The sequence below is a fragment of the Psychrobacter sp. Pi2-51 genome, assembly GCF_904846665.1.
GTDB classification, from domain to species: domain Bacteria; phylum Pseudomonadota; class Gammaproteobacteria; order Pseudomonadales; family Moraxellaceae; genus Psychrobacter; species Psychrobacter glaciei.
The window spans coordinates 115,344-173,014 of the sequence record NZ_CAJHBP010000004.1; the positions used below are offsets into that span (position 1 = coordinate 115,344).

46 protein-coding genes and 1 pseudogene (2 of these 47 cut by a window edge) are annotated in these 57,671 nt (G+C 43.5%); 25 read left to right on the forward strand and 22 right to left on the reverse strand.

What is annotated here, in order from left to right; translation table 11 throughout:
* The 11 genes from JMY08_RS03485 to JMY08_RS03535 all read left to right on the forward strand — a co-directional run.
* Nucleotides 1–844: the 3' portion of a diaminobutyrate--2-oxoglutarate transaminase family protein gene (locus tag JMY08_RS03485; RefSeq protein ID WP_201590557.1), read on the forward strand. Its footprint begins 506 nt before the window's first position; 844 of the gene's 1,350 nt are visible here — the last part of the coding sequence; the start codon falls outside the window, past its left edge; its stop codon occupies nucleotides 842–844.
* Between the two features lie 127 nt (nucleotides 845–971).
* Entirely contained in the window at nucleotides 972–2,465 is a 1,494-nt protein-coding gene (locus JMY08_RS03490; RefSeq protein ID WP_201590560.1) for a pyridoxal phosphate-dependent decarboxylase family protein, read from the forward strand.
* 1 nt (nucleotide 2,466) lies between these two features.
* Complete coding sequence (locus JMY08_RS03495) at nucleotides 2,467–4,296, forward strand: IucA/IucC family protein (protein WP_201590563.1); 1,830 nt, start codon at nucleotides 2,467–2,469, stop codon at nucleotides 4,294–4,296.
* Between the two features lie 117 nt (nucleotides 4,297–4,413).
* Nucleotides 4,414–5,811, forward strand: a complete 1,398-nt coding sequence (locus JMY08_RS03500; RefSeq protein WP_201590566.1) for a lysine N(6)-hydroxylase/L-ornithine N(5)-oxygenase family protein — start codon at nucleotides 4,414–4,416, stop codon at nucleotides 5,809–5,811.
* 61 nt (nucleotides 5,812–5,872) lie between these two features.
* The gene (locus JMY08_RS03505; RefSeq protein WP_201590569.1) at nucleotides 5,873–6,475 is read left to right on the forward strand and encodes a GNAT family N-acetyltransferase; all 603 of its coding nucleotides are present in this window, start codon (nucleotides 5,873–5,875) and stop codon (nucleotides 6,473–6,475) included.
* Complete coding sequence (locus tag JMY08_RS03510; RefSeq protein WP_201590572.1) at nucleotides 6,475–7,974, forward strand: MFS transporter; 1,500 nt, start codon at nucleotides 6,475–6,477, stop codon at nucleotides 7,972–7,974. Before JMY08_RS03505 ends, JMY08_RS03510 begins: the two co-directional genes overlap by 1 nt.
* A gap of 120 nt (nucleotides 7,975–8,094) precedes the next feature.
* Entirely contained in the window at nucleotides 8,095–10,050 is a 1,956-nt protein-coding gene (locus JMY08_RS03515; protein WP_201590575.1) for an IucA/IucC family protein, read from the forward strand.
* 4 nt (nucleotides 10,051–10,054) lie between these two features.
* A complete protein-coding gene (locus tag JMY08_RS03520) occupies nucleotides 10,055–12,136 on the forward strand; it encodes an IucA/IucC family protein (RefSeq protein ID WP_201590578.1) in 2,082 nt (693 codons plus the stop codon).
* A gap of 28 nt (nucleotides 12,137–12,164) precedes the next feature.
* Nucleotides 12,165–12,806, forward strand: a complete 642-nt coding sequence (locus JMY08_RS03525; protein ID WP_201590581.1) for an RraA family protein — start codon at nucleotides 12,165–12,167, stop codon at nucleotides 12,804–12,806.
* Nucleotides 12,807–13,012: 206 nt separating this feature from the next.
* Nucleotides 13,013–15,412: a TonB-dependent receptor gene (locus JMY08_RS03530; RefSeq protein ID WP_201590596.1), complete on the forward strand. Its 2,400-nt coding sequence runs from the start codon at nucleotides 13,013–13,015 to the stop codon at nucleotides 15,410–15,412.
* A 158-nt stretch (nucleotides 15,413–15,570) separates the two neighbouring features.
* The gene (locus tag JMY08_RS03535) at nucleotides 15,571–15,804 is read left to right on the forward strand and encodes a DUF1272 domain-containing protein (RefSeq protein WP_201590599.1); all 234 of its coding nucleotides are present in this window, start codon (nucleotides 15,571–15,573) and stop codon (nucleotides 15,802–15,804) included.
* A 101-nt stretch (nucleotides 15,805–15,905) separates the two neighbouring features.
* Here JMY08_RS03535 and JMY08_RS03540 read toward each other — a convergent pair whose 3' ends face one another.
* Nucleotides 15,906–16,856 (reverse strand): EamA family transporter, encoded by a 951-nt coding sequence (locus JMY08_RS03540; protein WP_201590602.1) that lies wholly within the window; start codon nucleotides 16,854–16,856, stop codon nucleotides 15,906–15,908.
* A gap of 165 nt (nucleotides 16,857–17,021) precedes the next feature.
* Here JMY08_RS03540 and JMY08_RS03545 point away from each other — a divergent pair, with 165 nt between their 5' ends.
* On the forward strand, nucleotides 17,022–18,422 hold the full coding sequence (locus JMY08_RS03545) for a PLP-dependent aminotransferase family protein (protein ID WP_201590605.1): 1,401 nt from the start codon (nucleotides 17,022–17,024) through the stop codon (nucleotides 18,420–18,422).
* Between the two features lie 31 nt (nucleotides 18,423–18,453).
* Here JMY08_RS03545 and JMY08_RS03550 read toward each other — a convergent pair whose 3' ends face one another.
* Nucleotides 18,454–18,972 carry an HPP family protein gene (locus JMY08_RS03550; protein ID WP_201590608.1) on the reverse strand — a complete coding sequence of 173 codons (519 nt, stop codon included), beginning with the start codon at nucleotides 18,970–18,972 and terminating at the stop codon, nucleotides 18,454–18,456.
* 147 nt (nucleotides 18,973–19,119) lie between these two features.
* Between JMY08_RS03550 and JMY08_RS03555 the strand changes: the two genes are divergently transcribed.
* From JMY08_RS03555 to JMY08_RS03565, 3 genes are all read left to right on the forward strand, one after another.
* The gene (locus JMY08_RS03555) at nucleotides 19,120–19,659 is read left to right on the forward strand and encodes a TetR/AcrR family transcriptional regulator (protein WP_201590611.1); all 540 of its coding nucleotides are present in this window, start codon (nucleotides 19,120–19,122) and stop codon (nucleotides 19,657–19,659) included.
* Between the two features lie 427 nt (nucleotides 19,660–20,086).
* Entirely contained in the window at nucleotides 20,087–22,444 is a 2,358-nt protein-coding gene (locus tag JMY08_RS03560) for a PAS domain-containing sensor histidine kinase (RefSeq protein ID WP_201590614.1), read from the forward strand.
* A gap of 33 nt (nucleotides 22,445–22,477) precedes the next feature.
* A complete protein-coding gene (locus JMY08_RS03565) occupies nucleotides 22,478–23,416 on the forward strand; it encodes a response regulator (protein WP_201590617.1) in 939 nt (312 codons plus the stop codon).
* Nucleotides 23,417–23,647: 231 nt separating this feature from the next.
* Here the strand turns inward: JMY08_RS03565 and JMY08_RS03570 are convergent, their stop codons facing one another.
* Nucleotides 23,648–24,145: a hypothetical protein gene (locus tag JMY08_RS03570; protein ID WP_227679578.1), complete on the reverse strand. Its 498-nt coding sequence runs from the start codon at nucleotides 24,143–24,145 to the stop codon at nucleotides 23,648–23,650.
* 202 nt (nucleotides 24,146–24,347) lie between these two features.
* Here JMY08_RS03570 and JMY08_RS03575 point away from each other — a divergent pair, with 202 nt between their 5' ends.
* Nucleotides 24,348–25,019, forward strand: a complete 672-nt coding sequence (locus JMY08_RS03575; RefSeq protein WP_201590620.1) for a hypothetical protein — start codon at nucleotides 24,348–24,350, stop codon at nucleotides 25,017–25,019.
* A gap of 145 nt (nucleotides 25,020–25,164) precedes the next feature.
* Here the strand turns inward: JMY08_RS03575 and rhuM are convergent, their stop codons facing one another.
* The 5 genes from rhuM to JMY08_RS03600 form a co-directional block, all read right to left on the reverse strand.
* Entirely contained in the window at nucleotides 25,165–26,160 is a 996-nt protein-coding gene (gene rhuM, locus JMY08_RS03580) for a RhuM family protein (protein ID WP_227679579.1), read from the reverse strand.
* Between the two features lie 87 nt (nucleotides 26,161–26,247).
* Entirely contained in the window at nucleotides 26,248–26,994 is a 747-nt protein-coding gene (locus JMY08_RS03585) for a lysozyme inhibitor LprI family protein (protein WP_201590623.1), read from the reverse strand.
* Nucleotides 26,995–27,126: 132 nt separating this feature from the next.
* Entirely contained in the window at nucleotides 27,127–27,870 is a 744-nt protein-coding gene (locus JMY08_RS03590; protein WP_189581987.1) for a zinc-dependent peptidase, read from the reverse strand.
* Nucleotides 27,871–28,045: 175 nt separating this feature from the next.
* Nucleotides 28,046–30,100, reverse strand: a complete 2,055-nt coding sequence (locus tag JMY08_RS03595) for an autotransporter domain-containing protein (protein ID WP_201590635.1) — start codon at nucleotides 30,098–30,100, stop codon at nucleotides 28,046–28,048.
* Between the two features lie 199 nt (nucleotides 30,101–30,299).
* Entirely contained in the window at nucleotides 30,300–30,893 is a 594-nt protein-coding gene (locus JMY08_RS03600) for a TetR/AcrR family transcriptional regulator (RefSeq protein ID WP_201590638.1), read from the reverse strand.
* A 117-nt stretch (nucleotides 30,894–31,010) separates the two neighbouring features.
* On the opposite strand from JMY08_RS03600, the gene JMY08_RS03605 reads away from it, so the two are divergent.
* Both JMY08_RS03605 and JMY08_RS03610 read left to right on the forward strand, forming a co-directional pair.
* Nucleotides 31,011–32,450, forward strand: coding sequence for an NAD(P)-binding protein (locus JMY08_RS03605; protein WP_201590641.1), 1,440 nt, complete (start codon nucleotides 31,011–31,013; stop codon nucleotides 32,448–32,450).
* A 37-nt stretch (nucleotides 32,451–32,487) separates the two neighbouring features.
* Nucleotides 32,488–33,582, forward strand: coding sequence for a DUF2855 family protein (locus JMY08_RS03610; RefSeq protein WP_201590643.1), 1,095 nt, complete (start codon nucleotides 32,488–32,490; stop codon nucleotides 33,580–33,582).
* Between the two features lie 150 nt (nucleotides 33,583–33,732).
* On the opposite strand, the gene JMY08_RS03615 is transcribed toward JMY08_RS03610, so the two are convergent.
* Nucleotides 33,733–34,371 (reverse strand): GDSL-type esterase/lipase family protein, encoded by a 639-nt coding sequence (locus JMY08_RS03615; protein ID WP_201590645.1) that lies wholly within the window; start codon nucleotides 34,369–34,371, stop codon nucleotides 33,733–33,735.
* Nucleotides 34,372–34,609: 238 nt separating this feature from the next.
* On the opposite strand from JMY08_RS03615, the pseudogene JMY08_RS14115 reads away from it, so the two are divergent.
* The 3 genes and pseudogenes from JMY08_RS14115 to JMY08_RS03630 form a co-directional block, all read left to right on the forward strand.
* Nucleotides 34,610–36,238, forward strand: a pseudogene (locus JMY08_RS14115) (circularly permuted type 2 ATP-grasp protein); the annotation flags it as partial.
* A 957-nt stretch (nucleotides 36,239–37,195) separates the two neighbouring features.
* Nucleotides 37,196–37,981 (forward strand): transglutaminase family protein, encoded by a 786-nt coding sequence (locus JMY08_RS03625; RefSeq protein WP_201590650.1) that lies wholly within the window; start codon nucleotides 37,196–37,198, stop codon nucleotides 37,979–37,981.
* 34 nt (nucleotides 37,982–38,015) lie between these two features.
* Nucleotides 38,016–38,756, forward strand: coding sequence for a peptidase (locus JMY08_RS03630; protein WP_201590652.1), 741 nt, complete (start codon nucleotides 38,016–38,018; stop codon nucleotides 38,754–38,756).
* 120 nt (nucleotides 38,757–38,876) lie between these two features.
* Here JMY08_RS03630 and JMY08_RS03635 read toward each other — a convergent pair whose 3' ends face one another.
* From JMY08_RS03635 to yghU, 4 genes are all read right to left on the reverse strand, one after another.
* Complete coding sequence (locus JMY08_RS03635) at nucleotides 38,877–40,121, reverse strand: DUF819 domain-containing protein (RefSeq protein WP_201590655.1); 1,245 nt, start codon at nucleotides 40,119–40,121, stop codon at nucleotides 38,877–38,879.
* 486 nt (nucleotides 40,122–40,607) lie between these two features.
* On the reverse strand, nucleotides 40,608–42,275 hold the full coding sequence (locus tag JMY08_RS03640) for a DEAD/DEAH box helicase (protein ID WP_201590658.1): 1,668 nt from the start codon (nucleotides 42,273–42,275) through the stop codon (nucleotides 40,608–40,610).
* A gap of 606 nt (nucleotides 42,276–42,881) precedes the next feature.
* Nucleotides 42,882–43,967, reverse strand: a complete 1,086-nt coding sequence (locus JMY08_RS03645) for a DUF1176 domain-containing protein (protein WP_227679580.1) — start codon at nucleotides 43,965–43,967, stop codon at nucleotides 42,882–42,884.
* 410 nt (nucleotides 43,968–44,377) lie between these two features.
* A complete protein-coding gene (gene yghU / locus JMY08_RS03650; protein WP_201590664.1) occupies nucleotides 44,378–45,232 on the reverse strand; it encodes a glutathione-dependent disulfide-bond oxidoreductase in 855 nt (284 codons plus the stop codon).
* Nucleotides 45,233–45,619: 387 nt separating this feature from the next.
* On the opposite strand from yghU, the gene JMY08_RS03655 reads away from it, so the two are divergent.
* On the forward strand, nucleotides 45,620–46,996 hold the full coding sequence (locus JMY08_RS03655) for a DHA2 family efflux MFS transporter permease subunit (protein ID WP_413786673.1): 1,377 nt from the start codon (nucleotides 45,620–45,622) through the stop codon (nucleotides 46,994–46,996).
* Between the two features lie 143 nt (nucleotides 46,997–47,139).
* Here the strand turns inward: JMY08_RS03655 and bfr (JMY08_RS03660) are convergent, their stop codons facing one another.
* From bfr (JMY08_RS03660) to JMY08_RS03670, 3 genes are all read right to left on the reverse strand, one after another.
* Entirely contained in the window at nucleotides 47,140–47,622 is a 483-nt protein-coding gene (gene bfr / locus JMY08_RS03660; RefSeq protein ID WP_194618535.1) for a bacterioferritin, read from the reverse strand.
* A 61-nt stretch (nucleotides 47,623–47,683) separates the two neighbouring features.
* Nucleotides 47,684–48,172, reverse strand: a complete 489-nt coding sequence (gene bfr / locus JMY08_RS03665; RefSeq protein ID WP_010198016.1) for a bacterioferritin — start codon at nucleotides 48,170–48,172, stop codon at nucleotides 47,684–47,686.
* 405 nt (nucleotides 48,173–48,577) lie between these two features.
* Nucleotides 48,578–48,769: a bacterioferritin-associated ferredoxin gene (locus JMY08_RS03670; RefSeq protein WP_010198018.1), complete on the reverse strand. Its 192-nt coding sequence runs from the start codon at nucleotides 48,767–48,769 to the stop codon at nucleotides 48,578–48,580.
* Nucleotides 48,770–49,163: 394 nt separating this feature from the next.
* Between JMY08_RS03670 and JMY08_RS03675 the strand changes: the two genes are divergently transcribed.
* Nucleotides 49,164–49,493: an ArsR/SmtB family transcription factor gene (locus JMY08_RS03675; RefSeq protein ID WP_194618537.1), complete on the forward strand. Its 330-nt coding sequence runs from the start codon at nucleotides 49,164–49,166 to the stop codon at nucleotides 49,491–49,493.
* 346 nt (nucleotides 49,494–49,839) lie between these two features.
* Here the strand turns inward: JMY08_RS03675 and JMY08_RS03680 are convergent, their stop codons facing one another.
* From JMY08_RS03680 to JMY08_RS03700, 5 genes are all read right to left on the reverse strand, one after another.
* Entirely contained in the window at nucleotides 49,840–50,562 is a 723-nt protein-coding gene (locus JMY08_RS03680) for a sulfate/molybdate ABC transporter ATP-binding protein (RefSeq protein ID WP_010198021.1), read from the reverse strand.
* Between the two features lie 109 nt (nucleotides 50,563–50,671).
* Complete coding sequence (gene cysW / locus JMY08_RS03685; protein WP_010198022.1) at nucleotides 50,672–51,607, reverse strand: sulfate ABC transporter permease subunit CysW; 936 nt, start codon at nucleotides 51,605–51,607, stop codon at nucleotides 50,672–50,674.
* Nucleotide 51,608: 1 nt separating this feature from the next.
* Nucleotides 51,609–52,493, reverse strand: coding sequence for a sulfate ABC transporter permease subunit CysT (gene cysT, locus JMY08_RS03690; RefSeq protein ID WP_189581940.1), 885 nt, complete (start codon nucleotides 52,491–52,493; stop codon nucleotides 51,609–51,611).
* Between the two features lie 181 nt (nucleotides 52,494–52,674).
* The gene (locus JMY08_RS03695) at nucleotides 52,675–53,775 is read right to left on the reverse strand and encodes a sulfate ABC transporter substrate-binding protein (protein ID WP_194618539.1); all 1,101 of its coding nucleotides are present in this window, start codon (nucleotides 53,773–53,775) and stop codon (nucleotides 52,675–52,677) included.
* Between the two features lie 150 nt (nucleotides 53,776–53,925).
* The gene (locus JMY08_RS03700) at nucleotides 53,926–54,960 is read right to left on the reverse strand and encodes a sulfate ABC transporter substrate-binding protein (RefSeq protein ID WP_413786674.1); all 1,035 of its coding nucleotides are present in this window, start codon (nucleotides 54,958–54,960) and stop codon (nucleotides 53,926–53,928) included.
* A gap of 345 nt (nucleotides 54,961–55,305) precedes the next feature.
* Here JMY08_RS03700 and JMY08_RS03705 point away from each other — a divergent pair, with 345 nt between their 5' ends.
* Nucleotides 55,306–55,827, forward strand: coding sequence for a hypothetical protein (locus JMY08_RS03705; protein ID WP_201590687.1), 522 nt, complete (start codon nucleotides 55,306–55,308; stop codon nucleotides 55,825–55,827).
* 104 nt (nucleotides 55,828–55,931) lie between these two features.
* Here JMY08_RS03705 and sat read toward each other — a convergent pair whose 3' ends face one another.
* Nucleotides 55,932–57,185: a sulfate adenylyltransferase gene (sat, locus tag JMY08_RS03710; protein WP_201590704.1), complete on the reverse strand. Its 1,254-nt coding sequence runs from the start codon at nucleotides 57,183–57,185 to the stop codon at nucleotides 55,932–55,934.
* 277 nt (nucleotides 57,186–57,462) lie between these two features.
* On the opposite strand from sat, the gene JMY08_RS03715 reads away from it, so the two are divergent.
* Nucleotides 57,463–57,671 carry the 5' end (the start) of a nitrite/sulfite reductase gene (locus JMY08_RS03715; RefSeq protein WP_010198040.1) on the forward strand. The gene runs 1,477 nt beyond the window's last position, so the window shows 209 of its 1,686 coding nt (coding positions 1–209); its start codon is at nucleotides 57,463–57,465; its stop codon lies off the right edge, out of view.

The window sequence follows — 57,671 nt, forward strand, 5'->3', positions numbered from 1 at the left end:
CATCGAGGGCCTGATGAGCTCGGTGCAATTCTTGCCTTACCCCAATATGTATCGCTGCGCGTTTGGCTTGCCTTTTGAGCAAAGCATCCAGGCCCATATGAGCTATTTTGAAAATTTCTTAAAAGACGTCGAGAGCGGTGTGGTGAAACCAGCCGCGGTCATTTTAGAAGTCATACAAGGGGAAGGCGGCGTCAACCCTGCGCCAATAGAGTGGCTGAAGCATGTGCGCCGAGTGACAAAAGAGCTTGGCATTATGCTGATCATCGATGAAGTGCAAACAGGGTTTTGCCGTACAGGACGTTGGTTCGCCTATCAATACGCTGATATTGATCCCGACATGATTGTGATGTCAAAAGCAATCGGCGGTGGTCTGCCACTTGCGGTATTGGGCATCAAAAAACAATATGATGTATGGCAGGCGGGCAACCATTCTGGCACGTTTAGAGGCAATCAATTGGCGATGGCGACTGGCCTTGCCACTCTCAATTACTTAAAAGACAACAACGTTGCTGACTATGTTTTAGAAATAGGCACGTGGTTTATGGCGCAGCTAAAAATACGCCAACAGCGCTATCCACAAATGGGCCAAGTCAGAGGACGTGGTCTCATGATTGGTATAGAAATTATCAATCCAAGCCTACCTAAGCAAAATGACGGTAGCTATCCAGCAGACAGTGAGGTGGCTGCCAAAATCCAACAAGCGTGTTTCAAACATGGATTGGTGATTGAAAAGGGCGGGCGCGGTGGCACAGTACTGCGATTATTGCCGCCCCTCAATATAACCAAAGATGAGCTGCAGCAAGTCTTGCAAAGGCTTGATATGGCGCTAGAAGACAATCAATAGTCTTGCCAGCGCCTTAGTATGATTCACACGTTTATAAAAAAATCTGATAACAACTCTAATAACGACTCTAATAATAAGTCACTTATTTGCGATTTATACCATCGTAGAATAAACAAGTGAGGATATTTTGCATTTATTAAACCAGCAAACCAGTGAGCAATATGTCACGCATATGCAAAAAACCAGCGCTGTCATCAAACAGTGGCTAGACGACAATAACGTGTATTTGGGCGGCACACCGCAACAAGTGCAAGCGACCAATGCCTTTAGCATCCGTGAGCAAGGCCGAGACATCGACACGATACTCGCTGATATTCAAAGTAAGTTTTTGCCCAGTTGTGTGTCGACGGCCAATGCGAATTGCTTAGCTCATTTGCATCCGCCCACACTGGTCATCGGTCAGATTGCTGAGATGATTATCGCGGCTACTAACCAAAGTATGGACTCGTGGAATCAAAGCCCAGCCGCGACCTATATCGAAAAAGATCTCATTCATTGGTTATGTGAACGTTGTGGGTTCGACAGTACTATTGATACCCAAACAGGCAGTAACGCTGGTGGTGTCTTTACCAGTGGTGGTACGCAAAGTAATCTGATGGGTTTACTGCTGGCACGCAATCAATTCTATAAGGCTAAGGGCGTTGATGTGCAAAAGGACGGCCTGGTGGGTCAGCCTAGCGGTAGTATTCTATGCTCAGACCAAGCGCACTTTTCTATCGAAAAAAATGCTGCTCTACTGGGTCTAGGCCAACGTTCCGTCATTAAAGTAGCGACCGATGCATCGGGTGCCATGCTGATGTCTGATTTACAACATCAGATAAATCGGCTAGGCGCTGACAATGTGATGGCCATCATTGCAACTGCGGGCACAACGGATTTGGGTGCAATTGATCCTCTCATGGCTATAGGCAAGATTTGCCGTGATGAACAGATATGGCTACATGTCGATGCGGCATGGGGCGGGGCATTGCTACTATCACAGCGCTATCGACACTTGATTGAGGGGCTGAATCAAGCTGATTCTATCACCTTAGATTTTCACAAGCATTTCTTCTTACCGATCAGCTGTGGTGCTTTTCTTTTACGAGACAATCGAAATTTTGAGAGCATTCGCCATCATAGTGAGTATCTAAACTCTGCTGATGACGAACAAGACAATATCCCCAACTTGGTCACGTACTCTTTACAGACCACACGCCGTTTCGATGCCTTAAAACTGTGGATGGCACTGGACTTACTAGGGACGGATGGCTATGCAGCCTTGATTGATAGCTGTCTGGATACCGCCAAGCAAGCGGCACAGCTGATTGATGCAAATGAAAATTTTGTACTGGTACATGAGCCCATTATCAGCAGTGTTTTGTTTTACTTTACACCCAAAGATACCGTGTTATATGACGAGCAACTCGCACAGCTCAATCGTCACATTGCTCAAGCGTTATTGGTCAATAATATCGCCAATGTGGCCACCACCCAGTTTGAGCAGCGCCTTTGCCTTAAATTCACCATTCTAAATCCCAATACCCAAATCAATGATATTGCAGACATCATTGAGCAGATGGCTATTGCTGGTTTTAACCGACTCAATTCTGACAACCTGAACGTTGATGGGAAAAAATAACATGATGCAGCATAAAACGCTTGATCGTCTCACACTACAAAATCTAATCAATGCTTACTGTTTTGAAACTGGGCGCGGCGATATTATTGCCGTAGAGCAGCAGGATGATATACAGAAGCAGGCCTCACAAAACAAGCCTCTATTAGTGCTAATGCTATTACCTTCGAACACGGTAATGGTCGTACCTGTCGATAGAGTGAGCCAATTGGGTCAGCATCGTTTGGCGGGCACGCCGCTTATATTGAATAAGCAGGTAAGCATACGATCAGACTCGAAACTAGACACGCAACTGGACGACCCTTTGCAAAACAGCCGATGGATAAAGTCCTCTGCTATGAGCCTGGCGTCTTTGATTATTGAAGACATCGTGCATCGTTATAAAGACAAAGCAACGCTAGATGCCAATGGTGTATTAAAACGCTGGATTGAGAGTTATGAAGGGCTACAGATTATTTTAGAGCATCGTAATGATGAGATTGATGACATCATTGACTATCAGCAAGACTTTATTCAGACCGAACAAAACCTTATTTACGGTCATGCCATGCATCCTACACCCAAAGGCCGTGCTGGTTTTTATGGTGCCGAATGGGCGAAGTATGCGCCCGAGACCAGTAGCAAAACCCAGCTGCATTATTGGCTAGTGCATCCCAGCTGCATTACAGAAGAATTCGTAGATGGCGAGAGTATTACCACAGCGCTCAAATCAAAGCTACAAGCTGATATGAGTGGCTATCAACAGCAACTTGTGGATGAGCATGCTGACTATAAGCTGTTGCCATTGCACCCTTGGCAAGCAAGGTTTTTGCAGCAGCAGCCGTGGTATCAAAAGCTGCTAGAACAAGGTCAATTGTTTGACTTGGGTGAGCTCGGTTGGCATCTGCATCCAACGACATCAGTACGCACGCTAGCGGCCTTTGATGCGCCTTGGATGTTTAAACTGTCGTTGTCTGTAGCGATTACCAATTCGGTGCGGATTAACCTGCCTAAAGAATGTAAACGCGGTATGCATGCCTGCCGAATCTGGCGTAGCGACTATGGTACTCAGCTCAAGACCCAGTACCCTACGATTGCGGTATTGAATGATCCTGCTTGGATTGCCTTACGTGTCGATGGAAAAATCATTGACGAGACCATTTGTATCTTACGTGATAATCCTTTTACAGAGGATACGCAAGTTACCAATCTTGCCAGCTTAAGCCAAGACCATCCAACCCGTCTTACCAATCGCTTAGAGACATTGTTTAAGTCCATCCATAAACGGACAGATGAACCTTTAGAACAGGTGGCTGTCCAGTGGTTTGACACTTATTTGCAAGTTGGTTTTATACCGCTGGTTCATATGTATTATCAGCATGGTATTGGGTTTGAGGTACATCAGCAGAACAGTCTGATCGAGCTAACAGACGGCTATCCTACTAAGTTTTGGGCCAGAGACAATCAAGGGTTTGGCTATATTGCGGAGTACGCCACGCCGCTCATTGATGCTTATCCAGAGCTTATTAGCGAAGGAGAGTGCGTCATTCCAGAAGACTTTGCCGACTCAAGATTTGCCTATTATCTAGTTGGTAACAGTATATTTGGTCTTATCACTGCTATTGCTCGCACTCAGCTTGTGAGTGAGGATGCATTAATCACGACGTTTAAAGAGTGTTTAATGGCTTTAGAGCAACAATACCCACATCGCTCGTTATTTGATTTGTTATTGCGTAGCCCTACATTACCGTTCAAGGGCAATCTACTCACCAGACTCTATGCACTCGATGAGCTAACCGCACCTGTTGAAACCCAGTCTATTTATGTCGACATCCCAAACCCTATGATGACGTAGCACGTCATATTGGAACGGTAAAGATAAGTACACGATAGAAGTTGGGGTTCGACAAGAACTAGCATCAGAATTAATGTGACTATCAAATCACTACTACCAAATCACTAAGGGACGACCGTGTTAGACATTATTGGTATTGGCGTAGGGCCGTTTAATTTAAGTTTGGCGGCATTACTGACAAAGACCGACGTAACCGCCAAGTTTTTTGAGCAAAAGGCTGAGTTTAATTGGCATAAAGGCATGATATTGCCAAACACCACACTACAAGTGCCTTTTATGGCAGACTTGGTGACGATGATAGACCCAACCAGTCCGTATTCTTTTTTGAATTATTTGCATATTCAGCACCGATTGCTTAAGTTTTACTTTTTAGAAGAGTTTAAAATTTATCGTAAAGAGTACAATCATTATTGCCAATGGGTAGCAGGGCAGCTGGATAATCTGAATTTTGATGCGGCAGTAATCGACGTGGCGTTTGACGACAATAATGATGGGTTTTTAGTGACAGTCTCTGAACAAGGTACACAAAACACCTATCATGCTAAAAATTTAGTTATAGGGACGGGCACACAGGCCACGCTACCACCATCGTTGCAAGATATTGCCAAGCAAGCGCCTAACCGCTGTATGCACACCGCTCATTTTGCAGACAATTTTGACTTGGATAGCCTCAATAATGTTAGTAGCCTTGATCTGAATAGCACCAAGACAGACAACAAGCTGACTAAAGTATTGGTGTTGGGATCTGGGCAGTCATCAGCAGAGGTGTATCGAACGCTGTTTGATCAGCAGTTTGATGGCGATGATAGTACTAACGACAACCCTAAGTTTCAGTTAGATTGGATGACTCGCTCGGCAGGGTTTTTCCCCATGGAATACTCCCCATTAGGTTTAGAGCATTTTAGCCCGGCGTATACAGATTACTTTTATGATTTAGACTCAGCAACCAAACCTCAAGTCACTGCCAAGCAAGACCTGCTCTATAAAGGCATGGGCTTTGAGACCATACGTGATATCTATCATCGTCTCTATGAGCGTAGTATTACTAATCAAGATTTGTATTCGACGTTGCTATCCAACTGTGAAGTGGTTGAGGCAACGCTGACAACAATGCTAGAAGTGCCAGAGTCGACAGGCACCATAAAACTGGTAGGTAGACAGCGTGAACAGAATCAAGATTTTACTGCTGAGTATGATTGTGTGATTGCTGGTACAGGCTATCGTTACGGTCTGCCTGAGTGTTTAAATACGATACTGCCTAGCATCGCGCACGATGAGTTTGAGCAGCCAATCATTGATAGAGACTATGTGCTGAAATATGTACTGACGCATCAAAAAGACATCGTGACTGATGGCAAGATTTTTGTACAAAATCAAGAGGTTCATACTCATGGCGTTGGCGCACCGGACTTGGGGCTGGGTGCTTATCGAGCAGGGTGTATCGTCAATCAGTTAACAGGTGAGCAGATTTACGATACCGATGCCTTAAAAGTATTTCAAAAATTTGGTGCATAGTTTTCTATAAGCATCGTATTTCATAAAAACCATCTAACAAAATAATAATTAGGAGCAAGTCATGCCGACCATCACCCAAAATCTACCCGATACCTTTAGTATTGAAGCTTATCAAAAGACGTTTGCGTTGAGACCTGTCAACTATTCAGAAGATATGCCATTGCTGTATAAATGGATGCATGCTGAGCATGTGGTTGATCAATGGCAGCTACATCTCCCAATGCCGCAGCTAAAAACCCATTTTGAAAAAATGCTGGCTGATGATCATCAGCGTCTCTACCTCATACTTTGTGATGATAGGCCGATTGGTTATACAGAGATTTATGAAACGGCTCGTGACCGCTTGTCTCATTATTACAAAGCCAAGGAGACGGACATGGGCTGGCATATTTTGCTTGGCGATCCAGCGGTGGTTGGTAAGGGCTATCTCAAACCAACAGGCATGATGATCAGCAAGTTTATATTTGAGCATACTGAGGCCAAAAAAATCGTGGTCGAGCCGGATAGTAAGGTTGAGGTGTATCAATGGATTGCTGATAGCTTTGCCTATAGAGTGCAACGTCTGATTAAAATGCCAGAAAAAACCGCCTCATTATATTTTTGCAATCGCGATGAGTTTTTGGAATCTAGAGGTTATCTCAATTTCTATGGTGCCACTGCTTAATGAGCAACGCCCCTATAAATAAAGCACCTATAGATAAGGCATCTACTAATGAGTCACCTATAAACGAAGCCTCTCAGAGTAGTAGCAGTGGCTTTACCGACAAACAGGTACAGCAGGTGTTACTGACACTACTGCTCGGCGGTACGGTGGTCAGCTTTAGTAATAGCGCGCTCAATCCAGCGATTCCTGTCTTTATGTCGGTGTTTGATGTCGATATTGTGATGGGCGGCTGGGTGCTAAATGCTTATGTCTTGGCCATGAGTATAGGGCTGATGCTCAGTGGCTACTTAAACAAAAAATTTCCGTTTAAGCATGTTTATTTGGCGGCAATTCTTGGATTTATGTTGGGCTCAGTCATTGGCATGCTGGCGTCTAGCATGAGCTTTGTCATCATTGCCAGAGCCATACAAGGACTGAGTGGCGGTCTGATTATCCCACTGTCTATTGGTATGCTGTATCAAATTTATCCGCAGCAGCAGCACGGCAGAGTAATGGCGCTATGGGGCATTGTTATTATGATGTCATTAGCGTTTGGCCCTTTGGTCGGTGCTTACTTGGTTGAGCAGTTTGCGTGGTGGACATTGTTTGCCATTACCTTGCCACTCAGTGCGGCGGTCATGGCGATGGTGTGGTGGTTAATACCTGACATGCGCTCATATGAAAAAAAGAGCCCTTTCGATATCATCGGGTTTGTCAGCTTACTAACTTGGCTGCTCGCGATGATGGTTTGGCTGAGCACGCTGAAGATAGACTTCACTAGTGGATTGTTCAGCAGTGACGGCTTATTAAAGATAGCCACGTTGGGTTTATTGTCTGTCGGATTTTTACTGTCCGCGATGGTTTGGTGGGCATATGAGCGTCGTCAGAAACATCCATTATTAAACGTGCGCTTGTTTAACAATAAAACCTATTTACACAGTAATATCATTAGCATTAGCCAAACAGTCGGTTTGATGCTGTGTCTCTTGCTATTACCCGTGTTGATACAAGACGTGATGGGCGAGAGTGCTTTATGGACAGGCGTTGTCCTAATGGTCGCGACGCTCGTGGCCAGTATCACCACACATTACGCTGGCAAGATGGTAGATAAGCAAGGTGCCAGAGGGATTGGTATCGTAGGAATTGCGATTAGTGCGCTGTCTACTTTGATGCTGGCATGGTGCTTGTATCAGCCCACGCTTTGGCTATTAATGTTGATTATGAGTATGCGAGGCGTTGGAGTGGGTCTGGCATACCTACCAACCACGACCGTTGGGTTTAGCAGCTTACCCAAAGACTCTGTCACTGAGGGAGCCGCACTTAATAACATCAGTCGCCGCATCATCTCTACCATATTTATCACGCTGTCCACCCTTTATATAGGCAGTCGAAGTGCGCAGTTATTAGCAGCAGGTAGTAGTGACGGCATGGCAAGCGCGATCCAAGAAATACTGGTGGTCATCGCGGTGATTTTATTATTCACAATCCCTTCAGCGTGCAAATTACCACGATCCCCATAAACAAATACCCCGTATCGGGGTTTACTTTAACTTATTAACGTAAATAATTATCATTCGCTTTAAATGCATCTAAATTCATACTTTTATTTGATTCAATTTTCAGACAGGAAGCTTATATCTATGTCCAATAATCTAGCAAACTCTATCAAAAATAATAATAGTGCAAATGTCACTTATGCGACTAAACCGTGGCAAGCACCTGTTAATTATCAAATTATCGCACGCGCTGAGCAACGAGTGATTAAGCAATTGCTGCAAGCATTGCTATATGAAAATATCATTGAGTTTGAATCTGAAAGTGCGAACATCGCTCATGAAAGTACTGGTAACGAGTCGCTGCTGAATTTTGTTATCAAAGCAGGTGATGATGCTCATTATACCGCGCAAGGCCATATTCATTACAGTTTTGACATCATTCGTTTGAATGAGCTAAATGTGCAGCGAGTGGTTAACGGTGTTGCTCAAGACGCTATTCTTGAGCATGTAATAAGTGATGTCTTGCTCAACATTGAAGGTGCAGAACTCAAAGACAGCTTTATCAAAGAGCTGCGCCATACCTTAGTGAACGAAACACAGTCTCAGATACTGGCTTCTAACATACCTGTACCTATTGATACGCTCACTTATGAGCAACTCGAAGGCTATCTAAAGGCAGGGCATCCTTATCATCCGTGTTTTAAGTCTCGTATTGGTTTTGATTTACAAGATAACTATGACTACGGGCCGGAGTTTGATCAAAACATCGACGTAGTATGGTTGGCGGTCAAAAAACAGCTACTGGTGAGCAATACCACTACCGGCATCGATATAAATGAATGGGTAAAAGACTATGTAGGTGCTGATGAATTTGATGCACTCAATGCCAAACTCACAGAAGTACTTACAATCGCAAATAAGCAAGACGAAGGTACAGCTAGTCATGAAGTAGACGAGACGGCTAATAATTATTGCTTAATACCTGCGCATCCTTGGCAATGGCAAAATACCTTAATTCAAGCATTACAGCCACTGCTTGCCACGCAAGAGATTGTCTATTTGGGTGATGCAGGTCATCAGTACCGCGCTCAGCAGTCTATTCGCTCATTGACGATGCTTGGTAATAGCGATGACAATGTTAATGGTGATAATGACGTTAGTAATAATAAAGCCTACTTAAAGCTGAGTATGCACCTAATTAATACCTCAAGCACGCGAATACTAGCAAAGCATACCGTGATGAATGCGGCTGTTGTCACTACTTGGTTGAATCAACTGATTGCAGATGACAAAACTGCCCAAGCATTACCCATTGCGTTTTTGGGTGAGACCGTTGGTGTCAGTCTCGACCATGAGGCGTTACGCGCGCGCGGCTACCAGCATCCAAATATGTATGGCGGGCTGGCTGCGATTTGGCGAGAAAACGTTAATCAGTATCTATCAAAAGGTCAAACCGCATTTCCGCTCAATGGTGTCAGTTATATCAATGCTGATGGCTCGCATTTGACAGCACCTTGGCTTGATAAATATGGCGTAGAGACATGGATTGCGCAGTTAATTAAGGTTACTGTCACCCCTTTACTACATATCTTATTTGGTTATGGTGTGGCATTAGAGTGCCATGCGCAAAACATCGTCTTGATACATAAAAATGGCTATCCCATAAAAATATTATTAAAAGATTTGCATGATGGGGTTCGTTATTCACCCGCGCATTTGACTCAACAACACTTGCGTCCAGACTTTTATAGCTTGCCACCTGCTCATGCTGCCTTAAATAGAGGCTCATTTATCGAGACCGAAGATACAGATGGCATTCGTGATATGACGGTTGCTTGCTTGTTTTTTGTGGCGTTGTCAGACATTGCGATTTTTATGCAGACGCATTATCACTATTCTGAAGTGGCGTTTTGGCAACAGGTTGCTGACTGCGTGACCGACTATCAAACCTCCCATCCAGAGCATCAAGTACGGTTTGACTTGTTTGATGTATTCGCTAAACAAACGCGCATTGAGTCATTGGCTAAGCGTCGATTATTCGGAGATAAAGCATTCCCGATTAAATACATCAATAACCCATTGTTTAAAAATCAGGGGTAAGACGATGCATACCTTATTTCCTGTGCAAACTTCTGCGCAAAACAGCCATCTTGATGTAAATCCTGAACCAGATATCGAGGCCATCCAATGGTCGCTGATTAGCCATTTGGTAGAGTGCTTTCTATTAGAGCAGTGGGTGGATGAGCATCTTATTCAAGTGACAACCACCACTGAGTACTTGGCAAATCATCAAACGTCACAAGCTCAAGATGCGCATCAATTTTTAGAATCACTACCACAGCAGTATCAAGATTTTTTTGACCAAGATAACCCATTAATGGTAATGAAAGTTGACCAAAATAGACAGTTATTACTATTGATAGAGCCTGCTTATGCGTCACCGTGGCGATTGTCTAAATCTTGTCTGCCTGTCATACATAACCTTAAGGACAATCTCAATAACAACCATTATGTAGAAAATGCTTGGCTAGAACCAGTAAGCTCAGCACAGCACTTGTTAGACATCTTTTTATTAATGATGGACAGTGACAGCTTATCTGACGTCGGTGTCTTAAAGCTAAAGGAAAGCTTAGAGGCTTCTTTTATAGCGCAGCAACAGTCAGCAGTGGCAAACATCACGACTACAGTATGTCAGAATCCGCATTGGCATCAAACCTTGATTGCAGCGGAGCAGTGGGCCTCACTGATGGATCGTCCGTTTCATCCATTAGCAAAAGGCAAGTTGAACTTTACTTCACAAGAGTATAAACGCTATATGGCAGAGTTTAATCAGCCTATCAAGCTGGTATGGGTCGCCATCGCCAACAGCCATGTCATGGTGGCAGAGCATGTTCAAGACACAACAACGCAAAATCCAGCGAAATATCTTTTGGATACTATGCAGCAGCAGAAGTTGATGCGAGAGCTAGATGACAAAGGCATAGCGGATACGCACATTGCGATGCCCGTACACCCTTGGCAAATGATTCATGTGATTGATGAGATGTATGCCGACGATCTTGCCAATGGCACAGTTGTCGCCCTCAAGTTTGACGAGCTAATTACTTATGCCAGCTCATCCATGCGCAGTATGTTAATTGATGCTGATACGCCAAATAGTATTAAGCTGCCTATAGGTGTATATGCACTAAACTCAAAACGCTACTTGCCAGCCCTCAAGCTAATTAATGGTGAAAAAAACCAAGCCATATTGATGCAGGCAAGAACGTTAGACCCTGTACTATCAGCACAGTTACGGTTATGGGATGAGCGCCTATGGTGGGGTTATATGTCTCCGTCTCATTTGCATGATAAAAGCGCTATTAATCCGCAATTTTATCAAGAAAAACCCACTCATTTAGGCGCGATGCTACGTCAATTACCAGCAGATTTGTGTGACGATAAGGTTCAACTGTTACCCATGGCAAGCTTGGGTATGTTGGTCTATAAGCAAGGTGTCAGCCATCACATTTTTGACGGGATTGTTCAGGAGGGCATTCATAGTACTAACCAGAATAGTAGTCAGGACAGTGCTCAAGAAAAATTGCCACAGAATAAAAAACCCGCTGTCATAGCGTGCTTTAAGAATCTTTGTGATGTATTTTTGGGTACGATGCTGCGCTGTTTACGCCTAGGATTCGCACCTGAGATGCATGGGCAAAATATTGTTATCGTATTAAAAGACAATCGTTTTACAAGTCTGTTATTGCGTGATCATGATTCCGTACGCATCCATCTACCATGGCTGGCACGTCATCAAATATCAGATCCTGAGTATTTAAGCCCGCCAGATTTTAAAAACCGTCTATATCGCGAGACGCCGCAAGCGCTGATATTTTATCTACAGTCGCTAGGGTTATTAGTTAATATTCGGGCGATTATCGAGTCATTGGTTGAGCATTATCATATCAATGAAGATACTCTGTGGCACGAGGCAATGATGAGTATTGAGCAGTCTTTGGTAACCATCGATTTTGATGATGATCAACGTCAGGTTATTCGTGACGAGTTATTGAATGGTTCACATTATCCGCATAAAACATTGCTATTGCCCGTGATTGCCCGTGGTTCTGACCCTCATGGCAGTATGCCAGCTGGAGAAAGTAAAACAATCAACCCGTTCAAGCGTATCAAGGAAAGCAGTTAAAATTATGAAATACCATAATGAGAACATAATGAATGATATTGATATTCGCGAACTTATAGACGGTTATAAAGAGATAGGTACCTCAACCATTGGTCATCTGACTGGGGAAGGGTATTTACCAGATATTACGCCTCTCAATCCCTGCACGGCTACCATAGTAGGCCGAGTGTTAACAGTCCAGCTAGCCTCTGATAACACGGATGTGATCAACCAGGCATTGATTCAAGCAGCGCCAAATGATGTGTTATGTATTGATGCTCAGGTATTAGGCATTAAAGCATGTTGGGGAGCATTGCGCACTTGCGCCGCTATCTATGAGAAGCTATCGGCGGTCATTGTCATTGGACAGGCGACTGACTCGCTCCAAATTCAGCAGCTAGGCTTTCCGGTATTTGCACAAGGTATCAGCGCTATAACTACGTTCAAGAGCAACCAATCACAAGGCAAGTTAGCGTCCGATATTTGCTATCGCTTTGGTGAGCAGACTACAGCTATTCGTTCAGGAGACATCGCCATTATGGATAATGATGGCATCTTCGTGTTGCCCATCAATGTGGCACAGCAGCTATTACCAGATTGTCAAAAGAAGCACAAAGCAGATGAGATAAAGTTTCAGCTATTTTTTGAGGCGTATCGTAATAATCAGTTGGATAAGTTGTTTGAGAGCTAGGGCGTGTCCTAGTGACGTTATCAAAAATTAGATTTTCAGCTGAACCCAGAATCATCATAAGTAAGCACTTACTAATAAAGTATAAATACATATAGAAATAAAAACGATTATCATTTACAATATCGTTCACAAAGTTAGTACACACAGTATTGTTAGCTAAATATAACTGATACCACTATTTGACTATCCAACTAAGTGAAGTAAATATGAAAAGCCATCATCAAGTTGCTCTATCCGTTCTTACTCTTTGCATTAGTCAGCAATTATATGCACAAACCGATGTCAGTACTACGGGCTTTGCTGTCAATGCGGCTACGTCAGAAGCGTTGGCCTCAAATTTAACATCAAGTTCGGCATCAACTGAAACTCCCAATGTGACTTTAGACACTATCAATGTCACTGCTAAGGCCAGAACAGGTACGGCATTGGCGCAAAAAATCAGTGAGATGCCAGCCGTTACGCAAGTGATTACTGAAAATGAGATTCAGATGCAGGCAACGGGTGACCGTACCACTGGTGATATATTGGCTCAGCTGATTCCAAGCCTAGGTGCCAGTAGCGGTTCAACCAGTAACTATGGTACGACCATGCACGGCCGTCCAGTACAGTTTTTGCTGAATGGGGTGCCATTGAGCAGTTCACGTAGCCTATCACGTGAGCTAAATAGTATTGATTCTGCACAGCTTGAGCGGGTAGAGGTACTCTCAGGTGCTACCAGTATCTATGGTGCTGGCGCGGCAGGTGGTCTTATCAATCTCGTGACCAAATCTTTGGTCGGTTATGGTCCTATCAGACAAACCAGAGTCGGCGTCAGTAGCAGTCGTGGCTTTGAGTCAGACTCATTGGGTTATCATGTAGGACAAACCTTAGGATATGGCGGCGAGCGAGTGTATGGTCGTCTAGATGTTGATTACGATAGCAAAGGCGGAAAGTTCGATAGCAAAGGCAACCGTATCAGCCCAGATGTGAACCAAACGGACCAACAAGATACCGAATCGCTAAGTGTTAATGGTAGCTTAGGTGTAGAGCTCACTGACAGCCAACGTCTTGACCTTGCAGTGACTTACTATAAAGATGAGCAGGATACGGACTACGGCCCAGACTATGGTGATGGTTTGGGAGTATTGTTCGGCGAGATACCCTCTCTAAAAGCTATTGATGGCGCCAATGTAAAAAATGAGCCTTATACTGAAAAAAGCTCGGTAAATTTAAGTTACAGTGATGATGATTTTGTGGGCTCAGGTTCTAGCTTAAGCTTGACTGGTTACTATAGAGACGAAAAAGGTCGCTTTTACCCTTCTGCTAAGACAGCAGATAAACAAGCTGCTGAAGTATGGCAAGCCAATGGTCTAACTGATGAAAAAACCGTGAACAAGCTTACCAGTGCTGCAGTATTTGTAACCCAGTCAGAAGCTGATATCGAAGTAATGGGTTTGCGGGCAGCCATGCAAACCGAAACCGAAATCGCAGGAAAAAAGACACTGTTTAGCTATGGTGCTGATTTCGAACGTGAAAACAGTGAGCAGACCTATTATGGTCAAAACCTAAACACCTTTCTTGCCAGTAATGGCTTGACCGCCCAAACCAATGGGCTTACTTATAATGGTGGACCAGATACTACCATCGATAAATGGGGCGCTTTTGTCAATGCAGATGTAGACATCACTGACAAATGGCATACCAGTGCTGGCGTGCGTTATCAAAAGCTTAAGTCAGAAACCGATGCTTTTACGCCCATCTATGAGCAGCTGCTTGAAGAATATTTTAACGACCCTCGTATCAGTGGGACAAGCGCAGCTTATGGCATTGACTATCAAGCAGGCGACGTAGAAAAAGGCAGTACAGATCACGACAAAACCTTGTTCAATCTCGGTACTAGCTATCAGTTAACCCCAAATGACCAGATATTTGCCAATTTTTCACAAGGGTTTACGACAGCGGATATCCAGCGTGCGCTGCGTGATGTGCGTGCAGGTTTTGTGGTCAACTCAGACAACGTACAACCGATTGCGATTAATAACTATGAATTTGGCTGGCAAGGCAAGCATGGCGATACAGCAGCGCGCTTGAGTGGATTCTATAACGAGTCAGACAAAGTAGTGCGCTTTACTGACAGTTATACCGTGGAAGTTGTCGATACTGATGAGCGTGTTTATGGCGTTGAAGGGTCGCTCAGTCACGACATTAGTGATAAATGGCAAGTGGGCGGTAGTGTCGCTTATACCCGTGGTCAGTATGACAAAGATGGTGACTGGTTGGAGTTAGATGCAGTACGTCTAACACCGCTAAAAGGTACCGCATTTGCGCAATACAACTTTGATGAAGGCAGCAATGTCCGCTTGCAGGCATTAGCGATAGGCGGCGATGATGAAGCCTTTAAAGATCAACAAAAAGACCCTGACTCTAGTGCCTTGCCTGTCACCGGCTATATGACACTTGATGTATTGGGACAAGTAAAAATGCCAGTCGGACGAGTAGATTATGGTGTTTATAACTTGCTCAATAAGGACTATTTAACAGTCTATCATCAAACCACTTACGGAGACCTGAACCGCTTACCGGCATCAGGCACCACCTATGGCTTAAGCTATACCGTCGATTATTGAATAATAAGCACTAAAAAAAGCCTTTCATACTAATTGTTGGATAGTATGAAAGGCTTTTTTATTTAGGGCGTATCCTCATTTTAAAAATGATGATAAAAATGAAATAAAGTCTCTCTATTTGATATTATTTAATACTACTACTGAAAATGGAAGACAATATGCTTGAGCTAAGACCCAATTGTGAACGCTGTGATAAGGACCTGCCGCCTAATGCTACAAATGCGATGATCTGTAGCTTTGAATGTACGTTTTGCACCTCTTGTGCGGCTAATGTTTTAAATAACTATTGTCCTAATTGTGGTGGTAATTTAACTAGCCGCCCTATACGTCCTACGTCTTTACTTAAGCAGTATCCGGCATCATTAAAGCGTGTGGTCAAAAAAGACAGTTAAAATGCAGTTAAAATATAGTGTTTAGATGTCTATTTATTGCCTTTTACTAGGGCGCGTCTTCAATTCAGTCGTTATCAATAAATGCGCCGTGTTATCCGCTACTAAGTAAGAATAGCCTTCCTTCCCAGTCCTATCTTCACATTTGCCAATATCAATCCAGATAGGATGAGCATCATCGCTAGCATCTTCCACCACGTCACCACCTCTCCTGTGAACAGCACTGAGGTCGCCATACCGAATATGGGCACCAGTAGAGCAAAGGGCATAACCTTGGAGGCGGTATTTTGCGCCAGCAGATGTGCCCACAGTCCAAAGCCAATCAGGGTTGAGATATAGACTATAAAACCAAGCGATAGCCAAGACTTGAGCGATGCTTGCGTGAACGTCGCTAACTGCCATGCTTCGGTTTCGAATAGTAGAGAAGATAACGTCAAAATCACACAGGCGATCAGACCGCCCCATACCACCAGTGCTAGCGCCGACAGTGCCGATGTCTTATTTGAAGCTTTATTGTTGCTATTGACAGGCAAGGCAGTAGAAATATTACTGGTACTCTGCTGCGTTGAGGCCTGTTTTGAAGCAATATTTCCAAAGCTCCAGCCTATGGCTGCAATCAGTATGCAGATAAAGCCAACCAAGGGCATATCACCGCCAAGGTTTAACGCAATGACACCCAGTCCTAGCACACCGACTACCATACCGATGATCTGCATGCGACTCACTGCTTCACCCAGTATGACAAAAGCCAGTAATACGGTAATAAAGATCTGAACTTGCAACAACAGCGCTGTTAATCCTGCCGATGCACCCAAATGCATGGCGGTGAATACAAAAGCATACTGCATGACAAAGGTGCCGATCGCATAAATAAATAGCGTACGGTTGAATTTAGGTGGTTTGAGGAATAAAACCAACGGCACAGCGGTAAAGAAAAAGCGTAGGGCAGTGAGCATTAATGGTGGAAAGCTTTCAAGCGCCCATGCAATAAAGGTAAAGTTCACGCCCCATATAAAGGTAACCAATACGGCTAAGGCAATGTGGATTGGGGTCATAGGATTATCCTAAATAATTATTCATTGTTGATATACTCAACTATAGTTTAAATGTCCATAACAGACCCGATACAGTTTCACTTATGGTGAACAAAGTGTATAGTTATTCCCAGCATGACACTTCTTGTATTCATAAACCTCATATAAAAATAGGCGTCCTTCATTATGGTCGAAACCTATACACTCAATCCTAATTTAACCAAAACTGCTGCCGTCGCTGAATGGCTACAGCAGCGTATTGACTGGCAGATTTACCTGCCCAATCAGCGCGTACCCTCGGTGCGAAAGTTAGCGAAACTATTAAATATATCAACCTTTACGGTGGTACAAGCTTACGAACAGCTGGTCGCTACCAGCGTATTAATCGCCAAACCCAGCTCGGGCTATTATGTCAATACGCAAGCACAAGTAGTCCAGCCCAATGATGATAAAAGAGTGGTCGTTAAGCACCCAGTAATAGATACGCGCTGGCTGGTACAGCAAGTCTTTAGTGATATTCCGCATCATCGCTCGCCAGGAGTGGGAACATTACCGAGAGACTGGATACGTAATGATAAGATGGAATGGGCCATACGGCAGGTCACCCAGCAAGCCGATAGCTTTATCTATGATTATGGCAATGTTCACGGCTATCTACCGCTACGTCAGCAGCTGGTTCAACACCTGCATACGCTGGGAATGCAAACTAATACCGACCATGTGATTACTACAGCAGGAGTGTCGCAAGCCGTGAACATGGTTGCGCGGCTGCTTACTCAAGCTGAGGATACGGTGGTGGTTGATGGACCGGGCTGGTATTGGCTATCGAGCTGCCTGCAACAGCAGGGCTTAAACGTCGTCTCTGTAGAACGTGATCATCAAGGGCCTAATATCGAGCACATGCAAAGGCTATTTGCCACGCATCGCCCTAAGCTCTATTTGACCAACAGTGTGCTACATAACCCGACCTCCTATAATCTACATCCTGCGCGCGCGCACCAAGTACTCAATCTTATTCATGAGTACGACGCTTATATTTTTGAAGATGATTTATACGCTGCATTCGTACCGGGTGGTCAAGTATTGCGTTATGCCAGTCTTGATCAGTTTGAACGGGTATTTTATGCGACAGGGTTTTCAAAGTCGATGGCGTCCGGCTGGCGTGTCGGCATGTTGGTCTGTCCTGATAAGCATATTGATAATGTATTACGTATGAAAACCTTGAGTAATTCAAACACGCCAGAGTTTGGTGAACGAGTTTGCCATCATTTATGGACGCATGGTGAGTATCGTCGGCAGATTAAAAAAGTGCAGCAGCATTTATATAGCGCTCATGAAAGAATGCGCAACGCATTACCAAAGAGAGGACTTATCTACCCTGAGCATACACAAGCAGGTCTCTTTGTTTGGGTAGACACGGGGCAAGATACGAGCCAGCTGGCACTAGATGCCTACAAAGAAGGCTGGCTGGTCGCACCAGGGCAATTATTTTATCCAGATGCCCGCGCCTCAAACCATCTCCGACTTAATGTATCAACAACTGGCGATGACTTTTTGGCATGGTTAAGGAAGTATTTAAACAATTAAACCTACATATTTTGCATTTGCTAAAGACAGTTCACCACCAATAGGTCGGATACTGTCTACCCTTACCCAAATTGTTATAAATCAGCGCTATCATTACCAAAACGATTGAACCAAGCAGGGTAGGTGTTAATAAAAAATTCCAATTTACCGCCCCAAGCATGACTATCAAAGGATTGGAACCCGCAGGCGGATGCGGCATTCTAAACACTAGCATGAGCGCAATGGCAGTGCCTACAGCGGTTGCCATACTCCACCAGTGAATACCAAATAATGTCATAAATACCAGTCCCGTAAAGGTCGCAATAACATGCCCGCCTATGACGTTTCTTGGCTGCGCAAAAGGGCTGGCGGGATAGGCAAATATTAATAAACAACTGGCACCAAATGAACCTAGAATCATAACGAGTTCTATTGAGCTTCCTAATATAGCAAGCGTTGCTGTTGCAATGGTGCCGCCTAACCAAGCGATTACTATCATCGATAAAGGTAATCTTTTTGGGCATTGACTGCCTTGACCGCTCAACTTATGCCAATTAAAAAACGACTGCATACTTATTCCTATAACAATTAAACAATGAGAAGACGTCACTACTGATATACTGATCAGTATATTAGCTAAGTATACCGAACGGTATACGTAAATCATAGTTTTTTATTGAATAAAATAATAGGAACGAAAAAACGGGAGGACCAACTAATGGAATTACGAGATACTATTCTACAAAAAAGTTATGAGATCTTTTACAAGCAAGGCTTTCACGACAGTGGAGTGGAGCTTTTAGCAAGGCAGGCAGGGACTACCAAGCGGACTTTGTATGCTCATTTTGGTAATAAAGAGGGTTTAATCGAAGCAGTGCTTGAATATCGTCATCATATGTTTATGAATCAATTAAACAATTACTTCGACAATTCTGAGATCAAAGATGTGGCAGATATTGCAAGGTGCTATTTAGTCTTCATAAAAAACTGGACATTATCAGAGAATTTTTATGGTTGTATGTTTATTAATGCTTGCGCAGAGTATTCAGATACTGGGTCTTCGCCGCATCAAATAGCTAAACAGCATAAGACTAAGGTTAGGCAATGGCTGTTTGATAAGTTTAAACAGATAAGTTTGGAAAACGCTAAGCAGAAATCTGACACTCTATTTGTATTTGGTGAAGGTATTATCGTTGCAGCACAGACGGGGCAGGAATCACTAGAGCTAGAGGATGATGTTTTTAAAGGTTTTTCTTAAAGCGCTTGCAACAAGTCTTCAGTATTTATAACCGTAGCAAATTCTGCATTCGATTCAAACCCTAACAAAATTGTCTATATAAACACCCTATCAGAATTTTGACACCATTTTTCCTAATAAGGAGGTATAGAATTTATATATTAAAGTGCTCATCGGCTATGTCATCAATAAGCTGTATATCATTATTTACACTAAGCAATTAGCAAAGACAAATGCTGGCAGGATTATATCTCCTAACATCAACACAATTATCGCTAAAATTAAAAGCTACTGGTTAACACCTGATAAAACAAAACTTTTGTCATCATATTGTCATGACGGCATCGTATCCTTGAGCCCACTATAAATGGTGGTTGCGTATCACTGATGTCTTTATTCATTAAGTGATTCATTGATGATGGTAGACGCATCAATATAAGGTTTATCTATGAGTGTTGCTGGTCGGCTTGGTAGTATTTCCACACGTATGCTGATTATTTTAGCATTGGCTTTTTTACTAATTATCCTGATGGTTTACTGGGTTATCGAAACCCAAGCTAAGCCGCGCATACTGGAGATGACCTCAGAGACGGTAGTTGAAACGGGTAACGAAGCCATTAATAGCATTATGGCGAATATCAGCCACGTCGACGGGCTGGCAAAGGCAGCCAGTGCGATGGCTGGCGGGTTGCCAAAAGAAGACCGCCTTTATAAAGAAACCTTTGGCAATCTCATGCAACAAACCGATCAACGGATTGTGGGCGGCGGCGTGTGGTTTGATCCAAATATGTATGCTCAAAACCGAGAGCGCCAGTCGTTTGTGTGGGCGCGTGATGACTCAGGAAACATGCAGCCGTTAGAGTATTATAATCAAGTGCGCCAAACGCCGAGTCCCTATTATCGAGAGTGGTGGTACATTCCTGCGATGTACGCACGCCATGACCACTGTGTCTGGAGCCGTGCCTATGTCGATCCGCAAAGCAATCAGCCGATGATGACTTGCGCCAAGGCATTGTATGACAGTCGCAATCAGGCTTTTGATGGGGTAGTGAGTTTTAATCTGCTATTAGATAACCTCGATGACGCCATGAAAAAGTGGCAAGATAAGCTGGGTGGTTATGTCTTTTTGGTAGACTTGGACAATCGATTTTTGACCTTTCCTGATCAATCTATAGTCACGCAAGTGACTGAGAATAACCCCCAAGGCGAGATGGTAACTGCGCATCAATTGGCCGAGAAAAACCCTACCTTTGCACCTATTGCGGACAGCCTAGATGATATTAACCAAACACTCATTGATGAGGCCGTTGCCAAAGATGAAGGTCGTTATACGCTCGCGGCACGTAGTATTTTGAGTACGACTAACCTGAATAAAATCGGCGAACAAGAATCCAAGTTACTGTCAGCATTACTGCTATTAAATATTGACCAAACATTTAATTTGGTAGACAGTCACTTGATTGGGACCATCGCTGTGCCCAATGATTTTGTGTTGCAGCAGCCTGCCACCGCCTTTGTGTTTCGTATGCCGTTTACCTATTGGAAGATGGTCATCGTCAAGCCCAATAATGACATGATGAGCGTGGCAAATGCATTGTCGAACCAGCTGATTCAAACCATGCTACTGGGCTTTATTCCTATCTTGTTGTTGACCGCATGGGTGTTCCGTCGCTACTTTACGCGACCGCTAAAGCATATGGCACTAGCAGTGGCTGATATGGGCGCATTGATTGAGCAAAAAAAGTATCAACAATTAAGCGCGCTTAAACTGCCACACTCAAATGTCAGCGAAATTCAAATCATCAGTGAGCAGACCAATCAATTGATCGACCGCGTCGTCGAAAATGAAGGCTCACTTGCCGAAATCAATGTTCATCTAGAGAAACAAGTCGCCGCCCGTACGCAAGACTTGCAGCAAGCCATGGATGAGTTAAAAGCCTCACAAGTGCATCTGGTGCGCTCCGAAAAAATGGCTACATTAGGTCAAATGGTGGCAGGCGTGGCACATGAGGTCAACACGCCGCTGGGCTACGTGCGTAGTAACATGGAGCTGGTCGGCGATAATCTTGTTCGTTTTGATGAGCTGCTACAGCATACAGATCAATTATTGCAGGCGTTAAAAGCGCCAACTATCAACCAAGAGCAAGTCAAGCAGCTAATAGAGCATACTCTACAATGCTGTGACGAGATTAAAGAAGATGAAGTCAGTGAAGATTTGGCCAATCTGATTAAGGACGGACTGTATGGTGTTGATCAAATTGCTGAACTGGTCGTCAGCTTGCGCGATTTTTCTCGAATTGATGAATCTAAGGTGAAAGATATCGATATCAATGAGTGTATCAATACCTCATTGATTATGGCTCGCAATCACTTAAAAACGCTAGACGTCAAAACCAATTTAGCCGAGCTGCCGCTGATTCAATGTAATCCTTCGCAAATCAACCAAGTACTATTAAACCTATTTAATAATGCCGCCCAAGCCATACCGAGTGATCATAAAGGGACATTACAAGTCACGTCGTCTGTGGATAAGGCACAGAAGTCTGTTGTGGTACGCATTATAGACAATGGATCTGGTATTAAAGAGGATGTTTTAAATCATATCTTTGAGCCGTTTTTTACCACCAAAAAAGCAGGCGATGGCACAGGGTTAGGATTGGCCATTACGGCACAAATTATGGAGCAACACGATGGACGCATTGAGGTTAGCTCAATAGTTGGGGAGGGCACGACGTTTACCCTCATGCTACCGATACAGTCTATCGCTCATGAAAAGAAACCTTCGCAAGCCTTATTTGAAAGTTAAGAGACTTCCAGCCACTTATTTAAAGAGAGCGTCATGCAAAAACCAAAAATCGCTTTTATTGATGACGAGCCGCGTATCTTACGCAGCTTAAAAATGCATTTTCGCCAGTCACATGACGTATTTATTACTACCGATGCTACTGAGCTGATGGAGTATGTCAGCCAGAATGAGGTACAAGTGGTCATCAGCGACCAACGCATGCCAGATAAGCAAGGTACGGAGGTATTAAGTGACATTAAAGCGGCTTCGCCAAATACTATTCGTATCTTGTTAACCGGTTATGCGGATCTGAATGCCGTGATGGATTCTGTGAATGAGGGCGAAATTTATCGCTATATCACTAAGCCATGGCAAAATGATGAACTTAAAAAAATCGTTAATAAAGCCACAGAAATTGCTCAGAAAACCCAAGAAATAACGCAAAACTCTATGGGAAAGAATGCGACTCAAAACCATGCTGATAGTGGCACTGTTAGCAATCGCAATATATTGGTATTAGATGACGATGAGAGCGTCTATCAACAAATAAAAAGTCATTTTAAGAGTGCTTATACCGTGAGCTGGGCCAGTAACCTTGAACAGGCCGCGAAGCTATTACAAAAAAAACGCTTTGGCGTCACGATTACAGATTCGACGCTCAATAAAGAAAATATTACACCCATCGTTTATGCCTTAAAAAACATCCAGCCAGATCTGATGGTTTTGATGCTGACTGAGTTCAAAGACGCTCATATGGTCATTGATTTAATTAACAAGGGTCAGGTGTATCGCTGTCTACCAAGGCCAACTAATTTATCTATCATGAGTATCAGTCTTGATCGTGCTTTTGATCATCACGAAAGATTGGTGCAGCAGCCGATACTGGCAGCTCGCCATCATGTCGAAGAAGTACCGGAGTCAGAGGCTTTTAACTTTTCTGAAAGATTGAAAGGTTTCTTTGCCAAATTCAGAGGTTGGCGCATTAGTAGATAGAAAGAATAGGGCATGCCAAACATTCTCTATCCATGGTTTGAAAAAATCATCGTCTCATATAAGCATAAGAGCCATTACATATAAGTGTCAGCTCACTAAGTATTAAACTGTTTATAGACTTCATTTAACATAATATACATTATGTGAAAACAAACCAACGGTCTTAGAAGGTAAGTATCCTATATTTAAACACTGTCTTAGCTCAGATATTTCTGGTATTAAGTTCAACTGTTAACGACACATTTCAAGCAAATGCTTACGCAAAGTTCTACCATCGTCATCTAAGATTACGTCTGCGACTTGGCAACCAGCACGCTTATCATTGTCATCACATGATAACTCATAATAAATATCGCTACCTTGCGCCAAGCTGACCTGAACCAAACCTTGCTCAGTCATCGAAAACTTTTTGTCTTGCGTATAATCAGGATCTTGAGAATCCCACAGCACATCATAATCGATATTGCAGGACGTTTGATTTTTATCAAAATAATCTTGTTCAAGTTGCATGGCTGCTTGTAAGTCAGCATTTGCATATTGCTGTAGCATCACAGGATTACTCAACCCTTGGTCATCAGCATCTTGTTGATACATCTTTGTGATGGTCGCAATCTTCATAGCAGCCATAACAGCTTGTTTCTGATCTGATTTTGTCACATCTGCTGTAGCGCTACCGACAGGCATCAGTCCTATGGTTAGCAGAAATATGAGTGATTTATATGTTGGCATGATGTTCTCTACAAGCTTTTACTCTATAAGTGTTACAACCTATTACATCATACCCATATTTGGACTCTGCTGTATTATCGTATCATTCAGGTTTACTTACCAAAAGAACCATTTCATAGCGTTCTTATGGTACTTTTTTATTTGTTCTCATGACAATTTTGAGTGATTTTTTATCTCTGATAATCGTGTTAAGGATGATTTTATGACGATATCACCTGCTTTTTTTAAGAAAAAATCTGCGACATTGGCCTCTAGTAGCCTTTTATTGCTCACTATGACCGTGACTGGTTGTCAGTCCGTTTCTGAGTCTAGCGAAGCCATTGTGTCTCAACCAACCAGTAGCTCATCAATGCCTAGCAATGCTGATAGCAGTCAGCAAACGTTTAAACAGCAATCATTGCGTATTCAGCATGCACTGGCTAATGGCGACTATGCTAGTATCACCAATGATATTCATCCCACACGTGGCGTCCGGTTCTCGATGTATGCATATATACGTCCTGAGACCGACAAAGTCTTTAGTCGCGGGCAGTATGCACAGTATCTACAACAGTCAAAGATTCGCTTTACGTGGGGTGAAAAAGATGGCACGGGTGATTTATTGATCACGCCGCTACCTGACTATTTGAGCAATTGGGTCGCTGCTAGTGCATTTGATCAGAACGCAGAGATCAGTATTAATAGTAGTAAAGCGATGGGCAACAGTATTAACAACTTAAACAAAATATATCAAAACTCTGACTTCGTTGAGTTTTACAGTAATGGCAGTGAAAAATATAGCGGTATGGATTGGCGTGCGATGCGTTTGGTGTTTGAGGAATATCAAGGTAAGCGTTATCTGGTGGCTGTCATTAATGACCAGTGGACGGTTTAGGGCGTAGAAAAACGATTAACCGACCACTTTTATAGGGTGCTTTTAGAATAGCAGACTACTCTACTTGGTTTATCATAGGGTTTATATTCAAATATAAAGATATATATTGCAACTTATGCTACAGGATTGTTGACAACAGTCCTGTTTATTGGCTCTCTAACGACAACATATTCATAATCAGTTTAATCAAAGTATCTTTTTGATTAGGGTCAGATTCAGCGACCAATAAGGTTAATGCCGCAAGCCCAGTATTATTGATGACCATATCACCTTTGTCATTCAACAGTCGGTGATTACGGTGTAAAAAATCCACGAACAAGAAAGCGCCGCTGCGTTTATTACCATCAGTAAAAGGATGGTTTTTTACCATAAAGTACAGTAGATGTGCCGCTTTACTCTCGATAGTTGGGTACGCAGGCTCACCAAAGACAGTTTGTTGTAAATTACCCAATACACTATCCAAACCATCACCACGAGGTTTAGCAAACAATTCAGTCGCCTCACCCCTATCTATCAGCTGCGCTTTCAAGTTTGTCAGCGCTGCCATCGCCTCAGCCGTACTGGGTAAGATACCACCATCTTGTCCTGTAGGATTATCAAGTAGACCTTCATCATAGCGCTGTAACCATAAAAATGTCTGCGTATAACGGCTTATAATCTCAACCAGTCCGCGTCCTTCGTCGGTGTTAAGCTCGGGACTTTGGGCGGTTTTTTTGATTAATTTTAGCGCTTGTTGCAATTCAGTAGAGTTTTTATCGAAGCGCTGTTGATTGAGTGTATAGCCTTGTACCAAGTATTCACGTAAGCGCTGCGTTGCCCAACGCCTAAACTGCACACCTTGAGGAGATTTAATGCGATAACCGACTGATATAACCACGTCTAGGTCATAAAAAGTCACCGGACGGTCTGAATTTGCAATATGCATTTTTTGCATATTGCTTTTCTCAGCGATTTCTTCATCTTTTATGGCATTAGCGATATGACGAGAAACCACGGATTGGTCACGACCAAATAACTCGGTCATTTGTGCTTGTGACAACCAGACTGTTTCTTGCTCAAAACGTACATCTACTTGCGCCTTTCCATCAGCACTTTCATAGATCTCTACTTTTGCCATATCATCCTGTATAGCATTAATCATCTCAGCTTCCCAATCCTAATATATGCGCTTACGCTGTCTTTATTGTTTTCAATATGCAAACCATACAGCTTCTAGGGCAAATTCTACTCATCTTGACTCGAGGACTTTTCTATCGAAATAACCGCGCATACCACAGTGTGACTTTTGATACTGGTTGTCCATATCTCTTAATAATAGCTGCGTCTTACTACCATTACTAACTGGATACAAACGCAGCTCAGCACGTTCATGATAATCATTTATAGACCAATGATTGTCTGACCATGATGCCACTTCAGAGCTAATAGAACAGCTGTGCCCATTAGTAAAAATCAAGTCAGCATCGATAACGGCAGTGGTTGGTTTATAAGTAACACTATGAATAGAAATTGAGTTGGTCACCCTTCCCGCGTCCTCCCATACTTTAGTAGTGGCGTTATACATAATAATATCAACGTTCTCATAGAACGTATCAAAAGCTTGTTTGTTTGGTGGATTAAAGCGACTTGGATTTTCTGAGTAGCTCACATCTTTCTCACCAATACGCTCTTTATATTCACGGATAAGACATTCTTCGCTTTTACAAGTATTACGCTGGAACTTTAGCCAACTCCTTTGTTCGTCGCGTACGGCTACATTATAAGTATTAATGTCTTCATGATCCGCTGTACTAAAAACCTCAGCTTTGTATTGCTGTGCCATTGTTTCATCTAACTGAGATAGCTCAGTATTGCTACAAATAGATTTCTCTATCCACGTATTAGCCTTGGCACAATTAAAACTGGCAGCATGGGTATTCACTGATACAAAGCATACGATTAGCGTACTCATCATTAAAAAAGGTAGGTTTTTCATACGATGCTCACTTGTCAGGACAGTCTATTGTGATGAATACTTGTCAGGTTAAACAAATATATCATTAAATCCGAATATAAAATATTCCATTGGTTAGCTTGTATTGAAGGCTTTAGGTACTACACTCTTTATTCATAGTGGTGTTTGCTTAAAGAACTTCACCATAATCTCATAAATATCCGGATAAGCATCTACCAGCTTTTGAGGTGTTTCAAAAAACACCTCGCTCAGTACCGCAAAAAACTCAGCAGGATTGGTCGTTCCATAGCGATCTAGCCCTGACTTGCGATGGGTTTGAAAGTCCTCAAAATCTCGCGCCATAATCTCAGTCCAGCGCGCAGGATCCATATCAGGTTGCATCGGTGGAAAACCGTTGGCGCGGCCATTCATCATATCGAGTTTGTGCACAAACTCATGAATCACAACATTATGACCATCACGTTCGCCTGAATGTTTGGCATCTTTCCATGACAAGATAACAGGACCTCGCTGCCATGCTTCCCCGCTACGGTGCTGACTGCCTTCGTGGACAATACCAAACTCATCTACAGTAGTGCTGTCGCTTTTGTATGAACCTGGATAGATAATGACAGATGACCAGCCAGCATACCATTCAAGGCTTAGGTTTAAGATAGGCAAACACGCTTGCAGCGCAATCGATTGTCTGACAGCATTGGTTATTTCAAACCCTTGCGCACCAGTAATGGATTTATCAGCCAAAAACAAAGTCGCCAGCTCAAACAAATGCGTCATCTCGTCATTGTTTAATCTATCTAGTATCACAATACGCTCAGCCGCTTGTACCCAATCGGCATGGGTAAACTCGCTGTTATCCAATATACGCTGTTCACGCCAGTCTTTTATAATGCCAAACATACACGTCACCCCTATTCTTATAATATTTGGAACACATTTTTTATTACCACCGCTGAATATTATAGCGGTAACCAATAATACGCCATTATAATTGGTATATTAAAATATATAAGAAAAAAAACGCTGCTCATAAATCAATTATTGAGCAGCGCAGACTTACATCATACATTGATATTTAAAACTGATATTGCAAGCCTAGTTGTACTGAGCTGTCTTTATCGTCACGTGCAAAGGTGGTGTCGCCATTCAGATACGCATAAACGTTTTTATGAACCTTGTTACTCACACTCAGCTCAAAACGTCCATAGTCGTCGTCTTTATCTGCTTCAGTGATGCTAACCTCTCTTGTCCGACCGTCAGCTAAAGACGTGGTCGATAAATTATCTATTAGACCATCTTCGATCACATGCACATAAGCGACTTTGCCTTGAAGCTTGGCAGGCGTGCCCATCAAATTAAAACCATACTGTAACTGGTAACCAAGCTCTGAATCCCATGCCTCGCTAGAGGTGTCATCAATCTTGAGCGCAGTGCGAGAATTACCATTGCCACTGGTATAACCATCTATGTCTGTATCACTGTAATTGAGACCCAAAAAGGCACCATGGGCGACATTTTTCTTGATAAGAAAGTTGTAGCCAAGCTCATTGTGTGCGCTAAACACATCGGCATCAGAATTACCACGTTCGCTATTGTTGATAATATTTATGCCGTCATTACCATCCAGCCTGACGGTTCTATTAACGTCCAAGTCATGCTTAGACAGACTTAAAGAAGTGGTATTCCACCAAGCTGTGTCTTTGCCGCCCAGTAACGAGTAAGCTTGAACACCATAGCTTGTGTCTTTTTTAATACCGTTTTCTACGCTTTTATTGTTTTGATTGGCCGCTTGCACACCTGCGCCAACACGCCAGCTAGGTTGTACAACGTACTCGCCATATAGACCAATATTGGCGCGAGTGCCTTCTTGTGCATCATCAGCATCCACATAGCTTTGAGATCCATCTACCCAAACCTGAGCACGCGACTCATAATCCATCGAATTGGTGTTATCCATTGCCTGTAGCGCCAAAGCATTGGCACGTTCAAGCACAGCTGAATGTGAGTCGGTAGCATTAATTTTTAATGCGGCACCCATCGTGTTTTGCAGATTGATAGCGCTTTTGGTTGAGGCGATGATATCGGCATTCGTTTGCTCGACAATCAATCTACTAATGATACGAGAGTAGTCGCGCATTCTTTGTGATAGTCGTTCTGAACCAAAGGCCGCCGTGAGTACTTCCTCGTTATCTAACGCAGGGTTATGCCACGTATAGCCACCTGGAATATCTGGGTTTTCAGTTTGCGTATAACCATCATAGTCAGGCCCGAGGCTCCAGTTGGTTGCCTCAAATCCTACGACCTGCATGACACTATCAAAAGACTCCTGATCACTACAGCACCCAACGCCATAGGGCTCGTATGGTTCTGTATTACCTGGTGCGATAATGGCTGGATTGACCTCCACTGTAATACCAAGCTCTTTAGCAATACGCAGCGCATTTTCACGCAAACTTACATTGGCAGCCACTTCATTGCCGTTATTATCGTAAGCATTTCGCCCTGCGTTGGCGTACATTCTATCGCCTGTAATCAGACTGTCTAGGTTAATCATACCCAGTGCAGTCGTTTTTTCTGCGTCCGTGAGCTGATCAACAAATGCCTTTGAACCATTGAGACCGCCCTCCTCTGCACCAAATGCCACAAACTGAATGTCATGCTCTGTCTCAATGCCAGTCAGGTTTCTGGTCAACTCAGTCAAAACGCCAGATCCAGAAGCGTTATCATCCAACGCCTCTAAATTCTCATAATTTGGATAGGCGACGGCAGAATCATAATGTGCACCGATAAACAGCGTTCTGTTGGTATCAGCACTACCTTTTTGGGTCACGACAACGTTATTGCTCGTTAACGTCTCACCTCTGAATAAACCACGAGGCGCTACGAAATCGAAAGTTTGGCGATTGACTTGGTTATTACTGCCATCGATGGTCATACGCTGCTGCATATAGTCAGCAGCTTGGACTTCTTTGTCAGATCCTGTATACCTGCCAGCATAATCGCGGGCAAGCGTTAACGCCGTTTCTTCACCATAAGTACCGTACTGAGCATCTGCAAATGTTTGCGAGCCTGTTAGCATTGCTAGAGCTGCAACGACTGAAACAGTAAGCGGTGATAAGATAGTATTCAAACGGCCTCTCCTTGGTCAAAGAAATGTAATCAATGTTAAAAAGTAACCTAAAAAAATATGGTTTACAAGACAAAAAATCCATGTTTACTTATTTATTTTTTTTGAATAAAAAAGCGGTTGATTGGAATGGTATTTATCTGCTTATTATGAGTATTTATTGATTGCTGTTTGATATTTATACTGCTAATTAAACTCGTTTTTAGAAGGGCTTTACTTTAGCTTTAGTTATGTCAACGGCATCCAACTGCACTGCTACCACTCGCAGCGCCATAGACTTCCAGTCTAAATTTATATCATCGGTAAATACCATGTGGTGACTGATACTGACATAGCCGTGCACGATTGCCCAGATATCTAGCGCTATTTGTCGACGCTCCGTCGCGCTAGCACTATCTGGTAGATACGAGCCAGCCACTCGTACCAACTTTGAGAAAGCACTATCTCTTGCGGCAATAGCTTCGATTGAGGGCTGATATCCTGCATCAGACTCCCCAAAAATCAGCCGATAGTGTGCCTCATGTTGCGCACCCACATTGAGATAACCCAAGCATGCTTCCAATACTTGCTCTTTGCTTGCCCTACCCTCTGGAATCACATCCATGGCTTCACGAACTAGGTTAAATCCTTCGATATACAGCGCATCTAATATGCCTTGCTTGCCTTGAAAGTGGCTGTATATACCAATAGTGGACAGTCCTGCGCGTTTAGAGATACCACGCACGCTTAAGGCATCCCCGCCGCCTTCTAAGAAAAGCTCAGATGCTGCATTTAGTATTTTGGTTCTGGCATCCATTAGATTCTCACTAGGTCTTGACAATTATAACAGTGTTATTTTAGTATATAACACTGTTATGCACAAACAGTTATACAAGATTTATATGGATAAATTCAACTTAAGAGTAAGGATGCTATGAATACTCAACACCTAGAAACAGATTATCTAATTATTGGCAGTGGCGCGGTGGGCATGGCTTTTGCTGATGTGCTACTCACAGAGACAGATGCTAATATTATTATCGTCGATAAACATCATAAGCCAGGTGGTCATTGGAACGACGCTTATTCATTTGTCACCTTACATCAGCCGTCGTCTTTTTACGGCGTTAGCTCACGTGAGCTTTGCGGTGGTATGGTTGACGAAATTGGCTTAAACAAAGGCTTGTCCGAGCTGGCATCAGGTGCAGAAGTCATGGCGTACTTTGATAAAGTCATGAAGCATACGTTTTTACCGAGTGGCCGTGTGACATACTTCCCGATGTGTGAATACAAAGGCGACGGTAAGTTTTCCTCATTACTGTCTGATACCAGCTATGATGTTAAAGTTAATAAGAAAATCATTGACGGTACTTACTTCAAAACCTCAGTACCAGCGACCCATACCCCAAACTTCGAGATTGCTGATGGTGTTAAATTTGGCCCATTAAACGACTTACCGAGTCTAACCACATCACATAATGGCTATGTCATTATCGGTGGTGGTAAAACAGGTATCGATGCGGTTTTATGGCTACTAGAAAATCAAATTGACCCAGACCATATCACGTGGATTATGCCCAGAGACGCTTGGCTAATTGATCGTAAAAACACCCAGCCCTCTCGTGATTTTTTCACCCATACTATTGGAGCACAGGCCACTCAGGCAGAAGCAATTGCTGATGCTGAAAATATCGAAGACCTTTTTGATCGTTTAGAAAAAGGCGGCGTATTAATGCGTATTGATCCAAATGTACGCCCGCAAATGTTCCATGGTGCTACCATTAGTAGTGAAGAGCTTAAGCAGTTGCGCCGTGTTAAAAACATTGTGCGTAAAGGTCGTGTGACCCGTTTAGATACTGACAAGATTTATTTTGGTGATGACAGTATTGCTACCATCCCCAACACCATGCATATCGACTGCTCTGCACGGGCAGTACCAGTGACAGAGACGTACGATGTATTTAAAGGTGATACTGTGGTGGTACAAACCGTACGTACCTATCAGCCTGTATTCAGCGCAGCATTCATCGCTCACATTGAAGCCAATTATGATGATGAAACTGTCAAGAACGAGTTGTGCCAAGTGGTGCCAATCCCAAATCATGATACGGACTTTCTAGTTGGGCTCGTTAAACAAATGCAGAATCAAATACGTTGGTCAAAAGAGCCTGCGCTACGTGAATGGATGATTAACAATCGCTTAGATGGCTTCACTAAATTAGTACGTGCCAGCGAAGACACTCCACCTGAAGAGCTGGCTATCCTCAAGCGTCTAAAAGAAGCAGGACCAAAAGCCGCTGCAAACATGCCCAAGCTCATGGGTGAAATTATGCAAATAACGGCAGCGCGTCAAGCCAAAACTGCTAATGCCTAAGTAATGACTGCGAATACTATCTATCAAGGAAGCGACTATGCCAGAATTTCAGACCAACAAAGCAAACCTAACCCAAGCTCGCCTGCAAGACACACCTGTACATACCCTCGGTGATGGTGAAGTGCGCGTCGAAGTTGATCGCTTTGCTTTTACTGCTAATAACATTACTTATGCTGTCATGGGCGATCAATTACGATACTGGCAGTTTTTCCCGCCAAATGGGAATGAACCCGAAAAATGGGGCATTATTCCTGTATGGGGCTTTGCCGATGTCATCGAATCAAATAGTGAGGCGCTGCCCGTCGGTGAACGGCTATTTGGTTACTTTCCGCCTGCCAGCGAATTGATTATTACCCCCAAGCGAGTCACGCAAACCAGCCTGCTCGATGGTAGTGCCCATCGTGCCGAGCTACCACCCGGCTACAATATGTATCAGCGCGTCAATCATGAACGAGGCTATGACCGTGCCAATGACAATCAGCGCATGCTGTTGTTCGTATTGCACTTAACCTCATTCTGCTTGCATGATTTATTGAAGCGCAATGACTGGTTTGGTGCAGAGCAAGTGGTGATTATCAGTGCCTCTAGTAAAACCAGTATTGGCCTAGCCTATGGCCTCACTGATGATAAAGACGCGCCGCACGTTATCGGCCTCACCTCAAACCGTCATATAGATTTCGTCAATTCAATCGACGCCTATGACAGCGTATTGAGCTACGACACGCTTGAGAAGATTGACGCCAGCAAACCAACAGTCATTGTCGATATGTCGGCCAACACTGATGTGCTTAGTCGTCTACATACACACTTAGGTGACAACATGCGCTACACCAGCAATGTCGGTCTCACGCATTGGGACGAACCGCGCCATGTAGACGGTATTATTCAAGAACGTAGCCAACAGTTTTTTGCGCCCAGCCATGTACAGCAATGCATGAAAGAATGGGGTGCTGAAGAATTTAACAAACGCTCTATGCGCTATATCATGAATAGCACCGCAAAAACCAATGCATGGCTAAAAATTCAAGAGCTTGACGGGGTCAATGGTTTATTGGAAGTCTATCAAGATATTTGCGCAGGCAAAATAGCCGCTGATGAAGGTTTGGTGGTAGTCATGGATGACAATCAATAAAATGACTGGGCTATAAAGGCCGGACTATAAAATTTATCGTTTATTAATCATTGATCAAACAAAAAAGCAGATGGCTTAGTCAATAAGCTCTCTGCTTTTTTCGTACTGATTAAACTCTAGATGTTAAACACAAAGGTTGAGATTCGCAGCTTAATACACCCACCCTTCTTCTTTTAAATAACCATGTAATCCTTCGGCGAACTGTTTATAACCTGCAGCATTGGCGTGTATGCTGTCTGATTTTAAATCATCATCCGACAGCACAGTCGACCAGCCCTTAGCGTACAGTGGCACATCTTCAGCATCTGCAATGTCTTCATAAATAGGGTTGTCACTGGCCTTACCGAACAGCGCACTGGTACTAAAATAAGGCTGTGCCATCAGTACCACTGAAATGTCAGCGGATTTAAACTGATTAATCGTTTCGGTAATATTGGCACGCGTCGTATCAGGTGCAATACGCTGCAGCACATCATTTCCACCCACGCCAAGCAGTACCAAGTCAGGGTTTTGCTTAGTGATTTCGTCCACCCGAGCCAGCACATCTGCGGATGTATCGCCATTGACACCTGCATTAATGACTCTCCATTTGCTTAAGTCTGCAAGTACCTTAGGATAGGCAGTTTCTGGACTCGCGCCATAGCCATAAGTCAATGAATCGCCAAGCGCTATCACTGTGCTACCAGCGGGCAAGATATCTTGTTGTGGTTCGCTACCACAGCCAGTCACACTGATAGTCGCTGACAATCCTATACCTGCCAGTATTAAAGAACGATGGTATTTTTTCATGGTTTTATTGACCTTGTTCAACGATTTCTTGTCTTATTTAGTGGACCATAGAACACTTGTTTGTAATATTCTAATTCATAACATATTGAATATATTCCATTTTATTATAGAACGATTGTTGTATATTGCCCAGTAGACGTTGTATAGTTCATACAAGATACAGGCGCTATGTATGGCGAATTGACGCTATTGTCTGTCCACTATCATCTAGATTCTACCAAGGATACGTGTGGTATTTATGAATAAAAAATCATCTCAGTCTCAGTCTCAGTCTCAGAGCCAAAATCAATCACAAGAAGACCAGTCGCAAGACCAAAGTCAGAATCAAAACACAAATAAGGACACGGCTGCCCCTAAAACAAGTACAAAAGACAACGCTTCAGAGCCATCGCAAAGCCAATCACAGAATCAGTCAGAGGATACGCCCGTCAAGAATTTAGCAGATACTCCCCCATCACGAGCACCAAGTTTTGATGAGCTCCAAACGGCTAAAGGTCAGTATCGCCCAGTGGCAAAAGCCGTTGGTAATTGGCTTGATAACATCAACATGGATGCCCTCAATTATCTAAACGAACAAGCAGAAAACATCTTTTATCGTAAGGGCGTTACCTTTACCGTCTATAGCGATGCCAAAAACATCGAGCGTATGATTCCGTTTGATATTATCCCCCGTATTATTGCTGCAAGCGAGTGGCGTCTGATAGAAGCCGGTTGTAAGCAGCGCATCACCGCACTCAATGCTTTTTTGCATGACATCTACCATGACCAAGCCATCATGAAGGCCGACATCGTGCCTGCCAGCTATGTCTATGCCAGCGGCTGCTATGAGCCTTGGATGATGGGTATTGAGCTTGACAAACCCATCTACTCGCATATCAGTGGTATCGACTTGATCCGTGACGAGTCTGGCAAGTTCTGTGTATTAGAGGACAATTTGCGTACTCCGTCTGGTGTCTCCTATATGCTTGAGAGCCGTAAAATATCAGAGACATTATTGTCTGATATGTTTGCTGACACCTCTATTATGGGCATCAGTGATTATCCCGACCGCCTCAAAGCCTGTCTTGCCAGCTCAACCTCCAAATATGATCCACAAGTTGTCATCTTGACACCTGGCCGCTTTAACAGTGCCTATTATGAGCATGCGTTCTTAGCACATGAGATGAATGTGCCACTCGTACATGGTTATGATTTGGTAGTTGAGGACAGTAAGGTCTATATGCAAGGTATTCGTGGCAAGGTACAAATCGATGTGATCTACCGACGCATTGATGACCCATATATTGATCCGCTCGCTTTTCAATCTGACTCGATATTGGGCGTCTCAGGGCTAATGAGCGCCTATCGCGCTGGTAATGTCGTTATCGTAAATGCACCAGGTACAGGCGTGGCTGATGACAAGAGCCTATATCCTTTTGTACCAGACATGATTAAATTCTATCTAAACGAAGAGCCGATTCTGCCTAATATAGAAACCTATCAATGCCGTAAGCCTGATGAGCTCAAATACGTGCTTGATAATTTAGACAAGCTGGTCGTAAAAGAAACCCAAGGCTCAGGTGGTTACGGCATGCTTATTGGGCCGACTTCTACCAAAAAGGAGATTGAAGAGTATCGCCTGCGCCTACTTGAAAACCCAGCCGGTTTCATTGCCCAGCCGACTATTTCGTTATCGACCAACCCCACTGCCGTGAGTGATGGTATTGCGCCGCGTCACATTGATCTGCGTCCCTTTATCCTCAGTCACGGCGATGGCACAGTCGATATCGTACCGGGTGGCTTGACTCGTGTGGCCATGGTTGAGGGCTCATTAGTCGTTAATTCATCTCAAGGTGGCGGTATCAAAGACACTTGGGTCGTCGATGACAGTCACCTACAATCTGAAACCAAAAAACCAAACGGTAATGGTCAAGCTGGCAAATACACGCCTGTGCCTTTAGATGCCAACAACTCAGATCACGCCAACTATTATGATCGTGTGCAGCCTAAAGAAGCAGGCTATGAGATGCTAGATGACGCACCAATGATCTTGCTACTCTCCACTGCCAGTCATCTCATATGGCTAGGCCGATACAGCGAGCGCCTGTATTACTATGATAATGTCATGAAGCAACTGGTCAAAGACGATCTCAAAAAATCACAGCTGAAGCACTTAATCAGCCATTTAGGTTTTGACGCGGATGCGGATGAATCGTTTAAGACCATGAAAGCGCAGATGCTGTCTGATCTGGAACGAAATATCATACCGAACATCGTTCAATCGATAGATGACAATGTGCAAGAGGCCAAAGGCGTCATTGGTAAAGACACGGCTGAGTTATATAATTTGATTAAGCGGCTTTCAAGTGCTGGTACTTATCGGGCTGCAACCTTGCAGCTACATGCATGTAACGCAGCTATGAAACAAGAGCATCCAACGGTGACCTGCTTCTGGCAATTAGGGCGTCATTTTGAGCAGCTAGAGCGGGCTGTGCTACTGGAAGAGGACTCAATAGAAGTCAGTCTTGAGTTTAAGTACTGGATCAATGAGCTGCCTGAAAACACGCGCTGGCGTGAGCTGACACGTCTGGCCAATCAGATGATTAGATCGAAGAAATTTAGTGATTTTCAGCTGATTAGCAAAGAGTTTAATATCATCTTGCGTCAAGGTGTCTAGTCGCAAGATGATTACAGGCGCTAATGATACAGTCGATTCCAGATAATTTGGATAATAGCAAGGCGAGTAACAGTACTACCAATAGTAGACTAAGCTCGCCTGACGCCATATCCGATTTATATGGGATTGACCATACATATGAAATAAACAGAAAAATAGGAAGCTATCATGAAACTTCAAATCAGCCATCAAACCAACTATTATTACGGCGAGCTTGCACAGCGCAGTGTCCAGTATATACGCATGACCCCCATGCAGATGCCGCACCAAATTATTCACAAATGGGAGGTCATGCTGCCTAAAGTGGCGACCAATCAAAAGGATGGCTTTGGAAATGACTGGCTCACCCTTAGCCGTAACGAGGCGCATAACAACCTGCAAATGCAAGCGTCAGGTATCGTCGAGATTGATACAGAGACCAAGCGTGTAGCGGATATGGATCATGTTCCCTACCTACTGTTTACGGTACAAACACCATTGACCAAATGTTCACAAGAGATGCGTGAGTTTTCAGCGCCCTATCTAAAAAACCCCACGCATGACAGCCTAAAGTCGATGGCCAATGCCCTCATCATGAAGATGCCGTTTGTGAAAGATGTGACTCATGTAGGTACGACAGCGACTGAGTCTTTTGCGACAGGCGCTGGCGTGTGCCAAGACCATACCCATGTTTTTTTAGGCTGCTTACGTGATCAGCATATTCCAGCCCGTTATGTGTCAGGCTATCTATACGACGATACCGAAAACCATATGGCCAGTCATGCGTGGGCAGAAGTATGGCTGGACGGTTACTGGTACACCTTTGATATCTCAAATCAGCTGTTTCAACCAAGCTCTCACGTCTACGTCGCCATTGGTCGAGACTATTTAGATACAGCTCCTGTCCGCGGTGTTAGAATGGGCGGCGGTTATGAAAACCTTTACAGTCAAGTATTGGTTTCGAGATTATCATAGGCTATTTTTAAGCCTATTCTACTAAGGATCAGTTATGACTTATTGTGCCGCTATACGTCTGAAAGAAGGGATGGTTTTTGCTAGCGACACACGTACCAATGCTGGGGTTGATCATATCTCAACCTTTAGGAAGCTCTATCAATATGGCGTTGAGGGCGAGCGCTTTATAGTATTACAGACAGCTGGCAGCTTGGCGACATCGCAGGCGGTGTTTAACAAGCTGCAAAACGATATTGACCAGCGTCTTGAGAGTAATCTCAATACGGTCCCGACTTTATTTGATGCCGCGCAAATGGTTGGTGAATGCATGCGTGAAAAGATGAATCATGCAAAAAAAGTCGCTAATTCTAGTGTCGATGGCGCCTTTACCAGCTCTTTTATGCTGGGTGGTCAAATAAAAGGCCAGAAGCCTGAGTTGTACATGATTTATCCTGCAGGCAATTGTATCAGGGCCACTGAAGACACCCCGTTTTTTCAGTTGGGTGAAAGCAAATATGGCAAACCCATTCTAGATCGCTCTGTCAGCTACGATACAGACGTGAGACATGCAGCCCGCGCATTGATGCTGTCATTCGATTCAACCATTCAATCCAACTTGTCAGTGGGCATGCCAATTGATTTTATACTATATGACAATGACAGCCTGACCATGCCCACTGGCCGACGTATTGATGAGAATGATGAGTATTTCAACAGCATTCGCCATCAATGGTCAGAGGAGCTACGTCGTATTTTGATTGAATTGCCTAAATGTCCTGATGGTTATTGGGGATAGGTATATGAAGGGCAAAAGCTGTTTTAAATGAATGGTGAGGATCAACCGACAGACGTAGAAAAAGCAGCATAAATCGACCTTATGCTGCTTTTTTTATAACCATTTTTTCAAATTATAAGGTTATGTTACCACCAATCGCATTAGCTGCGTACTGATATAACCACCAAACGTGCCCACTGCATAACCCAAAATACCTAAAAACACGCCAACTGGTGCCAATGATGGATGAAAGGCCGTTGCCACAATCGGTGCCGATGACGCGCCGCCAGTATTTGCGTTAGAGCCAACCGCCAAAAAGAAGAATGGCGCACGAATGACTCTAGCGACCGCAAAAATGATAACGACGTGAATACTCATCCACAATAGACCAATGAGTAGTAATCGCCACTGCGAGACAATACCTGCTAGATTGATTTGCATACCAATAGCCGCAATTAGTACAAAGATAAATACGGTACCGATTTTTGAGGCACCCACATGATCAAGGCGACGTATTTTGGTGAAGGAAAAAACCACTCCTATTAAAGTGATAATCACCACCATCCAAAAGAACGAGCTGGCAAAGCTATACTGTACCGCCCAGCTATAAGGTGCAAAAAACTCTGCAATCTGACCACCTATGAAATGCGCCACCCCAACCATCGCAAAGCATAAGCCAAACATCACCATCAAATCATTCAGTGTCGCTGGACGCGTATGATCACGCTCGTAGCTTTCAACCGCTTTAATCACTTTATCGATACTGCTGGTATCCGCTCTCAATAGGCGATCTATCTTATCGCTATGCTTTGCCATGATTAATATCGCCAATAGCCACAATGATGCATTGGTCGTATCGACCAAAATCATCATGCCAAACAAATCATCACTGACCCCAAATAGCTCCTTCATGGCCGCCTGGTTGGCGGCACCGCCTATCCAACTACCCGCCACCGCCGAAAATCCGCGCCACAGAGTGTCGTCGGTAAACATACTCGGCGACACCCACTTAGCGATACCCAAGCTAATCGGGCCACTGATGACAATGGCAATACTGGCAGCGAAGAACATCGCAATCGCTTTCCAGCCCAACCCCAATATCTTTGGTACATCCATTGATAGGGTCATCAATAGCAAGCTTGCTGGCAGCAAATAAGTAGCAGTGAAGCCATAAATCTGTGAGCCAATACCGTCAGCGAACACACCCAAACTGTTTAGTGTGGCTGGTATAAAGCAGCACAGTACGATACCCGGCAATACTGCATAAAAGCGCTGCCAAAACTTACCGGGCAAACCTTGAGTATAGAACACCAATCCGATAACAGCCATGATGATACCAAAGGCTAACGGCAAGCTATCAATGGCTAAATGAGAAATATCAGGCATCAAGGTACTCCAAGAGTTACAGCTAGCAAAAGTGAATCAGTATAGATAAGGCGAAAAACAGGTGCAAGCAACGATTGACTACAAAGATATATTTGTTCGTTTTGGCAGATTATCAGTACTAGGGCATGTCTTCAATTCATTCGATAGTCATCTAAATGGGATAAAAGTGGCTAAATCTTGCCAAACATCGTCAAATAGCTGGTTAATATCCCGATATTATCTGCGCTATTTTTCTTGTTTGACGGCAATTTATCTCATTTTTATCACCATTTTTGAAATGAAGACACGCCCTAGAGTGTGTCCTCATTGTTAGCCCATTTAGAGAATACTGGATTGACTTGAGAACACGCCATAATTGGATACACATAAAACCACTGCGCACAAAAAAGCCAGATAACAAGTATCTGGCTTTTTGACGCTATTTTTATCCGATTAAGTCAGGGTTATTTTATTAATAACCTTTATTAATCATTAAATATAACAGTATTACGAGTTGTTACTACGGTTACCGCCGCTTGAACGACCTTGACCACGGCTGTCAGAACGACCAGCTGGGCGACCTTGGCTGCCACTTGGACGACCACGACCCGTTGCAGCACGCTCACCGCGTGGAACGCCAGTGCTATCACCACGGCTAGGAGCACCAGTGCGCTTGCCTTGATACGGCTTGCCACCTGAACGCTCATTTGGCTTACCAGATGAATCACGTGGCTTACCTTGATAACCGCTGTCATTGCTTGCGCGTTGACCGGTTGAAGCGCTGTCACTTGAGCGACCGCGAGCATTAGCAGGATTACCTTGATAGCCACCGCTTGAGCGACCACGGCCTTGACCATTACCGCCACCGCCGTTTGAACGACCACGACCACGGCCACGACCATTGCCTTTGTTTTCGCTAGGTACGTAAGTCTTCTTAGGCTCCATGCCTTCGATGATACATACTTCCATTTTGCGATCTAAATAACGGTTGATCGCGTTTAGCTGTGGACGGTCATCCATGCTACATAAGCTGATAGCGATACCAGTACGACCAGCACGACCACAACGACCGATACGATGGACGTAATCTTCAGTCTGACGTGGCAAGTCATAGTTGATAACGTGCGAGATAGCTGGGATATCTAGACCACGAGCGGCAACGTCAGTCGCTACTAGGATTTTAATTTTGCCATTACGCAAGTCTTGAACGATACGGTTACGCTTGCTTTGTGGCAAATCGCCATGTAGGAAGCTTGCTTTATGACCCGCTTCTTGTAGCTGTTTGGCCAGTTTTTCAGTGCTACGTTTGGTAGCAGCAAAGATAATGATCTGTTCCATATCTTGCTGGCAAACGATTTTGTCAAGCAAACGGTTTTTATGATCAAAATCATCACAGTAGTACACTTTTTCTTCGATATGTGCAGATTCTACTTTGATTGATACGCGCTCAGGGTTCTTAGTGAAGCTGGCAGCGATTTTACCTACTGGGCCATCCCAAGTTGCTGAACACATGATTGTTTGACGATCCGTTGGTGCAGCACGAAGGATATCACTGATGTCATCAGCAAAACCCATGTCTAGCATGCGGTCAGCTTCATCAAGTACCAATACTTCTAGGTTTGACAAGTCAACGCGACCGGCATTGATATGGTCAAGTAAACGACCAGGGGTCGCAACGATAACTTGTACGCCTTTTTTCAAAGCAGTAATCTGACCGTTGTACGGTGCGCCGCCTACTAATGGCACACAGAACAAACCGCGCATATCTTTAGAGTAGGTACGAACGCTGTCATGTACTTGCTGAGCAAGTTCACGCGTTGGTGTTAGGATAAGTGCTTTGGTTAGTTTGTCAAAGCTAGTGGCGCGGCTTAAACGATCAAGTACAGGGATAACGAAAGCTGCCGTTTTACCACTACCGGTTTGCGCTGATAGGAGAAGGTCACGACCCGCTAGAGCAAAAGGAATGGCTTGTGCTTGAATAGGTGTTGGGTTTGTATAACCACTGCGATCAAGCGCGGTCAAAATTGGCTTGGCAATACCGAGGTCAGTAAAAGTAACTTGATTTTCGTCAGAAGCGTCAGCGTCAGTAGAAGCTGCTTCATTAGTAGTTGTGTTTTGAGTGGTGTCTTCGATAATGCCATTTTCAGCGGCGATTGCAGATAAGATGTCAGTCATGAGAATCCTTGGTAAGTATAAGCTGCTGTAAATTCAGCAAACTTGATGCATACCACTGATAACCGTTCACCACGCTGCTTTTATTAAAAAATTACCGAGCAATATGAAAATGTCGATAATCAGAAGCCAAGCTAATAAAGCTCTACTTCTTCAATAAATGCGTTCGTGCTGTCTGACGTATTTTGGTGGTAGTGCCGAGTGTCTTATCCTTGCCTGATATCAGCGCATTATCAATGCTTTGTCCAAAGCAGATAAAGGCAAACAACAACCAATCTAGACCATATTTATATGGGCCAGTAGATAAGATATGAGTCAAAAATAACTGATATTTTTTAAAAGGTTATTTAAGTACACAAAATCATCGGCAACAATTACTTATGGTCATCCTAGACCCAAAATCGCAGGCGATGTTATCAATCTCATAATTCACGCTAGTCAATGCTAACGTGGCGACGCAGTATAGCACAGTACAAACACTATCTGTATCTATTTTTCCATTTACTATCAAAATAAGCGCTATCTTCTTAATAACCAATCATTTATTTAATCAAGACATGCCTCAGTTTTTAAATAAATGATTGGTTATTAAAATAAACGTCGAACGTTCTAGCGTAGAATTTTTACTTCTGTCACATAAGTTGGCATTTGCCATGCCCCGCCTGCTTCGACCATACGGCACAGCCCCGTAGTGCTCTCATGACTTTTTTCAAAAGCTTTACCTGTCCACATCCAGTCGGCTTTGGATAAGCAGTCACCAATCCCGCGACCTTTTTGTACCGACGTGATTTTACCTTTGTCGTAATCGGTTGCATTGGTGGTAACCAAGGTCGGCTTATAGGGTTTATTGTCATTTATCACCCAGACGCCTATGCCTGCATTATAAGCCCCTACCCAGCATTCGTGTTGTGCTAATAACTGCGTATTGTTCAAACGGCTGACACGCCATGAGGTTTCATCGAACAAATTTGGGCAGTCACTATCGGCATCTCGCATGGTAGTTTTCATCATTGCTGACAACTGCGAGGATTTCATCACAAATTTTTTGTTGCTGCTAGATATAGCAGCAGGGTTGGGTGCTACAAAACGAAGCGACGGTGCAGGCTTAGGTGGCAAGACACTACTATTGGGCTTTTTAGCGTCATCGCTATGGATAAAGGCGCTCGATGTGCCTAGGCGGCCCTGTGCCTCATCTGCCTTGAGCATGACAGCGCTAGCCCCTTTATCAGACAACTGCCAACGTGAGTTACGTAGTACCAGCTCGATCTTGCTTGATTTAGTCAAGGCATCTAGCAGTGCGGTCACCTGTGACGAGGTCAGCTCAGCATTGCCTGCTGCTGCGGAGAAAGGCTTGGTTTCACCCAAGTCTTTGCCGTCGATAACTAAAGAAATGCGATGGCGATTACCCAGTTGCATCAAGGCTTTCGCAGCGCTTTCTTTAGCACCGCCAAACTTAACCTGACCGTCTACGGTGGCATTGGCCCCCGCACGGCGCACCAGCAATACCGAGACGGGCAACTGGCTATTGTTTTCTGCTTGGTATCCTGCCAGCCGGCAAGTACGGGTATTATCACAAGCAACCTGCCAATCTTGGTTGGTAAATTCAACGGCGGCAGCATGAGCGTGGCTCATAGAGCTAAATGATGTGATAGTGAGTGCCGTCAGTATGGGTAATAAAATTTTATTTTTTGACATTAATAGGCTTATTTTTGTTGTTGTTGTTTTAGCTTGATTTGCAGAATGAGTCATATTTTTTGCATTAAATTTTTTATGAATATTGATATAGCAACTGGCATTGTAGTCAGTTAACAATAATGCACTTGGAACTTTATGCCTCTTCATAATAATTACTCATCAACAGAAGAATTATAAACACACGCCCTTTAAGACGGCGACCTGTTATCTTAACGTATCAATGTTTCTATCTGTTGTACTAATGTACCATTATGTAAATATACAAGTATACTGCTAATTTAATATATCGATACATAAATATAGCACTATCAATATGTTAAAAAAAGGCTGATAAGCAAATTGCCTACCAGCCTTGTTTGACAGTCTCATTATTTTTATTTTTCTAATGAAGACCTATGATGCTTAATTACTTAAGCCATTGGTTTTAGTGACAGATCGACTGCCCGTTTTACCGCAGGACGCTCAGCTATTTGCTTCGCCCAGCGCTGTATATTTTTATAATCATCGACCTGCAAGAATTCAGCGGCTTCATAAAGCTTACCCAAAACCAATTGTCCGTACCATGCCCAAATAATGATGTCCGCAATATTATAATCTGCCTCGTCATTGCCGCACATGTATGTGCTGGCTTTTAGATGTCTATCGAGTACGTCGAGCTGGCGCTTGGTCTCCATGGCATAGCGATTGATGGGGTATTCCATCGGCTCTGGGGCGTAGGCATAGAAATGACCAAAACCACCGCCTAAGAAAGGCGCACTACCCATTTGCCACATTAGCCAAGAGAGGCAGTCTGCTCTCGCTTTACCAGCGGCTACAGGTATGAACTGACCAAATTTTTCTGCCAAGTAAATTAAGATGGCACCGGATTCAAAAAGCGCAATAGGCTCGCCAGCGGTATCGGCAGAATGATCGACCAAGGCTGGAATCTTTGAGTTAGGATTTATCGCCACAAAGCCCGAACCAAATTGATCGCCTTCTGAGATGTCAATTTTGTAGGCGTCATATTCAGCACCTTCAATACCAAGCTCAGCCAGCTCTTCTAATAAGATGTTAACCTTGACACCATTTGGCGTATTTAGTGAATATAGCTGTAATGGCGCCTCGCCTACTGGCAGCTCTTTTTCATGACGCGCGCCAGCCGTTGGGCGGTTGATACTAGAAAACTTACCGCCACTTTCTTTATCTTGTGTCCATACCTTAGGTGGCGTATAAGTCGCTTCTTTTACATTATTATTGGTCGTTGATTGATTGTTGTCATTACTCATCAGAGATCCTATTTGTTATTGTGTCACAAAATATAATTTTACTAAAAATAGCCTGTTCAAGATAATTTGGATAAAAAAGCAGGCGAAAGCACTATAAACAGTAGACTGAGCGAACCTAACGAATTATTTAATTCATGTATCCAATTTATATGAGACTGACTGAATGTGTGCTCTACTATAACGGCTATCTCTCAACCTATTAAAGTCCTGTCGTGTAATTAATGTAGTGGTTTTTAGGATAAAAAGTCCTTTGGTTACTTTGCTCACCTTTAACTACTCTGCCATTGTTCCTATACTACGCACAATTTAACGGTCTTTAGAGATAAAGGCAGTCGCTCACGAGCACGCTCTTTGAATACCCTAGCCTTAAGATATGGTGATGTCAGTATGGTAACGCTAACCTCCACACAAAATAAATACCTACCCTATGTGCTGGCGGTGGCGCTGTTTATGCAAATTTTAGACGCCACCATTTTGAATACCTCGCTACCACAAATGGCACAATCACTGGGTGAGTCACCACTTAAGATGCAATGGGCCGTGATTAGCTATGCGTTAACCTTAGCTGTTTTTATTCCAATCAGTGGGTTTTTAGCGGACAAATATGGCACACGTCGGGTGTTTTTATCCGCGATCATCATCTTCTGTATTGGTTCATTGCTGTGCGCGGCGTCACCAACCCTAGACTTCTTAATTGGTTCACGTGTGGTACAAGGCATTGGCGGTGCGATGATGACACCTGTTGCTAGGTTGATATTGGTCAAGTCGTATCCTCGCAATAAGCTATTGACCGTGATGAACTTTGCAGTGATTCCAGCATTGGTAGCACCCTTGGTAGGGCCAGTGCTCGGCGGTTATATCGTGCAATATGCCAGCTGGCAGTGGATATTTTTGATCAATATACCGATGGGTATTTTTGGTTTTATTATGGGCAAAAAACTGGTACCGGCTTTATTTGAAGATACTAAGCATTTAGATTGGACAGGGTTTTTATTGTTTGCCACTGCAGCTTGTGGGTTTACGCTGGCGGTAGAGTTTGGCTCACAGGCAGGGCGAGAGCTTTATGGATTGTTCTGTGGTTTGGGTGCAAGCCTGCTGATAGGTGCTTATATTTGGCATGCCAAACGTCGTCAAGCGCCGCTATTCCCCTTGACCCTATTTGATATTCGTACCTTTAAGATTGGGATTACGGGTAACTTATTTACGCGCTTAGGCATTAGTGCCGTGCCGTTTCTACTACCGTTACTATTACAAGTGGTGTTTGAATACTCACCGTCGCAGGCAGGTTGGCTACTGGCACCTATCGCGGTTGGGGCGATTGGTATCAAGCCTTGGGTGAGTAAAATTATTCAGCGTTACAGCTATCGCACGGTATTGGTCTACAATACGTTTTTTATGGGTACGCTCATCATTATGTTAGCGCAGTTTAATGATGCCTCACAGTGGCTTTGGTTCATTCCTATTTTGACCGTAATGGGTGCTTGTAACTCTATGCAGTTTAGCGCGATGAATACCATTACCATCGGTGATTTAGAAGGCGTACAAACCAGTAGCGGTAATAGCTTGATGGCCGTTAATCAGCAGCTCGCGATTAGCTTTGGTATTGCCTTTGGGGCTGCGCTACTAAATCTACTACGTGAGCGGTTTGAGCTTGATACCTTGGCTGCCTTTCAAACGACGTATTGGATATTGGGAATACTAACAATTCTCTCAGGACTGTATTTCTTACGTCTCAAACCTGAAGATGGTCGCGGTTTGTATTAGGGCGTGTCCTCATCTAAAAACTGAAGACAAATGATGTTATAAACATGCTCATAAATACCGGACACAAAAAAGCCAGTAGAGGTTTGAATGATATCAAACGCCTACTGGCTTTTTAATCGATGAAGGGCTTAAGCGATGAAGGACTAAGGCGCTTTGTCATCATCCATCTGTGATTGGATGTAGCGTTCTACACCAATGCTTTCGATCAAGTCTTCTTGTGTCTCTAGCCAGTCTTGATACTCTTCATTGCCATCTTTGAGCTTCACCAATAGCTGACGAGATACATAATCACGATGTGTCTCGCACAGAGTAATCGCATCGGTAAGAATGTCGAATTTCTGTTTTTCTAAACGCAAATTGCAATCAATAATCTCTGGCACATCTTCACCCACCAGCACTTTACCCAGTTCTTGCAAGTTCGGTAAACCATCAAGTAACAAGATACGCTCGATTAAATCGTCTGACCATTTCATCTCAGCAATTGATTGATGGTATAGCGAGTCATTCAGCGCTTCGAGACCCCAATGCCGAGCAATCCGTGCGTGCAAAAAATACTGGTTAATAGCGATTAGTGATTGACCAAGCACTTTATTGAGTGCACGGATAACGTCTTTATCCCCTTTCATAATATCTCTCCCTTTATCATTACCTAGTAAATTAAATGTCGTATAACGCTATCGATAGCTATTAAACAAGATGAGGAGATACCTCAGCCATTTGACTTTGTAGGTAATTTGGTAGACCAATCATATCGATAAGACGCAACTGCTGCTCAAGCCAATGCGCATGATCTTCTTCAGTGTCTTTTAGCTGCACAACCAACATCTCGCGAGTGACGTAATCATGTTGTTCTTCACACAGCGCAATACCGTCTTTTAGATGCTGTTGCACTTCATACTCTAGATCAAGGTCAAGCTGTAGCATTTCAGGAACGGTGCTACCAACATTGATATCGTTGACTTTCATCTTTGGCGTGCCGCCGAGCATTAGAATACGGCGAATGATAGCCTGTGCGTGTAAGGTTTCATCTTGCATCTCATGATTGATACGGTCGTATAATTTGCCGTAATGCCATTCCGCATACATCTCTGAGTGAATGAAATACTGGTCACGAGCTGCAAGCTCGCCACCTAATAGAAAATTTAAATACTCAATAACTTTTGGGCTACCTATCATCACACGCACTCCTATATTTATTCGTCTTTCAGATTACAGTAATAGTAATAATACCTGTATTGATAGCATTATCAGTAACCTGCACGGTCAAATTGAAAACAACAAAAAATCTTCTAAATCAAGATAGATATAGTAGCATATAGACGCTGTATGACTTGTAACGTTATTAACTAAGAATACGATGCTAATTGAGAATCATAATTAGCCAGCTTTTTTGAAGACGCTCAACAGGTATTTGAGCAATATAGAGAAAGTTCAGTGCGGGATATAAGCATGATAACTGCCCTACCCTTCATAACAGCTGATCTAGCTATAAAGGGTAAACAGCGATAATAGAAAAGGCGGTTGTTCGAAGGTAGGACTACTTGTCATGCGCAAGCGTAAACGGTGCTTATCTAACAATCGTTAAACGGCATAAGCTAGGACATCTAATCTAGCATGGTGTTCATCAAGATAATCGTTGACCATAGGTTCGCAGCAGCCACAGCACGTCGCAACATCAAGGGTATCTTTTAGACCGTCAAGGGTATCGATGCCAGCAGCAATAGCGGCTTTGATTTGCTTTTCTTTTACGTCATTACAGATACATACGTACATGTGCTTGCTCCTACGATGGTTACTATATGCTTTGCTGAAGTACTTAAAAATAAAGAGGTACTTAAAAATAAAGAGGTACTTAAAAATGAAGAGATATGTTTTGAACGATATAGGTTACTTGATGTTCAATACTTTATCTTGTTGGTCGTTATAATAACGATAATTATTACCATTTGCAATAGCATTGACCTATCTGTCCATCATAAATCTACTGCTATTGAATCTTGATAAAAGCTCAATTCATGTAACTGCATACACACAAACATGTAACCGAACATTTTTAACGGTATTAAATTGACGATGAAGTGTAATTTTGCTCACTTTTTAATCGATTTTATTGATAACTGCTGTTATATTGACATCCTATTAATAAAAGCTCTCTTGGGATTACCCTATGTCTGATAATAATTTTACGATACAACCTATCGAATTGTTTAAAGTTTTATCTGATCCGACACGCTTAAAAATCTTCCAAATTTTATTCAAAAAAGAGGCACTCTGTGTAGGCGCATTGGTAGAAATACTGGATCAACCGCAGCCAACCATCTCTCGCCATTTAAACCATTTGAAAAAACTGGGTATTTTAAGCTGTGTTCGCGACGGTACGTGGATGTGGTATGAAGTAGCAGATGACCTGCCTGACTGGTGCCAAGATATCTTAGACATCACTTATGAGCAAACCTCACTCGGAGACTTAGACGGTGATATGCAAAAACTTGCGTAGTGACTATTAACTCGCGTAGTTACTATTAAGTAGTTACTACTAATAAGTGATTAGGTGGTAAGCGATTAGGATAGTAGATAATTAGAAGCTATTCATTAAGCGCTACTATCTGCTGGGTTGGCCATTGTTATGCCCCTCAAGTTGACACTTATAAATAGCTTAATCCATAAAAAAAGACCTAATAATTTAGGTCTTTTTTTATTTACAAATGACAGCAACTGCACAGACTGGTTGTCTTAAACATAGCTAAAACGCGATGAGATATAGTCAAAATATCCCAAAAACGCGACGATACTGATAATATCGATATTACTTTGCACTGACTATATGACTTAAAGAAGTCTGATTATACTAAATCTAAAAAGTCGCTGACAAAAGCGTTAGCGGGATGGTGTATCAGCTCCTCTGAAGTACCTACCTGCTCGACATGACCATGATTCATCACCACAATCTCATCAGATATTGCGCGCGCCTCTTCTTGATCATGGGTCACCATGATACTGGTAATACCAAGATCATGATGAATGTCTTTTAGCCAAGTACGCAACTCTTTACGCACCTTGGCATCAAGTGCGCCAAACGGCTCATCCAGTAGTAATAACTTTGGTTTTACCGCCAGTGCTCGTGCCAGTGCAATACGTTGGCGCTGACCGCCAGATAATTGATGCGGATAAGCATTGGCAATCTGCGGCAACTGTACTAATTCTAGCAGCTCTGCCACCCGCTTATTGATATCAGCTTTGCTTGGGCGTTCGTTCTTTGGCAACAGCGTTAAGCCAAAGGCGATATTATCGGCGATATTTTTGTGGCGAAACAAGGCATAGTGCTGAAACATAAAGCCGATATGGCGTTTTTGAACCGGCGTGTTGGTAACGTCCAAATCATCAAACAATATCTGCCCCGAATCCGCATATTCAAGCCCAGCAATGATACGTAACAGTGTCGTCTTACCGCAACCAGATGGGCCTAGCAAGGTCGTCAATTTACCAGTAGGCACAGTGATATTAATATTGTCTAAGGCAGTAAAATTGCCAAAACTTTTATTAACGTTCCTAATTTCGATGCTCATAATAGTGTCTCTTATTATATCTTTTGTCTTATCGTAGCAGATTGTCTCGATTGCTGTTTTATTAGTAGCTAAATATAAGTAGCGAACTATTAACAGCTACTTGAACCATTTATAGGCTGTTATCTTCGTTCTTTGCTACGGTGGCATTGGCACTCACTGGCAGCTCAGGAGCACTTGCCAGCCGTTCAGATTTGGCAAATTTACGCTCTTGTACTTTGGTCATGACTTGTTGTATCAGTAGCGTCACTAGAGCAAGCGCAGCAAGTAAACTTGATAAGGCAAAAGCCGCGGTAAAATTATAATCATTGTAAGCAATCTCAACCAAGAGCGGCATGGTATTGGTCTCACCGCGAATATGACCCGAGACCACGCTCACGGCACCAAATTCACCCATCGCCCGCGCATTGGTTAAAATCAAACCATAGAGCAATGCCCATTTGATATTGGGCAAGGTCACATGCCAAAAAGTCTGCCAACCGGTAGCACCCAAAGTAAGCGCGGCCTGCTCTTCACTATCGCCTTGTGTCTGCATCAGCGGTATCAGCTCACGGGCCACAAAGGGAAAGGTCACAAATAGCGTTGCCAACACAATCCCTGGTACCGCATAAATCACTTGAAAGCCCATGCTCTCAAGCCAGCCACCAACGGTAGAGTTGAGTCCAAATAACAACACAAACATCAAACCGGCGACCACTGGTGACACCGAAAACGGCAAATCAAGCAAGGTTGTGACCAGCTGCTTACCTTTAAACTGATAACGCGTGACCAACCATGCAATCGCAATACCCATCACCATATTAATGGGTAACACGATAGCAGCGGTAATTAAGGTCAGCTTAATGGCTTGCAAGGCTTCTGGATCGACCAACGAGGCAATGTACAGCTGCCAACCACCTTTAAAGGCTTCGTAGAACACCGCAAATAATGGCACCACCAACATGATAACCATGAATAAGACAGCAATCGCGATAAAGGTACGTCTAATCCATGGGCTGTCTTTAGTCGCTGGATTACTTTGATAATCGTAGCTATTGGATATCTGCATCTTAGCGAGCTCCTACACGGCGCGACAGTTTCCACTGTACGATGTTGATGGTCAATAAAATCACAAATGAGATCAGCAGCATAAATAACGCCACAGCGGAGGCACCCTGAATATCAAACTGCTCAAGCTTACTGATAATAATGAGCGGTAAAATCTCAGACTGCATCGGAATGTTACCAGCGATAAAAATCACCGAGCCATACTCGCCAGTCGCACGAGCAAACATCATGCCTGCACCCATAAGTAAAGCGGGTAACAGCTCTGGTAAAATAACCTTGCGAAAAGTGGTAAAGCGATTTGCGCCTAATACCGCAGATGCCTCTTCAAACTCAACCGATAGCTCGGCCAATACGGGCTGTACTGCACGAACAATAAACGGAAAGCTGACCACCACTAAGGCGAGCCAAATACCGATAGGCGTAAAAGCCACCTGAATATCGAATTTATCGAACCATTGACCAATCAGACCATTAGGCGCGTAAAGAGTGGCAAGAGAGATACCGGTGACGGCGGTCGGTAGTGCAAAAGGCAAATCAACCAAAGCATTGATTAGGGACTTGCCCCAAAACTCATAACGCACCAGTACCCAAGCGACCAGCGTACCAAACACCATATTGGTGAGCATCGCTAAGAACGACATCCACAAGCTTAATTTTATAGCAGCGGTCACTTGCGGCTGGGTAATGGTTTCCCAAAAGCCGGTCCAGCCCATTTGCGTTGTGGTATAAGCCATCATAGCAAATGGCAGTACCACCAGTAACGATAAGCTAAAGACGGTAATGCCCATGCTCAGACCAAACCCTGGCAGCACATTGCGCTGACGCAAACGGTTCAGCCACCCTTTGTTTCGCAGGGGTTTATTGGCAGAAGATAGTGGTGCACTCATAGTAATGTCCTATTGCCTATCTGATGGTACTTATCGTAAAGACCACGTTTTATCAAATTTATTATTAGTACGCTTATGGTATAAAGGACATAGCGCGGGTGCCATGTCCTTTATATGATTGGACGTTACTTTAGAATTGCTGAGCTGGTAACGACAGTACGTTTAAAACATAGCAGATTGGCTACTGAGGGGCATTGATTGCTAACTGATCGAATACGCCGCCATCACTAAAGTAAGTGCTCATTATCTCATCCCATGACCCAAACGCATCGTTTGGACGGAAAGTTTCAACCGGTGGTAATTTGTCACCATTTTTATCAAGAACGCTTTTTACGCTAGGACGTAAGTAAAGGTCAGCAGCCAATTGCTGAGCAGGCTCGCTCCATAAGTAATCAAGATAGGCTTTTGCTGCATTAGTCGTGCCTTTCTTGTCCGTCACCGACTTAACGATCGCAACAGGGCTTTCTGATTTGATAGAGTATTTAGGATAAACGATGTCAACTTTACCCGCACCGAAATCAGTGGCGGCAAGGTTGGCTTCGTTTTCAAAGGTGACGAGTACATCACCAATACCGCGCTGAACGAAAGTCGTTGTCGCTGCACGTCCGCCATTCTCATAAACTTTTACGTTTTTAAGCATATCTTTTACGTATTTTTTCGCTGGTGCTTCTTCGTTATTAAAGGCGTGTAAACCATAACCATAAGCCCCTAAGAATGCATAGCGACCGTTACCAGTGACTTTCGGATTAGCCATCACAATCTCAAGGCCATCTTTGGTCAAATCTTCCCAATCGTTGATGCCTTTTGGATTGTCTTTACGCACCAAAAATACGATGGTGCTGGTAAATGGCACAGCATTATCTGGGAACTTGCTTTCCCAATCTGACTCAACCAACCCTTTTTTCTCAAGCAATTCAATGTCTGAGCCTTGGTTCATCGTCGCAACATCCGCTTGCAAACCATTGGCAACTGACAGTGCTTGCTTACTTGAGCCACCATGTGACTGCTTAATTAGGATAGTGTCGTTTGGGTTCTCAGCCTTATAGTGCTCAACGAACAGTGGGTTGTAGTCTTTATAAAAATCACGTGCCACATCATAAGAGACGTTCAACAGCTCGATATTTTGACCTTCTGCACTCGTGGCTGTGCCATCAGCATTGGCAGTCGTATCTGCCTGTTCACTGTTGCTACAGCCAGCAAGTCCAAGTGTCAACGCCACGCCAGCGACACTTAGAGCGCTCAGCGCTTTGTTTTTTTGTTGATAACGAGCTGCGTATGTCATAAATACCTCTGAGATGTCTGTTTTTTATGTAATGCAGGTATGCTAACAGCGCCATCTTATTATGTTTAATGATGAATATGTGTATGTTATTGCCAAAATGGAATAACTGTATTATATAGATAAAGTTATCAATTACTTAAAGGTTGCCATCTACTCTACCCGTGCCAGCTGATCGAAACGCCCGCCATCGACAAAGAATGTGTCCATGATCTGTGCCCAAGACCCGAAAACTTCGACTGGCTCAAAAGTGTCAATATCAGGTAAGGTGTCTTTGTGCGCGGCCAGCACCTGCTCATTACTAGGACGCATATACATCTGTGCCATGAGTTCTTGTGCGGGGGTATCCCATAAACCTTTAAGATAAGCGGTTGCGGCCTCAGTTTTACCGCCTTTTTCGGTGACAGCGGTCACTACGGCAACGGGGTTTTTAATAACAATTGAGTAGCTCGGATAAACGATGTCAACTTTTCCTTTTGCGAACTGCTTCACCGCCAGATGCGCTTCGTTTTCGGTAGTGATAAGTACATCACCTAGCCCGCGTTGGGTAAAGCTGGTCGTCGCTGCTCGTGCACCATTGTCGTAAGTAACGACGTTTGCCAATAGTTTCTTGATAAAGTCATCCGTTTTGGTGTGATTTTCCACGCTTTCTTTGAATTGATGCAGACCATAACCATAAGCGCCCAAAAAAGCATAACGCGCGGTACCACTGGTCTTTGGATTCGGGATGACCACGTCGACGCCGTTACGCGCCAAATCCGACCAATCTTGAATATTTTTTGGATTGCCGTTCCGTACCAGTAGCACCATAGTGCTGGTATAAGGTACCGCATTATTCGGTAGAGCTTGTTGCCAATCGGCTGCGACCAAGCCTTTTTCAACCAACAAGTTCATGTCGCTTTCTTGGTTGAAGGTCACCACATCGGCTTGCAAACCATTGGCAACCGACAAGGCTTGCTTACTTGAACCACCATGTGACTGATTGATATCGATCTTACTGTCTGGATTTTCTTTCTGATAATTCGCACTGAATAACGCGTTATAGTCTTTGTAAAAATCGCGCGACACATCGTAAGAGACGTTCAGTAAGCTGATGTCTTTTTGCGCACTGGCAGATTCGTTTTGCGTGGCTTGCGTTGGGCTACAACCTGCAATTAGCATCATCGCTGTCAATGCGCTGCCAATCATGAGGATGCGTGGTTGTACGCTTTGAGATAATGATGGGACACCAGCAATACTGCCAATGCGAGATGAGATTTTGTTGATATTAATTTGCATAAATGTTCTCTATAGTTTCGAGTTTCATATCTTTTAGTTTCGATGCGACCATTTTTTATTAAAATACTTATTATGGTCTCAATGGCTATTGCTCAGTGAATTTGGCTTTTTTAATTTAATATTGAGTATAATGAGAGCCATGCTAGCAGCTTGTTTCATGAACGCTTAGTGACAAATTAGCTTATCGAGTGAAGCACTTGGCATAAGCAGGCAGGAGCAATACCTATCATTCACTTAACCACAAGGTGCGACCATATGATTCAATACCAACTTCGCTCAGTACTTTCTATCGCGTTATTATTTGCCAGCCCTATCCTTATTAGTGTCAGCGGTTGTAGTTATAGCAATGATAACTACGGTGATAGCAACGTGAAAAGCACTGCTGTTATGCCGACACCTGCTGTGCAAAAAGTCATTGGTGACTACGCCTCAGAGAGTTATGCGGCTCGCAAGCAAGGTTATGATTGGGTAGGCATTATGGTGAGACCTGACGGAGCGACAGAGATTACTATAAAAGTGCGCGCCCGCAGTGATGTGAAAAAACCAACCTGTTATTTTGATGGTAAGGCGACCTTGCTGGGTCAGGATGATGCGCACGGCATTATTTTTCAGACCAAGATAAATAGCAGCAATGACAGCATGGCGTTCTTTCAATTTAAAGATAATACGCTGACCATTGATAGCCCAGATAAATATGCATTGAACTATTTTTGCTCAGGTGGCGGTACGCTAGCCGGAAACTATGAGAAGCTTTCGGGTGCTTTAGAGCTGAATTAATATTCAATGACGTTAATCTTTACTGTAGAAAATAAAAAAGGTGCTAGACGATAAGTCTGACACCTTTTTTATGACTGATTTTATTTATCAACGATACAAATTAATTATACGGCGGATGCACCAGTGAGCTTAACCTCAGCACGTTCCTCACGAGCGATACCGGCATAATAATTGCGCAAAATCTCTAGTACTTCAGGACGGCTAAAGTTCTCTGGCACCTCCATGTCTTCTGATAGTGCTTTACGTAGCTTAGTACCTGACACTTTGACATGCTCAGAGGCGTCATGTGGGCAAGTTTTGTCGGATGCCATCGCATTACAAGCATTACACCAGAACGTCCAGCCAATTTTTAACGGCTGAGTGATCAGATCGTCTTTGCCAACGTGCTCAAAGATAGTCTGAGCATCAAAGGCACCATAATAATCGCCAACACCAGCATGGTCACGACCAACAATCAGATGACTACAGCCATAGTTTTGACGGAATACCGCATGTAGTAACGCTTCACGAGGTCCAGCATAACGCATGTCTAGTGGATAACCCGCTTGAATCACCGTATCTTGTCTAAAGTAGTTGTCAATCAAGGTTTTGATGGCTTCTTGACGCACGTCAGCAGGAATATCACCTGGCTTGAGCGCACCTAACAATGAATGTATCAACACCCCATCACAAATCTCGATAGCAATCTTGGCAAGATATTCATGTGAGCGATGCATTGGGTTACGCGTCTGGAACGCTGCGACTGTTTTCCAGCCTTTGGCATCCAATATTTCGCGCGTCTCCGCAGGCGTTTTATAGATCTCTGGGTATAAGGCTGGGAATTCACCTTCGCTCAGCACTTCTACGCTACCTGCGATGTTGACATCACCTTGGTTTAGCACTTGCTGCACACCTGGATGCTCAGAGTCTGTCGTGGTAAATACTTGCTGGCATTCGTGTTCTTTATCAATGCTATAGGTTTCTTCAACCGTCAAGATGCCCATCACTTCACCATCTTCAGCGATCAACGCGACTTTATCACCTTTACTTAGGCTGTCGGCTGTGGCTGTTGGTGCAGATAAGGTGATTGGAATCGGCCAAAACAAGCCAGCATTCTCGCCGCTTTGTAAGCGCATGTTGTCAACCACACCCTGCCAGTCGGCTTGATTCATAAAGCCGTTTAGCGGGGTAAAGCCACCAATACCAAACATAATCAAATCGCCACGCTCACGAGAGCTTAAGGTAATCGTCGGTAATGTGCTGGCAAGTGACAAGGCTTGATCACGGGCGTCGCCAGTTAACAATAATGGCTTAAGCTCACTGCTACCATGAGGAGGGACTAGTTTTGAAGCTGCTTGATTGAGGACTGAAGATGTCATATTGATTTAAAACCTTAATAATAAATGATTATACTTAGTAAATTGGCTTAGCGAATTGGCTTATAAATAGAATACGCATAGGCTACCTAACTTTCGTTATGAAAATTTATGCTGTGTTTGGATATGGATATGTCTTAAAGGAATTTATGTTTTTTGGCACAAGCTTATATGATGTAAAGCTGAATTATTCACATTGCGATCGGCAACAAAATCTATTACACACGCAAATCATTTTCGTCGCTGCTTTTAAGTCTAAAAACAAAATTGAGATTACGTCATGTATCAATATAACTACGCTGACCAAACCTTGGTAGAGGAACGGGTCGCCCAATTTCGCGACCAAACTGAACGGTTTTTGGCCGGTGAGCTGCCAGAAGATCAGTTTTTGCCCCTGCGTTTGCAGAATGGCCTTTATATCCAACGTTATGCGCCGATGTTGCGTATTGCTATCCCTTACGGCCTGCTTGCCAGTTACCAATTGCGTAA

Bases quoted from the DNA above. Each gene is read 5' to 3' on its own strand.
- JMY08_RS03495 (WP_201590563.1), top strand. From the start codon at position 2,467: ATGATGCAGCATAAAACGCTTGATCGTCTCACACTACAAAATCTAATC.
- JMY08_RS03505 (WP_201590569.1), top strand. From the start codon at position 5,873: ATGCCGACCATCACCCAAAATCTACCCGATACCTTTAGTATTGAAGCT.
- JMY08_RS03510 (WP_201590572.1), top strand. From the start codon at position 6,475: ATGAGCAACGCCCCTATAAATAAAGCACCTATAGATAAGGCATCTACT.
- JMY08_RS03515 (WP_201590575.1), top strand. From the start codon at position 8,095: ATGTCCAATAATCTAGCAAACTCTATCAAAAATAATAATAGTGCAAAT.
- JMY08_RS03520 (WP_201590578.1), top strand. From the start codon at position 10,055: ATGCATACCTTATTTCCTGTGCAAACTTCTGCGCAAAACAGCCATCTT.
- JMY08_RS03525 (WP_201590581.1), top strand. From the start codon at position 12,165: ATGAATGATATTGATATTCGCGAACTTATAGACGGTTATAAAGAGATA.
- JMY08_RS03530 (WP_201590596.1), top strand. From the start codon at position 13,013: ATGAAAAGCCATCATCAAGTTGCTCTATCCGTTCTTACTCTTTGCATT.
- JMY08_RS03535 (WP_201590599.1), top strand. From the start codon at position 15,571: ATGCTTGAGCTAAGACCCAATTGTGAACGCTGTGATAAGGACCTGCCG.
- JMY08_RS03540 (WP_201590602.1), bottom strand. From the start codon at position 16,856: ATGACCCCAATCCACATTGCCTTAGCCGTATTGGTTACCTTTATATGG.
- JMY08_RS03545 (WP_201590605.1), top strand. From the start codon at position 17,022: ATGGTCGAAACCTATACACTCAATCCTAATTTAACCAAAACTGCTGCC.
- JMY08_RS03550 (WP_201590608.1), bottom strand. From the start codon at position 18,972: ATGCAGTCGTTTTTTAATTGGCATAAGTTGAGCGGTCAAGGCAGTCAA.
- JMY08_RS03555 (WP_201590611.1), top strand. From the start codon at position 19,120: ATGGAATTACGAGATACTATTCTACAAAAAAGTTATGAGATCTTTTAC.
- JMY08_RS03560 (WP_201590614.1), top strand. From the start codon at position 20,087: ATGAGTGTTGCTGGTCGGCTTGGTAGTATTTCCACACGTATGCTGATT.
- JMY08_RS03565 (WP_201590617.1), top strand. From the start codon at position 22,478: ATGCAAAAACCAAAAATCGCTTTTATTGATGACGAGCCGCGTATCTTA.
- JMY08_RS03570 (WP_227679578.1), bottom strand. From the start codon at position 24,145: ATGCCAACATATAAATCACTCATATTTCTGCTAACCATAGGACTGATG.
- JMY08_RS03575 (WP_201590620.1), top strand. From the start codon at position 24,348: ATGACGATATCACCTGCTTTTTTTAAGAAAAAATCTGCGACATTGGCC.
- rhuM (WP_227679579.1), bottom strand. From the start codon at position 26,160: ATGATTAATGCTATACAGGATGATATGGCAAAAGTAGAGATCTATGAA.
- JMY08_RS03585 (WP_201590623.1), bottom strand. From the start codon at position 26,994: ATGAAAAACCTACCTTTTTTAATGATGAGTACGCTAATCGTATGCTTT.
- JMY08_RS03590 (WP_189581987.1), bottom strand. From the start codon at position 27,870: ATGTTTGGCATTATAAAAGACTGGCGTGAACAGCGTATATTGGATAAC.
- JMY08_RS03600 (WP_201590638.1), bottom strand. From the start codon at position 30,893: ATGGATGCCAGAACCAAAATACTAAATGCAGCATCTGAGCTTTTCTTA.
- JMY08_RS03605 (WP_201590641.1), top strand. From the start codon at position 31,011: ATGAATACTCAACACCTAGAAACAGATTATCTAATTATTGGCAGTGGC.
- JMY08_RS03610 (WP_201590643.1), top strand. From the start codon at position 32,488: ATGCCAGAATTTCAGACCAACAAAGCAAACCTAACCCAAGCTCGCCTG.
- JMY08_RS03615 (WP_201590645.1), bottom strand. From the start codon at position 34,371: ATGAAAAAATACCATCGTTCTTTAATACTGGCAGGTATAGGATTGTCA.
- JMY08_RS03625 (WP_201590650.1), top strand. From the start codon at position 37,196: ATGAAACTTCAAATCAGCCATCAAACCAACTATTATTACGGCGAGCTT.
- JMY08_RS03630 (WP_201590652.1), top strand. From the start codon at position 38,016: ATGACTTATTGTGCCGCTATACGTCTGAAAGAAGGGATGGTTTTTGCT.
- JMY08_RS03635 (WP_201590655.1), bottom strand. From the start codon at position 40,121: ATGCCTGATATTTCTCATTTAGCCATTGATAGCTTGCCGTTAGCCTTT.
- JMY08_RS03640 (WP_201590658.1), bottom strand. From the start codon at position 42,275: ATGACTGACATCTTATCTGCAATCGCCGCTGAAAATGGCATTATCGAA.
- JMY08_RS03645 (WP_227679580.1), bottom strand. From the start codon at position 43,967: ATGTCAAAAAATAAAATTTTATTACCCATACTGACGGCACTCACTATC.
- yghU (WP_201590664.1), bottom strand. From the start codon at position 45,232: ATGAGTAATGACAACAATCAATCAACGACCAATAATAATGTAAAAGAA.
- JMY08_RS03655 (WP_413786673.1), top strand. From the start codon at position 45,620: ATGGTAACGCTAACCTCCACACAAAATAAATACCTACCCTATGTGCTG.
- bfr (WP_194618535.1), bottom strand. From the start codon at position 47,622: ATGAAAGGGGATAAAGACGTTATCCGTGCACTCAATAAAGTGCTTGGT.
- bfr (WP_010198016.1), bottom strand. From the start codon at position 48,172: ATGATAGGTAGCCCAAAAGTTATTGAGTATTTAAATTTTCTATTAGGT.
- JMY08_RS03670 (WP_010198018.1), bottom strand. From the start codon at position 48,769: ATGTACGTATGTATCTGTAATGACGTAAAAGAAAAGCAAATCAAAGCC.
- JMY08_RS03675 (WP_194618537.1), top strand. From the start codon at position 49,164: ATGTCTGATAATAATTTTACGATACAACCTATCGAATTGTTTAAAGTT.
- JMY08_RS03680 (WP_010198021.1), bottom strand. From the start codon at position 50,562: ATGAGCATCGAAATTAGGAACGTTAATAAAAGTTTTGGCAATTTTACT.
- cysW (WP_010198022.1), bottom strand. From the start codon at position 51,607: ATGCAGATATCCAATAGCTACGATTATCAAAGTAATCCAGCGACTAAA.
- cysT (WP_189581940.1), bottom strand. From the start codon at position 52,493: ATGAGTGCACCACTATCTTCTGCCAATAAACCCCTGCGAAACAAAGGG.
- JMY08_RS03695 (WP_194618539.1), bottom strand. From the start codon at position 53,775: ATGACATACGCAGCTCGTTATCAACAAAAAAACAAAGCGCTGAGCGCT.
- JMY08_RS03700 (WP_413786674.1), bottom strand. From the start codon at position 54,960: ATGATTGGCAGCGCATTGACAGCGATGATGCTAATTGCAGGTTGTAGC.
- JMY08_RS03705 (WP_201590687.1), top strand. From the start codon at position 55,306: ATGATTCAATACCAACTTCGCTCAGTACTTTCTATCGCGTTATTATTT.
- sat (WP_201590704.1), bottom strand. From the start codon at position 57,185: ATGACATCTTCAGTCCTCAATCAAGCAGCTTCAAAACTAGTCCCTCCT.